The 57,671-nt window shown below is 43.3% G+C and carries 56 protein-coding genes and 1 pseudogene (1 of these 57 running past the window's edge); 16 read left to right on the top strand and 41 right to left on the bottom strand.

Translation table 11 applies throughout. The features are described 5' to 3' along the window. The 8 genes and pseudogenes from BM090_RS02230 to BM090_RS02200 all read right to left on the bottom strand — a co-directional run. A protein-coding gene (locus BM090_RS02230; protein WP_091506591.1) for a class I SAM-dependent methyltransferase crosses the window boundary here: on the bottom strand, positions 1-32 show its 5' end (the start). Its footprint begins 604 nt before the window's first position; 32 of the gene's 636 nt are visible here — the first part of the coding sequence; the start codon lies at positions 30-32; the stop codon falls past the left edge of the window. A 99-nt stretch (positions 33-131) separates the two neighbouring features. After that, entirely contained in the window at positions 132-1,112 is a 981-nt protein-coding gene (gene floA, locus BM090_RS02225; protein WP_091506587.1) for a flotillin-like protein FloA, read from the bottom strand. Positions 1,113-1,124: 12 nt separating this feature from the next. Further along, on the bottom strand, positions 1,125-1,406 hold the full coding sequence (locus BM090_RS18990) for an NfeD family protein (RefSeq protein ID WP_449404125.1): 282 nt from the start codon (positions 1,404-1,406) through the stop codon (positions 1,125-1,127). Continuing rightward, positions 1,392-1,616 (bottom strand): annotated as a pseudogene (locus tag BM090_RS18985) (NfeD family protein); the annotation flags it as partial. The gene BM090_RS18990 and the pseudogene BM090_RS18985, both read right to left, overlap by 15 nt. A 165-nt stretch (positions 1,617-1,781) precedes the next feature. Next, on the bottom strand, positions 1,782-2,474 hold the full coding sequence (locus BM090_RS02215; protein WP_091506580.1) for a LytR/AlgR family response regulator transcription factor: 693 nt from the start codon (positions 2,472-2,474) through the stop codon (positions 1,782-1,784). Between the two features lie 41 nt (positions 2,475-2,515). Beyond that, on the bottom strand, positions 2,516-3,703 hold the full coding sequence (locus BM090_RS02210) for an ABC transporter permease family protein (protein ID WP_091506576.1): 1,188 nt from the start codon (positions 3,701-3,703) through the stop codon (positions 2,516-2,518). Between the two features lie 15 nt (positions 3,704-3,718). Then, a complete protein-coding gene (locus BM090_RS02205; protein ID WP_091506573.1) occupies positions 3,719-5,107 on the bottom strand; it encodes a serine/threonine protein kinase in 1,389 nt (462 codons plus the stop codon). 71 nt (positions 5,108-5,178) lie between these two features. Further along, positions 5,179-6,051, bottom strand: coding sequence for a phospholipase D-like domain-containing protein (locus BM090_RS02200; protein WP_091506569.1), 873 nt, complete (start codon positions 6,049-6,051; stop codon positions 5,179-5,181). Positions 6,052-6,231: 180 nt separating this feature from the next. Here BM090_RS02200 and BM090_RS02195 point away from each other — a divergent pair, with 180 nt between their 5' ends. Further along, complete coding sequence (locus tag BM090_RS02195) at positions 6,232-7,176, top strand: NAD(P)H-dependent flavin oxidoreductase (RefSeq protein WP_091506566.1); 945 nt, start codon at positions 6,232-6,234, stop codon at positions 7,174-7,176. A 38-nt stretch (positions 7,177-7,214) separates the two neighbouring features. Here the strand turns inward: BM090_RS02195 and BM090_RS02190 are convergent, their stop codons facing one another. From BM090_RS02190 to BM090_RS02175, 4 genes are all read right to left on the bottom strand, one after another. Further along, positions 7,215-9,125 carry a RecQ family ATP-dependent DNA helicase gene (locus tag BM090_RS02190; RefSeq protein ID WP_091506562.1) on the bottom strand — a complete coding sequence of 637 codons (1,911 nt, stop codon included), beginning with the start codon at positions 9,123-9,125 and terminating at the stop codon, positions 7,215-7,217. A gap of 45 nt (positions 9,126-9,170) precedes the next feature. Then, on the bottom strand, positions 9,171-9,500 hold the full coding sequence (locus BM090_RS02185) for a YbaB/EbfC family nucleoid-associated protein (protein ID WP_091506559.1): 330 nt from the start codon (positions 9,498-9,500) through the stop codon (positions 9,171-9,173). A 103-nt stretch (positions 9,501-9,603) separates the two neighbouring features. Further along, complete coding sequence (miaB, locus tag BM090_RS02180; protein WP_091506555.1) at positions 9,604-11,034, bottom strand: tRNA (N6-isopentenyl adenosine(37)-C2)-methylthiotransferase MiaB; 1,431 nt, start codon at positions 11,032-11,034, stop codon at positions 9,604-9,606. A 136-nt stretch (positions 11,035-11,170) separates the two neighbouring features. Next, positions 11,171-12,184 carry a dioxygenase family protein gene (locus BM090_RS02175; protein WP_091506552.1) on the bottom strand — a complete coding sequence of 338 codons (1,014 nt, stop codon included), beginning with the start codon at positions 12,182-12,184 and terminating at the stop codon, positions 11,171-11,173. A gap of 271 nt (positions 12,185-12,455) precedes the next feature. Between BM090_RS02175 and BM090_RS02170 the strand changes: the two genes are divergently transcribed. Next, a complete protein-coding gene (locus BM090_RS02170; protein WP_091506549.1) occupies positions 12,456-13,742 on the top strand; it encodes a Stp1/IreP family PP2C-type Ser/Thr phosphatase in 1,287 nt (428 codons plus the stop codon). Between the two features lie 106 nt (positions 13,743-13,848). Then, positions 13,849-14,805 (top strand): cytochrome-c peroxidase, encoded by a 957-nt coding sequence (locus BM090_RS02165; RefSeq protein WP_091506546.1) that lies wholly within the window; start codon positions 13,849-13,851, stop codon positions 14,803-14,805. 67 nt (positions 14,806-14,872) lie between these two features. On the opposite strand, the gene BM090_RS02160 is transcribed toward BM090_RS02165, so the two are convergent. Further along, entirely contained in the window at positions 14,873-15,829 is a 957-nt protein-coding gene (locus tag BM090_RS02160; protein ID WP_091506542.1) for an isoaspartyl peptidase/L-asparaginase family protein, read from the bottom strand. A gap of 256 nt (positions 15,830-16,085) precedes the next feature. On the opposite strand from BM090_RS02160, the gene BM090_RS02155 reads away from it, so the two are divergent. Further along, the gene (locus BM090_RS02155; RefSeq protein ID WP_091506538.1) at positions 16,086-18,053 is read left to right on the top strand and encodes a T9SS type B sorting domain-containing protein; all 1,968 of its coding nucleotides are present in this window, start codon (positions 16,086-16,088) and stop codon (positions 18,051-18,053) included. On the opposite strand, the gene BM090_RS02150 is transcribed toward BM090_RS02155, so the two are convergent. Continuing rightward, positions 18,037-18,846, bottom strand: a complete 810-nt coding sequence (locus BM090_RS02150; protein ID WP_091506534.1) for a sulfite exporter TauE/SafE family protein — start codon at positions 18,844-18,846, stop codon at positions 18,037-18,039. The genes BM090_RS02155 and BM090_RS02150 overlap by 17 nt on opposite strands. A 113-nt stretch (positions 18,847-18,959) precedes the next feature. After that, positions 18,960-19,433, bottom strand: a complete 474-nt coding sequence (locus BM090_RS02145) for an Lrp/AsnC family transcriptional regulator (RefSeq protein WP_091506531.1) — start codon at positions 19,431-19,433, stop codon at positions 18,960-18,962. A 487-nt stretch (positions 19,434-19,920) separates the two neighbouring features. Here BM090_RS02145 and BM090_RS02140 point away from each other — a divergent pair, with 487 nt between their 5' ends. Beyond that, positions 19,921-20,721, top strand: coding sequence for a M48 family metalloprotease (locus BM090_RS02140; protein ID WP_091506527.1), 801 nt, complete (start codon positions 19,921-19,923; stop codon positions 20,719-20,721). Positions 20,722-20,806: 85 nt separating this feature from the next. Here the strand turns inward: BM090_RS02140 and BM090_RS02135 are convergent, their stop codons facing one another. The 7 genes from BM090_RS02135 to BM090_RS02105 form a co-directional block, all read right to left on the bottom strand. Then, positions 20,807-21,352 (bottom strand): hypothetical protein, encoded by a 546-nt coding sequence (locus BM090_RS02135; protein ID WP_091506524.1) that lies wholly within the window; start codon positions 21,350-21,352, stop codon positions 20,807-20,809. Between the two features lie 103 nt (positions 21,353-21,455). Beyond that, positions 21,456-22,169, bottom strand: a complete 714-nt coding sequence (locus BM090_RS02130) for a response regulator transcription factor (RefSeq protein WP_091506521.1) — start codon at positions 22,167-22,169, stop codon at positions 21,456-21,458. 103 nt (positions 22,170-22,272) lie between these two features. Next, the gene (folB, locus tag BM090_RS02125) at positions 22,273-22,626 is read right to left on the bottom strand and encodes a dihydroneopterin aldolase (RefSeq protein WP_091506517.1); all 354 of its coding nucleotides are present in this window, start codon (positions 22,624-22,626) and stop codon (positions 22,273-22,275) included. After that, complete coding sequence (locus tag BM090_RS02120) at positions 22,623-23,006, bottom strand: RidA family protein (RefSeq protein ID WP_091506513.1); 384 nt, start codon at positions 23,004-23,006, stop codon at positions 22,623-22,625. The genes folB and BM090_RS02120 overlap by 4 nt, the downstream gene beginning before the upstream one ends. Positions 23,007-23,213: 207 nt before the next feature. After that, positions 23,214-23,564, bottom strand: a complete 351-nt coding sequence (locus BM090_RS02115) for an MmcQ/YjbR family DNA-binding protein (RefSeq protein WP_091506509.1) — start codon at positions 23,562-23,564, stop codon at positions 23,214-23,216. Between the two features lie 132 nt (positions 23,565-23,696). Continuing rightward, complete coding sequence (locus tag BM090_RS02110) at positions 23,697-24,779, bottom strand: glycosyltransferase (RefSeq protein WP_091506505.1); 1,083 nt, start codon at positions 24,777-24,779, stop codon at positions 23,697-23,699. Positions 24,780-24,957: 178 nt separating this feature from the next. Next, positions 24,958-25,824 carry a T9SS type A sorting domain-containing protein gene (locus tag BM090_RS02105; protein ID WP_143083838.1) on the bottom strand — a complete coding sequence of 289 codons (867 nt, stop codon included), beginning with the start codon at positions 25,822-25,824 and terminating at the stop codon, positions 24,958-24,960. Between the two features lie 278 nt (positions 25,825-26,102). Between BM090_RS02105 and BM090_RS02100 the strand changes: the two genes are divergently transcribed. Beyond that, positions 26,103-27,599: a GH3 auxin-responsive promoter family protein gene (locus BM090_RS02100; protein WP_091506498.1), complete on the top strand. Its 1,497-nt coding sequence runs from the start codon at positions 26,103-26,105 to the stop codon at positions 27,597-27,599. A gap of 67 nt (positions 27,600-27,666) precedes the next feature. Here the strand turns inward: BM090_RS02100 and BM090_RS02095 are convergent, their stop codons facing one another. The 10 genes from BM090_RS02095 to BM090_RS02050 all read right to left on the bottom strand — a co-directional run bounded on the left by BM090_RS02095 (position 27,667) and on the right by BM090_RS02050 (position 40,469). Further along, positions 27,667-28,725: a PspA/IM30 family protein gene (locus BM090_RS02095; protein WP_091506494.1), complete on the bottom strand. Its 1,059-nt coding sequence runs from the start codon at positions 28,723-28,725 to the stop codon at positions 27,667-27,669. A gap of 187 nt (positions 28,726-28,912) precedes the next feature. After that, positions 28,913-30,355 (bottom strand): asparagine--tRNA ligase, encoded by a 1,443-nt coding sequence (gene asnS / locus BM090_RS02090; protein ID WP_091506491.1) that lies wholly within the window; start codon positions 30,353-30,355, stop codon positions 28,913-28,915. Between the two features lie 170 nt (positions 30,356-30,525). Then, positions 30,526-30,891: a hypothetical protein gene (locus BM090_RS18265; protein WP_177199812.1), complete on the bottom strand. Its 366-nt coding sequence runs from the start codon at positions 30,889-30,891 to the stop codon at positions 30,526-30,528. 191 nt (positions 30,892-31,082) lie between these two features. Next, positions 31,083-33,266 carry a glutamine synthetase III family protein gene (locus tag BM090_RS02080; protein ID WP_091506489.1) on the bottom strand — a complete coding sequence of 728 codons (2,184 nt, stop codon included), beginning with the start codon at positions 33,264-33,266 and terminating at the stop codon, positions 31,083-31,085. 186 nt (positions 33,267-33,452) lie between these two features. Beyond that, the gene (locus tag BM090_RS02075; RefSeq protein ID WP_091506485.1) at positions 33,453-34,691 is read right to left on the bottom strand and encodes an MFS transporter; all 1,239 of its coding nucleotides are present in this window, start codon (positions 34,689-34,691) and stop codon (positions 33,453-33,455) included. Between the two features lie 28 nt (positions 34,692-34,719). Continuing rightward, positions 34,720-35,301, bottom strand: coding sequence for a DUF1003 domain-containing protein (locus tag BM090_RS02070; RefSeq protein ID WP_091506482.1), 582 nt, complete (start codon positions 35,299-35,301; stop codon positions 34,720-34,722). 189 nt (positions 35,302-35,490) lie between these two features. Beyond that, positions 35,491-36,981 (bottom strand): hypothetical protein, encoded by a 1,491-nt coding sequence (locus BM090_RS02065; protein WP_091506478.1) that lies wholly within the window; start codon positions 36,979-36,981, stop codon positions 35,491-35,493. Positions 36,982-37,210: 229 nt separating this feature from the next. Next, positions 37,211-39,331 (bottom strand): T9SS type A sorting domain-containing protein, encoded by a 2,121-nt coding sequence (locus BM090_RS02060; protein ID WP_091506475.1) that lies wholly within the window; start codon positions 39,329-39,331, stop codon positions 37,211-37,213. A 179-nt stretch (positions 39,332-39,510) separates the two neighbouring features. Continuing rightward, positions 39,511-39,921: a hypothetical protein gene (locus BM090_RS02055; protein ID WP_091506471.1), complete on the bottom strand. Its 411-nt coding sequence runs from the start codon at positions 39,919-39,921 to the stop codon at positions 39,511-39,513. A gap of 137 nt (positions 39,922-40,058) precedes the next feature. Further along, entirely contained in the window at positions 40,059-40,469 is a 411-nt protein-coding gene (locus BM090_RS02050; RefSeq protein WP_091506468.1) for a hypothetical protein, read from the bottom strand. A gap of 405 nt (positions 40,470-40,874) precedes the next feature. Here BM090_RS02050 and BM090_RS02045 point away from each other — a divergent pair, with 405 nt between their 5' ends. The 6 genes from BM090_RS02045 to BM090_RS02020 all read left to right on the top strand — a co-directional run bounded on the left by BM090_RS02045 (position 40,875) and on the right by BM090_RS02020 (position 44,326). Then, entirely contained in the window at positions 40,875-41,453 is a 579-nt protein-coding gene (locus BM090_RS02045; protein ID WP_091506464.1) for a Crp/Fnr family transcriptional regulator, read from the top strand. An 84-nt stretch (positions 41,454-41,537) separates the two neighbouring features. Next, the gene (locus tag BM090_RS02040) at positions 41,538-42,158 is read left to right on the top strand and encodes a hypothetical protein (protein ID WP_091506461.1); all 621 of its coding nucleotides are present in this window, start codon (positions 41,538-41,540) and stop codon (positions 42,156-42,158) included. Positions 42,159-42,168: 10 nt separating this feature from the next. Continuing rightward, positions 42,169-42,582, top strand: a complete 414-nt coding sequence (locus BM090_RS02035; protein WP_091506457.1) for a DUF6326 family protein — start codon at positions 42,169-42,171, stop codon at positions 42,580-42,582. 45 nt (positions 42,583-42,627) lie between these two features. Next, on the top strand, positions 42,628-43,329 hold the full coding sequence (locus tag BM090_RS02030; protein WP_091506454.1) for a helix-turn-helix transcriptional regulator: 702 nt from the start codon (positions 42,628-42,630) through the stop codon (positions 43,327-43,329). Between the two features lie 75 nt (positions 43,330-43,404). Next, a complete protein-coding gene (locus BM090_RS02025; protein WP_091506451.1) occupies positions 43,405-43,911 on the top strand; it encodes a DinB family protein in 507 nt (168 codons plus the stop codon). A gap of 4 nt (positions 43,912-43,915) precedes the next feature. Next, the gene (locus BM090_RS02020; RefSeq protein WP_091506448.1) at positions 43,916-44,326 is read left to right on the top strand and encodes a VOC family protein; all 411 of its coding nucleotides are present in this window, start codon (positions 43,916-43,918) and stop codon (positions 44,324-44,326) included. Between the two features lie 97 nt (positions 44,327-44,423). Here BM090_RS02020 and BM090_RS02015 read toward each other — a convergent pair whose 3' ends face one another. Continuing rightward, positions 44,424-44,780, bottom strand: coding sequence for a DUF5713 family protein (locus BM090_RS02015; RefSeq protein ID WP_091506445.1), 357 nt, complete (start codon positions 44,778-44,780; stop codon positions 44,424-44,426). 128 nt (positions 44,781-44,908) lie between these two features. On the opposite strand from BM090_RS02015, the gene BM090_RS18260 reads away from it, so the two are divergent. Then, complete coding sequence (locus tag BM090_RS18260; RefSeq protein WP_177199811.1) at positions 44,909-45,082, top strand: hypothetical protein; 174 nt, start codon at positions 44,909-44,911, stop codon at positions 45,080-45,082. Between the two features lie 16 nt (positions 45,083-45,098). Here the strand turns inward: BM090_RS18260 and BM090_RS02005 are convergent, their stop codons facing one another. The 3 genes from BM090_RS02005 to BM090_RS01995 all read right to left on the bottom strand — a co-directional run bounded on the left by BM090_RS02005 (position 45,099) and on the right by BM090_RS01995 (position 48,235). After that, the gene (locus BM090_RS02005; RefSeq protein ID WP_091506441.1) at positions 45,099-46,172 is read right to left on the bottom strand and encodes an efflux RND transporter periplasmic adaptor subunit; all 1,074 of its coding nucleotides are present in this window, start codon (positions 46,170-46,172) and stop codon (positions 45,099-45,101) included. Positions 46,173-46,230: 58 nt separating this feature from the next. Next, a complete protein-coding gene (locus BM090_RS02000) occupies positions 46,231-47,481 on the bottom strand; it encodes an ABC transporter permease (protein WP_091506438.1) in 1,251 nt (416 codons plus the stop codon). A 67-nt stretch (positions 47,482-47,548) separates the two neighbouring features. Continuing rightward, positions 47,549-48,235 (bottom strand): ABC transporter ATP-binding protein, encoded by a 687-nt coding sequence (locus BM090_RS01995; protein ID WP_091506435.1) that lies wholly within the window; start codon positions 48,233-48,235, stop codon positions 47,549-47,551. 428 nt (positions 48,236-48,663) lie between these two features. Here BM090_RS01995 and BM090_RS01990 point away from each other — a divergent pair, with 428 nt between their 5' ends. From BM090_RS01990 to BM090_RS01980, 3 genes are all read left to right on the top strand, one after another. After that, a complete protein-coding gene (locus BM090_RS01990) occupies positions 48,664-50,481 on the top strand; it encodes an energy transducer TonB (protein ID WP_091506430.1) in 1,818 nt (605 codons plus the stop codon). A 254-nt stretch (positions 50,482-50,735) separates the two neighbouring features. Further along, positions 50,736-52,892 (top strand): tetratricopeptide repeat protein, encoded by a 2,157-nt coding sequence (locus BM090_RS01985; RefSeq protein ID WP_091506426.1) that lies wholly within the window; start codon positions 50,736-50,738, stop codon positions 52,890-52,892. An 83-nt stretch (positions 52,893-52,975) separates the two neighbouring features. Beyond that, a complete protein-coding gene (locus tag BM090_RS01980) occupies positions 52,976-54,172 on the top strand; it encodes a pyridoxal phosphate-dependent aminotransferase (RefSeq protein ID WP_091506423.1) in 1,197 nt (398 codons plus the stop codon). A gap of 48 nt (positions 54,173-54,220) precedes the next feature. On the opposite strand, the gene BM090_RS01975 is transcribed toward BM090_RS01980, so the two are convergent. From BM090_RS01975 to BM090_RS01955, 5 genes are all read right to left on the bottom strand, one after another. Beyond that, complete coding sequence (locus tag BM090_RS01975) at positions 54,221-54,922, bottom strand: DUF4386 domain-containing protein (RefSeq protein ID WP_091506420.1); 702 nt, start codon at positions 54,920-54,922, stop codon at positions 54,221-54,223. 48 nt (positions 54,923-54,970) lie between these two features. Continuing rightward, the gene (locus tag BM090_RS01970; RefSeq protein WP_091507813.1) at positions 54,971-55,423 is read right to left on the bottom strand and encodes a hypothetical protein; all 453 of its coding nucleotides are present in this window, start codon (positions 55,421-55,423) and stop codon (positions 54,971-54,973) included. An 87-nt stretch (positions 55,424-55,510) separates the two neighbouring features. Next, a complete protein-coding gene (locus tag BM090_RS01965) occupies positions 55,511-56,077 on the bottom strand; it encodes a Crp/Fnr family transcriptional regulator (protein WP_091506416.1) in 567 nt (188 codons plus the stop codon). A 357-nt stretch (positions 56,078-56,434) separates the two neighbouring features. Further along, positions 56,435-57,010, bottom strand: coding sequence for a phosphatase PAP2 family protein (locus BM090_RS01960; protein ID WP_091506412.1), 576 nt, complete (start codon positions 57,008-57,010; stop codon positions 56,435-56,437). Positions 57,011-57,045: 35 nt separating this feature from the next. Beyond that, a complete protein-coding gene (locus tag BM090_RS01955; protein ID WP_091506409.1) occupies positions 57,046-57,660 on the bottom strand; it encodes a c-type heme family protein in 615 nt (204 codons plus the stop codon). Positions 57,661-57,671: the final 11 nt, after the last annotated feature.

Raw genomic sequence — 57,671 nt, 5'->3', positions numbered from 1 at the left:
CAAGTCTGGAATGTTTCGTCGTATTGATTCATGGTTCTTTTATTTTATCAAAAACAAATTAAATCACTGAAAAGCAAAACGCCGTAAAGCATTTAAACTTTACGGCGTTTTGGTTGTGGCTGCGCGAACAATTATTGTTTTGGAGAAGGCGAAGGCGAATCTGAACCACCGTTGGCGATAGACTCACGCATTTGCGTATCTGCTTGCATATTTTGCATACGATAATAATCCATAATGCCCAAATTGCCACTGCGGAAGGCTTCGGCCAACGCTTTAGGAACTTCGGCTTCGGCTTCTATCACGCGCGAACGAGCTTCTTGCGTTTTGGCTTTCATTTCTTGTTCCATGGCTACGGCCATCGCGCGGCGTTCTTCGGCTTTGGCTTCGGCTACTTTCAAATCGGCGTTGGCTTGGTCGATTTGCAATTTTGCCCCAATGTTTGCCCCTACGTCGATATCGGCAATGTCAATAGAAAGAATTTCATAAGCCGTACCAGCGTCCAAACCCTTGTGTAACACGAGTTTAGATATTTTGTCAGGATTTTCTAACACTTCTTTGTGCGATTGCGACGAGCCAATCGACGTAACGATACCTTCGCCCACACGCGCCAAAATGGTTTCTTCACCAGCACCGCCCACCAACTGCGCAATGTTTACGCGAACCGTTACGCGTGCTTTGGTTACTAACTGAATACCGTCTTGCGCCACAGCTGCCACGTTTGGCGTATTGATAACACGCGGATTTACAGAGATTTGCACGGCCTCGAACACGTCACGACCCGCCAAGTCAATGGCTGCCGCTTGCTTAAACGACAAATTGATATTGGCTTTGTCGGCAGAAATAAGGGCCTTGATAACCGATTGCACGTGGCCGCCTGCCAAATAGTGCGTTTCCAGTTCGGCAGCCGAAATATTAAGACCTGCTTTGGTGGACGTAATGAGCGACTGCACAATCAGACTTGGCGGCACTTTACGAATGCGCATAAAAACCAAGTCGAACAAGCCAACACTTACGCCCGAAAACATTGCCGTAATCCAAAGATTTACAGGGATAAAATACAAAAAAATGAAGAAGAGGATAATTCCTCCGAAAAAGAAAACTAAAAATTCCATGTGTAAATTGGGTTAATTAGATGGTTCTACAATTATTTTATAATGTTCAATTTTGATGACCTTGACCAAAGAACCCACCTGAAGCATTTCGCCAATGGTGTGTACTTCAAATATTTCGCCATCAAATTCGGCATTCCCCGCAGGGCGCAACATCGAAATAGCCTTGCCCACCGCACCAATGTACAAAGTGCGTTCGGCGTGCGTATTTACTTTTTCGGTGAGTTGCTTGCGGAGGGCAAACCGTTTCCAAGCATCGCTACGAAGCCCCCAAAACGTGATGAGGCCGCCGAGCACCGTCGTAAAAAGCAGCAACCAACCGCCCGTTTGGGTGCCAAAATCGCGAAAAGCAAAGTACAACCCCGCCGTGATACAACCAAACCCCGCGAAACCAACCACCGTAGTTCCAGGGATAAAAAACAATTCGACCAGCAAAAGCAGCAAGCCAATGCCCAGCAACGATATGATTAAAATCCAGTCGAGCATAATTTTTGTTTTATAAAATACTACAAAAAACGTACAAAAGGAGTGATTTTGAGCATCACTCCTTTACAAATGTAGTTATTCCTGATAATATTGCAAGTGGACAGCCTGCCAGAGTAGGCAAACGGTTGGGCGTGCGGATAAACGGCAGCCAATGGCTATTTTTCCGCAAAAGCACTGATGTTATTGCTATAAAAAATTAATTTTCTTCAAAAAAGCATCTTTATACGACGCACCAATCGGTATAACTCGCTTACCAATGGCAATGTTAAAATCCTCAATAGCCGTTATTTTGTTGATATTGACGATAAAAGACCGATGCACTCGCACAAATTCAGAGGCAGGCAATTTCTTTTCCAGTGCCTTCATGGTGGCGTGAATGATATAACGTTCGTCGCCCACGTGCAAGGTTACATAGTCGGCCAACGCCTCGATGTAGGTAATCTGACTCAACGAAATCTTGACAATACGCGCATCCGTGCGGATAAAAATAGAATCGGAAGTCGTGTTGTAAGGAATGGCACCAGCCATCGAAGCCTTATAATTTTGTTGGGCTTTGAGTACGGCCTTCAAAAAACGTGGATACTCCAAAGGTTTCACCAAATAATCCGTAACACTGTGTTCAAACGCATTGACGGCATATTCTGGTTTGGAAGTCGTCAGGATAATTTGTGGGGCAATATCCACATTTTCAAGGAATTGCAAACCTGTCATCTGTGGCATTTCTACATCTAAAAAAATCAAATCCACTTCGCCCAAATGCGCAATAGCTTGCACGGGACTTTCGAATTCATAATGTAAATGCAAAAAATTAGTTTGTTCGATAAGCATTTTTAGGGCAAGCCGCGACATCTGCTCATCGTCTATAATCATGCAATTCATATACTCCAGCGTATCAAAAGTTGAAAGATAAAAAATAAAAATTACTGGGCTGCCACACGCAACAACCGCCACACAGACAAACTACTTACCGCCCAGCAGCCAGCTACCAACACGGCGGCCAACGTCCAAACGGTGCTGTTAATGTCCGTCGTAATAGGCAAGCCGTTGGCACTCACAAAGGCGTGTAGGCTTGCAATGAGCTTCGTAAAAATAACCATAGCTGAACCCGAAGCCACCAGCAAACCTACTGAAAAATACAACAACATATTAAAAGATAATGTTTTTACCTTATAGCCCAGTTGCAACAGCAACCGAATTTCTTCTTTGGCTTCGGCGATAATTAGCCTAAAATTCATCAGGAAAATAACCACCGAAAGCGCGATAAAAAATGCGCCCAACAGCCCAACAAGACTCATAATTACACGCAAAACGCCGTTGGTTTGGCTGGCGCGGAGTTTGTCTTGGTTGGTTACATAGCCATGTTTTTTCAGGTAATCAGCTACCGCCGCATCCGAAGCATTGGGCGTTTCCACGATCAGGCGCGAAGGTTGTTGGCCTGTACTTTGGCCAATATGTTCGTTTGCCCACACCATAAAACGCTCAGGCACAAGCACTGACGAGATACGGTCGCTAAAACCCACAATTTGCGCATCATAGACACGCTCTCCGCCTTTGCCCGCAATGCGCAAGGTAAGTGGCAGCAATGTTACAGATTCTTTGGGGATTTGCGGCAAGCCTTGCGAGGGCGCGTAACCAAAATTATAGAGATTAATAAAATCCTGCGACATCATAATCGGGACAAAATCGCTGTGTTCGTCCCATACCCACTGCGAGGGCACTACGTCCAGAAAATCGTCGGGGACGGCCTCGAAAAACAAATTGGTTTTGAACGGAATCAGGGAACTGGCCTCCAAATACGACTCAAATTGATTGGAAGTAAAAAGTCCGATTTTGGTTACAAACGGCTGGTTTTTAAGGCTATCTATTTCATTTTGAGTAAATTGGCTACTGGCAAGTTTGAGCGTATTGGCCAGCCCAATTTCTTTATTCAAAATCAAAAAATCGCGCCCAGATTTGTTTTTTTGAGGTTGCAAAGCAGCTTCTATGTCCCAGTAAATTTGTACGGCTACCAGCATAATCACCAGCCCTGCGACAAAGCCCGCAGCCGCCAAAAACAGTTGCCATTTGCTTTTATTTTGCCAAATAATTTTTGTTAAGAGCCAATGCATCAGTTTTTTATAAAATTAGTTAGAACCTGTAATGGCGTAAATTTTCAGGTCGTTGTTGAGTTTTATTTGTGTTTTGGCCGTTACGACTTGCCATTTCTTTTGGCCGTTGCGCCTGTAGTGGTACGACAACGTAAAACGTACCGTATAATTGCCGTTTTCGTCTTCTTTCGCTTTAAAAGTTTCCCATGCGATGGCGTGGTCTTCTTTGGGCGTTTTCTCCCAATAACGTTCCGAAAGGTCTTTAATTTGTTGTTGATTTTGATTGTTACTGTTAAAATACTGCTCTATTTGAGGAGCATAAAAAGTCTTCACTTTATCAAAATCATGTGTTTCCAGATTTTTGTAATAGTCGTACACACGGGCTTTAAGCTCGGTTTCGGTGTGGTGTTTTCTAAAAATTTGTTTGTGAATCGTGGTATTTTCCAACCAAACAAACGTAACGGCCAGCAACAAAATAAAGACTGAAACTAAATAATATTTCTTTTCTTCCCAAAAAACATTCCAATCAAACGGCTTATCTTCAACGTTGTCGGCGGGCGGCTCGATAGTTACGGGTTGCCATTCCACTTCTTTGTAAAGCTGCTGCAAGCCGTGCAAGGCTTCGGCAAATTCATAACAATCTTGGTAACGATTTTGCGGGCTTTTGGCTGTTGCTTTGTCTATAATTCGCTGTAATTCAGACGGAATGTCCGTGTAATACGCGCTCAGACGTGGTAACGGTTCATTGACGATTTTCAGGGAAATATCAAATTCGTTTTCCAACGCCAAATCATACGGGCAACGCCCCGTCAGCATCTGAAACAGCGTAACACCCAGCGAATAAATGTCGGCGCGTGCGTCCACGGGCAGGCCTTTCACCTGTTCGGGACTCATGTACAAAATAGTGCCAATTTTAGTGCCCGTGCGCGTGAGCGAAGGCGAGTTGGTTTGATCTAAAATTTTGGCTACGCCAAAATCCAATACTTTGACCCGTCCCGTTTTGTCTATCATCAGATTGGAAGGCTTTAGGTCGCGATGAATTACGCCGCGTCTATGCGCGTAGCTCAGTGCGTCAAGTATTTGCATGAGCATTTCGACGGCTTCGGGCCAAGGCAAATGTTTGTTTTGGGTAATGATGTAGCGATCCAGCTCAATGCCTTCCACATATTCCATCACCAAATACAAACCATTTTCATCAATAAAATCCAGCAACTGCACGATGTTGGGATGATAGAGTTGCGCCATCGTGCTGGCCTCGTATCTAAAACGCTCTCGTACAGTCTGTTGCATAGCCAAATGCGAAAATAAGGCCTTTATAGCAACTTTGCGTTTGTGCTTGAGGTCTTCGGCCAAATACACGCCACCCATACCACCTTCTCCGAGTAGTTTGTCGATGCGGTAATGTGCTATTTGGCTGCCTATCATAGGTTTGGTCTTTGCGCTGAGATTTTATGTTTGAAAAATTTCTATAAAATAAGAAATATTTTCGTTAAAAATCAATACAAGATAGGATTTCGCATAGAGGTTTTGCCGTAAGAAGGCTTGCCCGTGCGATGACAATATTTTTCGGGATAATCATAATCCATAAAAAATGCCCACGTGTCGTAGGAGTCGTCGGTCATGGGGCGTTTGGGATTAAAAGGAATATGTTTGCCCGTGCGAATACAATAACCTTGCTTGATGTTGTCGCCTTCCAGCAAACTATTTTCATTTTTGCCCTGATATGTTACCACGCGCGGACTCAACTCGATAGTTTCGGGGAAATCGCTTAAACGGCGTTTTTCATTCTTGATTTGTACAATATTCTCCACTGCGCCAGTGGTCAAGTCCAAAAGCACCTCCGAACGCACATAATTTTTACCAAAAAGCGAAGCATATAATTTACGTTCGTAGCTGGGACGTTTCACAAAAACAGCATCGTTGGCTTGCGCCAATTGCGAACAAAAATCCCACGCTTGCGTATCGTATTCATTGCGAACGATGCGGTTGCTGTCGGGCGTTTCGTCGGCTACCCCAAAATCTAAGTTGATCTTATACAGATTTTCATACAGATTCAAAGACGTAACCAAACCTTTGAGTTCGTTGGCATAGTAGCGCGAACGCAGCTCTTGGCAATACACCAAACTCACGTTCGGGAATTTCTTAAAAAATTCAATGTCGTTGCGAATAAGGTTTGCTTTGTCGGTATCACCTTTACCAAATACAACGATAATATGGATATTAGGGTTGTATAAATGCTTGTTTAATAGGCGTTTATAGTATTCGTCAAGTTTCAGATGTGGAGTAACAATGAGCAACGTTTTCTTGGCATTCCATAGAATATCGTAGAGCCATTTGAGTTGTTCTTCTCCCGAAACAAATTTAGCCATGCGTTGCTTTTCCTAAAAATTATTAAAACTATCAGGTTGCGAAGTTAAATAATTATTCAGAAAAAATCTTAAAGTAACGTTTTTGCGATACAAAAAGTATGAATTGTTTTCAAAATGCTTTGGGATATTTTATAAACTTTACACTACTTTGCCCAATAATTAATATACATTTTCTAAACTATGGAAAACCAAAACGTAATTAGTAAACTCTTTGATATTGAGTATCCTATCGTACAAGGTGGCATGATTTGGTGTAGCGGTTGGCGGCTTGCCGCTGCCGTAAGTGAGGCGGGTGGCTTAGGCCTGATTGGGGCTGGCTCTATGTACCCTGAAGTGCTGCGCGAGCACATTCGCCAATGCAAAGCAGCCACTCAAAAGCCTTTCGGTGTAAACGTGCCCTTACTCTACCCCGACATCGAAAAACTCATGCAAATCATTGTGGAAGAAGGCGTGAAAATCGTGTTTACGTCGGCAGGCAACCCCGCCACTTGGACGAGTTTTTTGCAAGACAAAGGCATTACGGTCGTGCACGTAATTGCCAACACCAAATTTGCACTCAAAGCCCAACAAGCGGGCGTAAATGCTATTGTTGCCGAAGGTTTTGAGGCAGGCGGCCACAACGGACGCGAAGAAACCACCACACTTTGTCTTATCCCAATGATACGCGATGCCGTAACATTGCCACTTATTGCCGCTGGCGGTATTGGCGATGGCAGAGCCATGCTCGCGGCAATGGCTTTAGGCGCAGACGGTGTGCAAGTAGGCAGTTTGTTTGCAGCCAGTGCCGAATCTTCCGCACACGAGCATTTCAAACAAGCAATTATAGCAGCCAAAGAAGGTGATACTTCCCTGATGCTCAAAAAATTAACGCCTGTACGGTTGCTCAAAAATGAGTTTGCCGATGCCGTGCGCGTAGCCGAAAATAATGGCGCAAATGCGGAGGAATTGGCCGCATTACTGGGTTCGCGCCGCGCCAAACGCGGTATTTTTGAAGGAGAAATGAACGAAGGCGAGTTGGAAATTGGGCAAGTTTCGGCCATGATTCAGGACATCAAGCCAGCCGCCCAACTCGTTCGCGAACTTTGGGACGGTTACCAACGTCGCCGAGCCGAACTTTTGGGATAACATGAATTTTAATTGTAGATACGCACTGCTGTGCGTATCTACTGATTCAATATTAAAAGCCCGTCGGGTTGGCGCGTTACTTTACCTTCGTCGAGCCATTGGCGCAACAGCGTAATAGCTTGTGGCTGGCGATTGCTTGGCAGCTTTTCGGTGAGCTTTTCGGGCGTGCAAGGCTGCATTTGTGTAAGTAATTGTGTGAGTTGTTCGGGCAAATCATTTTCCTTTTCCAACTTTTTCTTTTTCAGGCAATTATCACAAACCCCGCAATCTTTTTCGGCAATTTCCCCAAAATATTCTAACAAAATAGCCGTGCGGCAGCGCGTGGGATGTCGCACGTAATCGGCTACAGATTGCGCTTTTTGTAAATCCTGATTTTTGCGTTCGGCCATTTGCTGCATCGGCAAAGGAAGCGTAGCAGCGTCGAAGCGTTCGGCCAAAAAAGTAATTTGTGGTTTGTCGCGCTGTTGCTCATAGTACAGCACACCCATTTTTTGCAAATACTCCAATTGTTGCACGATTTGCGTGGGCTGCACGGCCAACACTTTGGCGATTTGCAACTCATTCACGCGCACATAATTCATAAAAACTTCCCCGCCATACATTCGCAAAATCGCTTTGATGAGCATATCCGAACGCGGATTGCTTACCTGAAATTGGTAAAGTTCCGAGTTGTCCAGAATCACCATTAGGCGCGAAGGTGAGTAATACGCCTCGCTGAGTTGCAAATACCCGACAGCCTCCAAACGCTTCAGGGCGTTGTATGTGGTCAGCGGCGGCAATTGAAATGTTTTTATAAAATCTTCTAAATCAAAATCATAGCTTACGCCAACATTGCTCCCAACTGCTATTTTGTAATAGTTGGCCAAAGACTGATACACACGGCGCAGCAGTTCGGCAGGCGGATAGGCCAGTTCAATTTTGCGAAAAAGTTCGTCGATGTCGGCTTGCTGATACAGCGCAACGGCGTAGGCTTTTTGCTCATCACGCCCCGCGCGGCCTGCTTCCTGATAATAGGCTTCCAAGCTGTCGGGCAAATCCGTATGCACCACTACGCGCACGTCGGGCTTGTCTATGCCCATACCAAAAGCGTTGGTAGCCACTATCACACGGATACGGTTGGCAATCCAATCGTCTTGCTTGCGGTTGCGCGTGGCCGTGTCCAAACCTGCATGATAAAAGTCCGCACTAATGCCATTTCTGTACAAAAACGTGGCTAATTCTTGTGTTTTTTTGCGATTTCGGACATACACCACTGCCGTTCCTTGCACACTTCGCAGGATTTGTAACAGCCTTTTGTTTTTATCTTCTTCCAAAAAAGCAGAATAAGATAAATTAGCTCGCGAAAAACTTTTCTGAAAAACTTGTGCCTGTGGCTTAAAATTTAGTTTGTCCTGAATATCTTGTTTTACTTGCGGCGTGGCCGTAGCCGTCAGCGCAATAATGGGTACATTGGGGATAAGTGTCCGAAATTCAGCGATTTGCAAATATGGTGGTCTAAAATCGTAGCCCCATTGCGAAATACAATGCGCCTCATCGATGGCCAACAATCCAACTTTCATTTTGGGAACACGCGCCAACAACAAATCCGTTTGGAGGCGTTCGGGCGAGAGGTACAAAAACTTGATATTTCCGTACACGCAATTGTCCAGAGCCACATCAATTTCGCGGCGATTCATGCCCGAATCCACCGCAATAGCCGAAATACCGCGTTTGCGCAACTGCTCCACTTGGTCTTTCATCAGGGCGATGAGCGGCGAAATAACAATACAAATCCCCTCCAGAGCCATCGCAGGCACTTGAAAACAAATGGATTTGCCGCCACCCGTCGGCAACAGTGCCAACGTATCGTGGCCACTCAGCACCGACAAAATAATATCTTCCTGAAGGCTACGAAATTGATTGTAGCCCCAATATTGTTTCAGAATGGCGTGTATGTGTGCAGAATCCAAGGTGTTTTTTGGGGGGAATAGGTGGTCAGATTTTTATTGATAAAACTACATATTAGAAAGGTCAAACCCTGGAATGTTAGGCAACAAACCTTCTGTACTTTTCATCATTTCTTGTTTAATTTTCTCGTCCATGTCGGCAAGGGCTTTGTTGATGGCCGCAACGGTCAAATCCTGAATCGTTTGGCGGTCTTCGGGCTTACACAAATCCTCGTCAATCTCGATTTTGAGCACTTGGCGTTTGCCGTTTACGGTGGCTTTTACCATGCCTGCACCCGCTTCGGCGGTGTGCGTAAGTTTGGCCAATTCTTCTTGCACCACGCGCATTTTTTCTTGGGCTTCTTTCAATTTACCCATCATTTTCATCATATCAAACATAATAATAGCAGTGTTTTATCTTTTAAAATTTATTTAAACAAAAAAATAAAAGGCAAGCAACTGGCACGTAATGAGCCACTTGCCTGCCTTTTGGGAAGTTAAATTATTCTACAATATGACCGATAAGCGTCCCGCCCGTAGAGTCGGTTACCATCACGTTCACGTATTGGCCTTTTTGGTAGTTGCCACGCGGAAACACCGCCATTACGTTTTCGGAGTTGCGGCCACAAAGGTCATTTTCTGAGCGGCGCGAAGTGCCTTCTATCAAAATGCGATGTACTTTGCCTACGTGACGTTTGTTGCGCTCGCGCGAATGAAGATTTTGCAATTCGATGATTTCGTTGAGGCGGCGTTTTTTCACGTCTTCAGGAATGTCGTCGGTGTATTTTTTGGCGGCTGGCGTGGCTGGGCGTTCCGAATAGGCGAACATATACGCGTAGTCATATTTCACAAATTCCATCAACGACAACGTATCGCGGTGCTCCTCTTCTGTTTCAGTACAAAAACCCGCAATCATATCGCTCGAAATGCCACAATCTTCGCCCAAAATGTTACGAATCGAACGAATTTTGTCCATGTACCATTCGCGGTCGTAAGTACGATTCATTATTTCCAACACACGCGAGTTGCCGCTTTGCGCTGGCAAGTGAATGTAATTGCAAATATTTTCGTACTTTTTCATGGTGTAAAGTACCTCGTCGGTAATGTCTTTGGGGTGCGAAGTACTAAAGCGAACGCGCAAATCTGGGTGTACAAGTGCTACGCGTTCAAGCAATTGAGCAAAATTTACTTTTTCAGATTTATCTTCACTTTCCCATTTGTAGCTGTCCACGTTTTGTCCCAAAAGCGTTACTTCGCGATAGCCTTTATCAAAAAGATCTTGGGCTTCAGCTACGATAGAGTGCGCGTCGCGGCTGCGTTCGCGGCCACGTGTAAACGGCACAACGCAGAAGCTACACATATTGTCGCAACCGCGCATAATCGAAATAAAAGCCGAAACACCGTTGCTGTTCAGGCGCACAGGCGTAATGTCGGCATAGGTTTCTTCTCTGGACAAAAACACGTTTACGGCTTTTTGCCCTTCGTCGGCTTCGCTGATAAGTTTTGGCAAATCGCGGTAAGCATCTGGCCCCACGACCATATCCACGATTTTTTCTTCTTCTAACAATTTGGTTTTCAGACGCTCAGCCATACAACCCAACACGCCAATCATTAGGGCTGGTTTGCGTTTTTTCTGGCCTACCAAATGTTTGAGACGATGTCTTACTTTTTGTTCGGCATTTTCGCGAATGGCGCAAGTGTTCAGCAAAATCAGGTCGGCACTCTCCAAGTCGGCAGTCGTATCGAAGCCATTTTCGTGAAGAATAGACGTAACTATTTCGCTATCAGAGAAATTCATCTGACAGCCATAACTTTCTATATATAATTTGCGGGCTTTGCCTGTGTTGCTCTCCACACTAATGCGCGGGGCGGCCTCGCAAGAAGCATCTTGCTCTGGGCTGATGATGTCGAGGTCTTTAATAATGTTTTCCATCAAGAAAATGAGATTGTCAATTGATTAGAACTGCAAAGTTAGGGGTTTTGTCCCAAATCTTTTATTACGCTACAGGCCACTAACAAAAAAAGAGACCCAAAGGTCTCTTCAGAGTGGCAATAAATGTAAAATTAAATTAGCGAGCCGCTGTCATTAGTTTGCAATCTTTATAAACTCCATTTGCATTTTTGACTTCTATCTGATACGCATAAGTAGCAGGCGCAACACCTAATTCACTCATATTAAGTGTAATAGATTGGTCGCCTGCGGCCAAACCTTCGCGCGAAAGACTGGCTACTTTTCTGCCCGACAAATCCCACAAATCTACGCGCACGTCCGAATCGTATCGGAGTGTCAGTGGAATAATGGTCTGTTCGGTATAAGGATTAGGGTAATTTTGCCCCAAACTAAATTGTTTGGCATTTTCTTTTTCCAAATTGCCCGTAACCGTGCCAGTGCCTTGTACAGTTGCTTCGATATAAGCATCGTAGCCGCCAGTGCTGCTGTTGGCCGTAAGTGTTGCCATTTGGTAAGCGTAGCCATCGGAAAAAATATTGTCGGAAGCCAGCGTCATGGGGTCTGCGCCTTTGGTGTAAAGTGCGGAATTAGCCGCATAAATGGCGTTTTTGGTGGCCACATCGAAAGTCATTTGCGAAATAGCCGCATACGACGAACTCACATACACCTGAAAATGAATATGGCAGATGCGACCACTATACCAACCTGGGAAAATCGTCTGAAACTCAACCACACCGTTTGCGTCCGTCATCTGGTAGCCTCTGCAATACGTCAGGCCAGCCTGCCCAGGGTTATTGGTTTGGCTATAGCCCGAATACAAACCGTCTTTGTCGCAATGCCAAATATTGACGCGCACGTTTTGCATTGGCGCACAATTATTTAAGCCCAATATTTTTATTTTGACATTCAGCGGAACGCCTGTTTTGGTTTCGTTGATGCTTTGGCGGAAATAAGTAGTGTTAGCGGTCAAATCCAGCGGAAAAGGGCCTGCTGTTTCGGTCGGAATCAGCACACAAGTATTTACTTCTGTTTCGTCGGTGTTTTTGTCCGAAGCAAACGTTTTGCCAAAAGGCACAAGCGAGGCAAAGCTCAAAAGGCCTGTGGTGCGGAGGAAGTTTCTGCGGTCTTTCATGTTATTATTATTTGTGTTTTAGATTGAAAAAAGTAAAAACAGTTAGTTGTTAAATAACTGACTTACAAACGACTAATATCACGCTATATTTTTCCTTTAAATGTTAAAAAAAGTTAAATTATAGGTACAAAAATCGCTTAATTGGGATAATAAAGACAGTGAGTTGGATTTGAGATTTAAGGTTTCTAAGACGTATATATCAAATACAGCAAATGCAGCGTTTGTGTGTGTAATCTGATTTTATATATTTGTTAGAACAATTGTATTCATTATGTCATTCTCCTACGGATTTGCTACTGATACGGGTCGGGTACGACAATACAACGAAGACTTTTTGGGTTGTTTCGACACACCCAACGGGGTTGTATTTGTCTTATGCGACGGTATGGGCGGTCACGCAGGAGGCGCATTGGCCGCACGCTTGGCGGTGGAAGCAGTGGGGCATTTTTTTACGGAAACTTTAGAGGCAGGAACGCCGTACTCGTGGCTCAAAGAAGCCTTAGAACAAGCCAATCAGGCCATTTTGGACAAAGCCGCACAAGATACTTCCCTGCAAAATATGGGTACAACGTGCGTAGTAGCTTTGCTCAAAGGCCAAGAAGTGTATTATGCACACGTAGGCGACAGCCGTTTGTATCATTTTCGCAACGGACAGTTGGAACGCGTTACCAAAGACCATTCGTTGGTGCAGACACTCGCCGACATGGGCGTACTCACGCAGGTAGAAGCCGATTATCACCCGCGCAACAACGAAATAACCAAAGCTCTGGGTATCAAAGAGTTTACGGCGGATGTATGTTATCAGCCGCTTGCATTCGAGGATTTGGATGTGCTTTTGTTGTGTTCTGATGGCCTTACGGGAATGCTTTCGGATGCACAAATTTCGCTATTATTACAAAAACCCGAATCACTTTCAAGCAAAGCCAAGCAACTGATTAGCGAAGCAAACAAAGCAGGAGGGACAGACAATATTTCTGTACAACTCATTGGCTGGCAATGGTCTTACGCTACTGAAGAGGGTACGGCAATCGTCCGTACACGTCCGCGAAAATGGCTTTGGTCTTTGTTGTTGTTAGGCGTTTTAGCTACGCTTATGGCCGTGTTGGGTTATTTGCAAAATATGACAGACAAAACAGACCTCCCCGCCGAACGTTTGCCGCAAGAAACCACCATTAGCAACGCCGAGATTATACAAACCGAAGTGCCGCCTGTGGTACTGCAACCCGACACCCAAACCAGCGTTGTGGGTGAGCAATATTTGTTTTTCAAACATACGGCCAACGCAAACGACAGCTTGGAAGGTTTGGCGCATCGCTACAATGTGGCCAAAGATTTGATAGTCAGGTTCAACAACCATGTTTATTTTGATTCCATTCCTGCCAAAACGAAAATAAACGTTCCTGTACGCGCCATTCATGTCATCGAATCGGGGCAAATCATGGATACCATTGAAAAGTTGTATTCGATAGATCGCAGTCTCGTGATGCGCGCCAACGGCAAGCACAAACCCAAATTGCTGCTTGGCGATACGATCGTAATCCCGATGGGAGCTAAATAATTAATTCTAAATCAGTATATTTGCGCGTTGCAATCATCAGAATATAATCATTTAGTATAACCTACATTATCTGTAAAATCCCAATAACAAAACTTAACAATTACGAATGTTTCATAAAAAAATTTTGATGGGAGCGGCTTTAGTGGCGGCTTCGACCTTGTTTTTTAATTTTGATAGCAACTCCAAAGACCCCAAAACGGCTGCCGAATTGGGCGAAAAACTTTTTTTTGAAAAAGCACTATCTTTAGATAATACGCAAAATTGCGCCTCTTGCCACATTCCCGAATTTGCTTTTGCTGATACTGCGGCATTGAGCCTTGGCGTAGCGGGCAAACGCGGCAAACGCAATGCCCCTTCGGTGATGAATATGGCGGCGCGTAGTGCTTTTTTCTACGATGGCCGAGCCAAAACACTCGCCGACCAAGTACATTTTCCGATAGAAGACGGCTTGGAAATGAATGTGCCAATGTCGGAAGTGGTGGTGCGTCTCAACAAACGCCGCGAGTATGTGCGTTGGTTTGAAAAAATTTATCATCAAAAACCAACTGCCGACAATATTTCGGACGCTATCGCCGCTTACGAGTCCACACTCGAAACTTCTAACACGCCTTTTGATGAATATATGTCCGAGACAGGCAAGGGCATGAGTAAGTCCGCAATTCGTGGCCGCGAACTGTTTATGAGCAGCCGCACCAAGTGTTTTGACTGCCATTTCAGCCCAGATTTTACAGGCGATGAGTTCCGTAACATTGGTTTGTACGATGGGAAAAAACTCACTGATGCAGGCCGTTTTGACATCACGCGCGACAGTGCCGATTTGGGTAAATTCAAAGTACCAGGTTTGCGCAATATTGCCGTAACTGCGCCTTATATGCACGATGGAAGTTTTAAAACATTGCGCCAAGTAATTGATTATTACGACAATCCGATGGCCACGATGGCGCACGCTATCAACCGCGACACGCTAATTCGTCCGATTGGTCTCAACGAACAAGAAAAAGTTGATTTGGAAAATTTCTTGCGTGCCCTGACCGACCACCGTTTCGACAAAAAGAAAAATTAATCAATTATGAGTAGATACGCATAACTGTGCGTATCTACTACAAAATGTGTGTATTTACTTTTTATTTCTATTCACCATAAATACCTGTATGCGCCACGCCGTCTTCGCCGATGTAACCGCGGTACATTCCTTCGGTATTGAATGGAAAAGCTACGTTTCCGTGCCGGTCGATGGCAATCACGCCGCCTGTGTCTGGCTCAATGGTAGCCAGCTTCTGAATTACTTGTGTGGCCGCCTCCTGCACCGACAAATTTTGATAACGCATCAGTGCCACAATGTCGTACGCAACGGCATAGCGTATAAAAAATTCTCCGTGCCCAGTGGCCGAAACGGCGCAAGTCGCGTTGTCGGCGTAAGTGCCAGCCCCAATGATGGGCGTATCGCCTACACGTCCATAACGTTTATTAGTCATACCGCCTGTAGAAGTAGCTGCCACCAAATTGCCGTATTGGTCCAAAGCCACCGCCCCAACTGTTCCGAATTTCTTCTCTCCGTTTTCTTGTGCGCTATTCTGGTTTTCTTGCGCACCGTCGTGGTCTAAAATGGCTTTTTCGCTGTCAATAATGGCCATGAGCTGCTGCAAACGAAAATCCGTATCAAAATACGATGGTTCTACAATATCCAAATTTTGGATTTGGGCAAATGCTTCTGCACCTTTTCCCATCAAAAGTACGTGTTCGGAATGCGTCATGACGCGATGTGCCGCCACAATTGGGTTTTTGATATTGGAAACACCTGCCACAGCTCCCGCACGATGCGTAAGCCCTTCCATAATAGCCGCATCTAACTCATGGGTTTTGTCGTGGGTGAAAACAGCCCCTTTTCCTGCGTTGAACAGTGGCGAATCTTCTAGACTTACCACTGCCGCTTCTACGGCCTGAAGGCTTGTGCCTCCACTTTTCAGGACGGCATATCCCGCTTGCAATGATGCGGCCAAAGCCTCGCGATAGGCTTGTTCTTTTTCGGCAGTCATTTGGGATTTGAGGATAGTGCCAGCTCCTCCATGAATCGCAAGTTTTATCATTAATGCGCTATTTTGAGAATAAAAAAGAGTTATTAACGTTAAACAAATATATAATTACGCTGATATTTTCCCAAATGTAGGCGCGTATGTGTGTGTTTTGGCAAATAGGAGGGAGGCTCTTGGACTTATTTGATATTTTTGGGCAGAAACATTAACTTTTGCTCCGTGTGTTTCTAAAACTTTGTATGTTTGAATCAATCTTTACTGGTTTGGTAATGAAACACCATCGTTTGGGGGTGTTTTTTGAATTTTATATATGATGTTAAAAACAAAGTTATTATTAGGCGTAGTCGTATTTTTATTTTTAATCAATGGTCTTGCTGCCCAAAACTTGGCTTGCTTTTATTTTAAAGGTGCAAGTCAGAATATGGACACAGTAACCGTGTGCATCGGGCAAAGCCTCAGCCTCGACGATTGCTTTGATACGACCCAAGTAACAGACATCAATATTTCCTATAACATTCATTACAATCTCCAACCCACCGACTTCGTGAGTGTGGACAGGCGCAACCCTTACACGTTTTCGTACAGCACGGCGGGCACGTACACGGTCGTGCAAGACATCAACAAAGGCACAGCACAACAACGCAAAAAAATAGTAGTTGTTATTCTGCCGCCAGCTCCCGAATACACGTTACAAGGCTGCAATAACAATGTTTTGTCGGTGCATCTGGACGGCCAACGTTATAAGCGTTATTACCTGAATTTTGGCGACGCTTCCGCACCCAAAATTATTAATTTTAAAGGAGCAGACACGACCATACTTTATACTTACGCTTCGCCCAACACTTATACGGTAGCCGTGCGCGGCATGATTCCGCCCTCGGATTGCGGGGTAGAAATTCAGCAACAAATGACTGTTTTCCAGTCGCTTATCAAGCCAGAAGTAATGAGCATGACCGCCACCAAAGCTGCAGGGCTTACGGTTCGTTTTGATGCGCGTCCGTTTCTGCAATATCGTTTTTTGGTCAAAAAACAAAATGCGTCGGTTTATACTTTTGCCGATACCATTAGCAGCGCATCGGGCATTATTACGGCCAATGTTCCGAATACTTCGGATGCCACCACCGTACCGTATTGCCTTATGGTTCAGGCCTTTGATGTGTGCGGCAACATCCTGAACAGTACCGAAATGTGTAACTCGCCGCTGGATGTACAGTCTTTGAGTGGTCAAAATATCATTGAGTGGCCAACTTACACGCCTAACGCAGCCTTGCAGAGCTACGAACTTTTCCGCGACGGCCAAAATGTCGGCACTTTTAACAGCGCACTCACCAACCAATACACCGACACCAACATCAAATGCGGCAAGCAATATTGCTACAGCCTACGCACCACGCTCACCCACAAAAACGGCCTTAACAACGATAACATTACTATTTCTACCGAAGGTAACAAATGTGTAACAGCCTTTTTTAATACCAAACCCGCAGCCCTTACGCACGTAACGGCCAGTGTTTCGGAGGATAACAAGATTTTAGTTTCTTGGCAAAAACCAAGTATTTCTATTGCCCAATACAACATTGTGCAGCACGACGGAGACAACAGTACAACCTTTTTGGTTGCAGCTAACGATACGAGCAAACAAATGCCAAATGTAATTGCTGCGGATAAAAAATATTGCTACACCATCAGTTACACAGATTCTTGCGGCAATGTCTCGGACGAATCGGCCAGTATTTGCCCCGTTTATTTGAGTGCTTTTGAGCAAAAAGGCCAAAAAATGTTGCAATGGTCGGCTTATGCTGGCACGCCTGCCGCCACTGGCTACCGCCTCGAATGGCTCGACGAAAATGGGCAAGTTGTTAGTTTGCAAGATTTTAACCCAAGTACAAATTCGTTTCAAGACAATACACTGGACACATTGCACCAACTTTTGCGCTACCGCGTACGCGTGTTGTTGCCAGACAGTACGCCTGTTTATTCCAATATCGGAACGCTCAAACAACGTCTTAAAATTTGGATTCCTGAAGCATTTTCGCCCAACCAAGACGGTACAAATGATGCGTTTCGGGTCTATGGTTATTTTGCAGAAAAAGTTGATTTACAGATTTTTAATCAATGGGGACAGCTTGTTTTCAGGGCTGATAATTTCCGCGACGCATGGGACGGCACCAGCAACGGTACAGATGTAACCGCAGGCGTGTATGTGTTGCGCATGGACATCACAGACCAAACGGGACACAAAGAAACCTTCCGCCAAACGCTTACAGTTGCCCGATAATTTCGCGCGAAACAATGTACAAACCCATCACCAGCACGAACCAGCCAAAACTTGTTTTGAGTTTTGCGCCCGAAATGAATTTGCCCAAATAATTTCCTACAAAAATACCGCTCACCGATGCCGCCGAAAAGCCCAACAGCAAAGGCCACTGAATGTCGGGGTTGCGCTGCAAATCTCCCAAAAATCCTAAAAGTGATTGTGCCGCAATAATAAAAAGTGAAGTGCCTATGGCGCGTTTCATGGGCATTTTGGCCAAAAGTACGAGGGCTGGAATAATGAGAAAGCCACCACCTGCACCCACCAAACCCGCCAACGTGCCTACGCCTAAGCCACGCAACAAAATGAATGGATAATCTTTAGGCGTAATGTTTACTTGGCTATTTTCGTCGGGCGTTTGCTTGCTGGGGCGAATCATAAAAGTAGAAGCAAGCATCATAAAAAAGGCAAAAAAGACCATCAAGCCCATGTTTTTGCTCAGGGCGAAATGCCCAATGTGCAACAGCTCTTGCGGAATAAGAGGCATTACATAAAGCCTTATGAAATAGATAGATACGATAGACGGAATGCCAAAAATAATGGCTGTCTTGAAATCTACTTTGCCTTGTCGGGCGTTTTGCAAGCCGCCGACCAGTGCCGTAGAGCCCACAATAAAAAGCGAATATGCAGTAGCTACTACGGGTTCGATGCCCACTATATAAACCAAAATCGGGACGGTAAGAATAGAGCCGCCGCTCCCAATTAGTCCTAAAGAAATGCCGACCAAAACGGCCAAAAATAAACCCAATGTAGCCATAAGTTAGTATCTGGTGTATAGAATGCTTATGCAAAGATGCTTAATTCTATGGCACGATACCGTAACTTTAGTTACATTGGGCGTAAATATCAGTATAATCCTAAATCTTTGGATTAAGGAATAGGCATTACTTTACTATCCTTGAACGTAGAAAGAATCACGATAGACTGTAAATTGTCAATTTCGGGAATTTCGCTAATCACGTCCAAAATCAAATTTTGGTAACTAGTGATGTCTGCGGCTACTACTTTAAGTAAGAAATCACCTTGTCCCGTAACGTGGTGGCACTCAACCACTTCTGGGATTTCGTTGATACGTCCCACAAAAGAATTGATATACTCTTTGCGATGACCAAGCAATGTAACTTGAATAAAAGTGCTTACGCCCAAGCCTATTTCTTGCGGATTTAGTACGGCGTGATAGCTTTTGATAACACCAGCTTGTTCCAATTTTTTCACGCGCTCCAGCGTAGGGGCTGGTGAAAGGCCAATTTCTTTAGAAAGTTGTGCATTGGTAATTTTGGCGTTCGCTTGAAGAATGTCCAAGATTTTGCGGTCTATCTGGTCGAACTTGAAAGGAGTGCTCATTGTCTTTGCTTACGATATTTTTTTGTAGGAATAATTTTTATACAATAATAATTTATGGGGCTCTATGATAAGCAATGGTATTTAAGTGGCTATGTTTCTTTTGCAGAAATACAGTAATCCATATTTTATACGTTATTATTTTGTATTAACCATATAAAATAGAGATAAATGGCAATTGTGGCTTAAAAATAGAGATAGTATTCTGATATACCAAACAAAATTTGATAAATATTTTTAGCCAATATCAATAATTATATTTTGTGCAACTGCCTTTTTGCAGCGAAATGTAATATTTATTATAAGTTCAAACGTTTACATAGTGCTTAAATTGCATACATACCCCAACCTTTTTGAATAGCTATACCCCAAAAACTTACATAGCTCTTTGGTATTGTTTGATGGATAGATATTTGCTTATTTAGAGGTTTTTAACCTACCTTGCGCTATTATTTAAATGTTTTTAATTTTTTATTAACCACATATCAGCATGAAAAAAACAGTTTTCCAACTCGCTTTTGGGCTTGCTATGGCTTTTTCTTTATCATTAGCGTCTTGTGATAAAAATGGTAACCTTAATTTGCTTTCTGTAGATGAAGACAAGCAGTTGGGCGTACAAGTAAGTGCCGAAATCGCTGCCAACCCAACACAATATCCATTATTGCCAGAATCGAATACGGTGGCTTACACTAACTTACGTGCCATTATCGACAGAGTACTAAACTCTGGCAAACTTACCTACCGCGATGAGTTTGCATGGCAAGTAAAAATCATTCAGGACGACAATACACTAAATGCCTTCTGTACGCCTGGAGGTTACATCTATGTTTATACAGGGTTGATTAAATATTTGGATACAGAGGCGCAACTTGCTGGCGTACTTGGCCACGAAATCGCGCATGCAGATCGCCGTCATACCTCGCGCTCCATGACCCAACAATACGGCTATAACTTTGTAGTTCAGGCGATTTTGGGCAAAGACTCAAGCCTTATTACCCAAATGGCTCTTAACCTCAAAAGCCTGCAAAACAGCCGCGCACATGAAACAGAAGCCGACGCTTATTCGGTTACTTACCTTTCGGCTACGCAATATCCTTGCAACGGTGCTGCGGGCTTTTTTGAAAAATTGATTGCTAGTGGCCAATCAGGTTCTACTCCAGCCTTTTTGAGCACGCACCCTAACCCCGACAACCGCGTTTCGGCCATCAATACCGCAGCCGACAAACAAGGTTGCATAAACAGAACGGCATCTTCCGACAACTTCACAAAGTTGCGCAACGCGTTGCCATAAGTTCTGACGAAAATATTTAAAAGCAAAAATCGGCACATTTTTGAGCTATAAACGCCTGAAAATGTGCCGATTTTGTTTTGTTTTTTTATTGAACCTTGGTAGGGAAAAATACGTCCACGTCCGAAGAGCCAGGCGTTTCTGTACCGTCTTTTGTGCCAGGTTGATGTCGGAGGATAATTTCTAAATTGCCTGTTGCCGCCGCAGTGCTTGTGAATTTCGTAGCAATACCGATAGGCAAATTATTTTTGTCTTTGTCCGTGCGCTCAATGCTAAGCCCCAAACCAGCCGAAGGTTTGTACACAAACAAATGCTCTACGGCTTCTTCCGCCACTTCTTCCGTGATGTTATCTACTGGATTTTTTGACTCGTCCAATAGCTGAATTTTACCTACATACACTGTATTGGCCTTGAGTTTGAGGGTGTCAATTACAGGATTTTGGCCACCTTCTCCGTCCAAATCTTTCCAGATAGCAACACTACTATCGGCGGCATTTTGGTTGTTTTTGAGGGTGATTTTTACGGTCGTAATCAATTCGTTTTCGTCTTGGTGGTCGTCTTCGTCATCTTTGTTACAAGCCGCCAAACTGCCAGCCACTACAGCCAACAACATCCATTTAGAATAAGTACGCATCTTTGTTAGGGTTTTATATTTGCAATAATGTTGCAAATATAAAACCCTGCATTTGATTTTTGCAACATTATTGCAAAAAGAAATCATTTTTTATTCAATAAAATTATATTGTATTGGTAACGAGCAGTTTAAATCCAGTGCCATGTACGTTTACAATTTCTACATTCGTGTCGTCGCGCAGATATTTGCGGAGTTTGGTAATATAAACATCCATGCTGCGGGCATTGTAGTAGCTGTCGTCGTGCCAAATGTGCTTGAGTGCCGTGCCGCGTTCTAAGGTCTGATTCTGGTTTTGACAAAGCAATTTGAGCAACTCGGCTTCCTTAGACGTGAGTTTATGGGTTTGCGTTTGGCTTTTGAGCGTTTGTGTCTGATAATCAAAGGCCATACTTCCTATAATAAACTGATTTTCATTAGTAGTTTTGTTTTCTTGTCCGTTGCCTACTGCCGACGTACTGCGCCGCAAAATGGCATTGATACGCAAAAGTAATTCTTCCATACTGAAAGGCTTGGCTACATAATCGTCTGCGCCAGCCTGAAAACCCTCAATCGCATCTTTACTTTGCGAACGCGCCGTCAGGAAAATAACGGGAATCGTTGCATTGATTTTGCGAATGTCGGCGCACAGCGTGAATCCATCTTTTTTGGGCATCATCACATCCAAAATACACAAGTCGAAAGGCTGCTGTTTGGCAAAAGCCTGCAAAGCAATTTCACCATCTCTGCACAATACGGCCTCAAAGCCTTTGACGGTGAGATATTCTTGTAAAATCTGCCCCAAGTTGGGGTCATCTTCGGCCAAAAGAATTTTTTTCATAAAACAAATAAAACGCTAAAGAGCTGGTTTACAAAATATTGAATTTGTATAAACCAAACCTTATTGGTTTTCGGAACGCTATAAGGTTTGGCTTAAAAGATACCTAACGGCATAGCGTAACGCGTGCCTTAGCGCACACACCACCCAGCGGCGGATTGTGTTTGCTCACACTTACGGCACAAGCCACAATATGCGGATATTGCGCATAAATGGCCTCAATAATGCGTTGGGCTACCGTTTCGAGCAGGCGGGCAGGCTCACGCATGGCGGAGGCCGCAATTTTGTAAAGTTGTTCGTAACTCACTGTGTCGGCCAGCGCGTCCGATTTAGCGGCTTTTTGCAAATTCACTTCTACCCGAATATCTATACTGTATCGGTTACCGAGCTTTTGCTCCTCGTCATAAAAACCGTGATAGGCAAAAAACTCTAACCCTTCCAGTTCGATTATATCACTCATAACAAAGCTATACACGAAATTTCAACATTCACATCTTTAGGTAAACGGCTTACCTCTACGGTTTCGCGTGCGGGCGCGGCTTCGGCCTGAAAATAGCGGCCATATACTTCGTTGATGCGTGCAAAATTGCCTAAGTCTTTCACGAAAATAGAACACTTCAGCACTTTACTAAAGTCTATGCCTGCCTCTTGCAAAATGTGTTGTAGGTTTTGCATTACTTGTTCTGTTTCGGCCTCGATGCTTTCGCTTACGAGTTGGCCAGTGGCCTGATTGATAGCGATTTGCCCCGAAATAAATAACATACCTGCGGCGGCTACGGCTTGGCTATACGGCCCGATTGGAGCAGGGGCTTTGCTGCTGTTAATGATGGTTTTGCTCATTTTGTGTACTGAATAAAATAGTTTGAAACAAAAAAGACTTACACTAAATGTTGCTGTTTTTTTTGAAAAGAGAAAATTCCGCTTTCCAGACCAAACATTTGGCAAACATATAGCGCAAGTCTTTAATTGAAAAAAAAGTATTGAATTGCTTTCGCAAATATAAAAAAATTAGGAGCAATTCCGCATAAATTCATACGGCATTGTGCCTTAGCTCAGCCCCAATGCAGCCAATTGTTTTTTGCTCAAAGTGGCTTTTACAAGCTCATAGGAATTGTCTATCCAGTCGCGCACCAAAGCTAAGTCGGTCATATCTTTAATAAAAATAGTATTCCAATGCTCTTTGTTGATATGAAAACCAGGGTGAATGTACGAATACTCCAGGCGCAGCGAAACGGCCTCTTGCATATCACATTTGACAGTTAGTTTTTCCAAATCAAGTTGGTCATCCAGAATCGCAAATACCTTATCTTTTATTTTAAAATAAATCGAATGCCCAATTTTGGTTTGTTCGGCAGCGGGTTTTTGGCTGCAATACTCTATAAAAATTTGTAATGACATATCAGTAAAATATTTAAGTTAGTTTACATAAGTTTTGTATCAAATTGAAAAATAATACCGATAAAGTCAAGTTAAAGATTAAGGTTTGACAAAAAGAACGTATCCAAAATTGTTATTTTTATAAAAATAACATTACTTTCCTAGTAATTTACTATACAGCTCAAATTGCTGCTGTGCAATGCGCGAAAGTGAATAATGTTCTAATATAAGTTTTTGGCATTTCTGGGTAATGGCAAAATGCAAATCTGGCGTAATGGCTGGCAAATCATTGAGAGCCGTTACAATATCGTCCACATTTGGCGAAACGCGAATCGCTACATCGGCTTCGATGGCTTCGGGGAAGTTGCAACCATCGCTAATGAGCGGTAACATTCCGAACTGCATGGCCTCCACCACACTGGTCGGGAAACCTTCGCTAAACGAAGGCAACGCAAAATAATGGCATTTGGAGAGTAGTTGCGTTTTGGCCTCACCAAATACAGCACCGATGTAAGAAATGTTGGTTTGGGTGCTGATGATGACTTTTAATTGTTCCAGTTCGCCTTCGTCTGGCCCTGCAAAAATCAATTCAAAGTCATGATTTTTGGCCAAAACAGATTTGCTCCATGCCTCAGCCAATGGAATTACGCCTTTCTTGTGATGCAAACGCCCCATAAACAGCATTTTACGCGGTTTGTCGGCTTTTTTGTAATCCATTATTTCCGAAATCGGCACGCCGTTCGGAATCAACAAACTTTTGGAAAACTCCTTACGAAGATTTTCGAGTTCTGGCCTGCCCACCGCACGCACGGCATCGGCTTTACGCGCAAAACGACCTTCGTATATTTTGAAATAAAGCCATTTTTTAAACCATTTTTGGCTCATACTCCAAGGCTCTAACATTCCGTGTGGCGTATAAATCCAACGGAACCCCTTGCGCTTGAGCTGATGTGCCCAATGCGATGGATATTGCCAAGCTCCATGCGAAACAATAATGTCTTCAGCTGGATTAAGGCCGCGTGCCTCGATTTGTTTTTGCAATTCAGCCGAACTAATACCCGCCAAAACAACAGGTGTTGCTCCACCAAAATCTTGTTTTTTATATTGTGTTTCGGGAAACCAAATTTCAGAAGTTACGCCATATTGTTTTTGCAAAATATCTGCCGTACTCACTGCCGCCTTCCAAATCCCTGTGTTGATGGGAGCTACAAAATCCACTAAGTTAATTACACGCATATAAACGGGGCAAAATTTAATATTCAATAAAGCCTTTGCTCTTTTTTAACTCGGCAAACATACAAATTCTTTCGGTTTGTCCTGATGCTTTTCCCCAAAAGAAAAGCCCCAACACAAGGTATCGGGGCTTTTGGCAAACAGATTTATAAGATAGTTTACTGGTATGCTTACTTTAAATTTACTCGATAACCACTTTCTTGGTTTTCTTCGAGCCATCGCCCGTCAGAACGATAATATACGTTCCTTTGGCTTGTTCTGTCAGATTGACATTGGCTTCGTACAAACCCGCGCTGCCTTTGATTGTTTCGCGGCGCACCTCTTTGCCTTTGGCATCGGTAATGGTTAGCGTCAGGTCGGCAGTTGCTTTCGGATTGCTATAAGACACTGAAAACAAACCTGTTGAAGGATTCGGATACAACGAAATTTCCTTGTTTTTGGCTGCTTTACGCGCTGCCGCACTGTTATTGGAAGAAGTAGAGGTTTGTTGTATAATCACTACTCTCTTTTGGTTTACGGTGCTATCGCCGTGATGGTGATGGCGGTGGTGATGACCGTGCCCACCATGTTTGCCAGTATGTGCGCTATCGGCTGCATGGTGTGGGTGGTGGCGATGATGGCCGCCACGTTTGCCGCCATGGTGCTCAGGCCAAAAGCCTTCTTCCACTTTTACGGTCGAGTCGCCATCAGCCGTTTTGGTTATTATTATTTTTTTGAAATGATGCGGCGGCGGAGGTGGTAGCTCTTGTCCTTCTGCGCCTTGTGGTGGCGGTGGAAGTTCTGCACCTTGTGGAGGTGGCGGCGGCAACGGAGGCAATTCCACATCATTTACTCCGTTTTCTTTTAAAACTTTTTGGATAGCGGCGGGATCTGTTTCGCCGTCTATGATAATTTCTTTGGTTTGTTTCTGACCATTTTCAATAGTCACCACTTTGATTTTTGTTTTAGAGACCTGCGAACTTTGCGCCTTTGCTCCAAGCGCGAAAAGCGCAAGTATCGCCACGGCCAACATCTTTTTTGTGCGGAAAAATGATGATAAGACTCTCATAGTTTTTGATGTTTTAGTATGGTTAATGAAACGAACTAACTGATACAAAGGTAGGCGGCCATTCAATGCGAGAATGTTAAACACTTCTTAAAATATGTTAAAATATGTTAAAAAAAGGCCGTCAGCTATACAAAAAAACTATTTACCATACATTTCGGGAAATGATTGGGAAACAAAAGTGGCTATTAACCCGAAAGTAATGGGCTTTTCTGAAAAGAAAGTGCCACGAATACAGCCCGCACGTTTCATGTTTTAGTTTTTATTTTAATTTTGCCCACATGGGAATAAGAGCATTTTTAAGCAAACCGTTGGCCGCCTACGTGGTGAGCAAACAACGCAAATGGGCCAGAACGCCCAAACAAACGCAAGAAGCTGTGTTTATGAATCTTATCGAAAACGGAAAAAAGACTGTTTTCGGCAAAGACCATGACTTTGACAATATTCGCAATTACGAAGATTTCAAAAAGCGCGTACCCGTTCGCGATTACGAGCAACTCAAAGATTATATACAACAGGTCGTAGATGGCAAAGAAAATATTCTTTGGCCAGGCAAACCCATGTATTTGGCCAAAACGTCGGGCACTACGTCGGGCGTAAAATATATTCCGCTTTCGCGCGAGTCGGTGCCGTACCACATCAACGCGGCGCGTAATGCCATCTTGAACTATGTGCACGAAACTGGCAACAGTGCTTTTCTGGACAAAAAACTTATTTTCTTGTCGGGTAGCCCTGCGCTTCAAACCAAAAACGGGATTTTTGTGGGGCGTTTGTCGGGCATCTCCAACCATCACGTACCCGGCTATTTGCGCACCAATCAAATGCCAAGCTACGAAACCAATTGCATTGAAGATTGGGAAGAAAAATTGGATAAAATCATAGATGAAACGCTTTCGCAGCCTATGTCCCTGATTTCGGGGATTCCGCCTTGGGTGCAAATGTATTTTGACCGTATTGAGGCACGTACAGGCAAAAAAATCAAAGATGTATTTCCTGAATTTTCGGTGTTCATTTATGGCGGCGTAAACTTTGAGCCGTATCGCAAAAAACTGTTCGAGTCTATCGGTAAACAAATAGATTCGATTGAGCTTTATCCAGCGTCGGAAGGTTTTATCGCTTACCAAGATTCCCAAAAAGAAAAAGGAATGTTGCTTTTGTTGGATGGCGGTATGTTCTACGAATTTATTCCGACAGAAGAATATTTCAACGAAAACCCAACACGTTTGAGCATTGGCGAAGTGGAGCTGGACAAAAATTACGCGCTGGTTATCAACAACAACGCGGGTTTGTGGGGCTATTCGATTGGCGACACTGTCAAGTTTGTTTCCAAAAATCCGTACAGAATCGTGGTAACGGGTCGCATTAAGCATTTTATTTCGGCTTTTGGCGAACACGTAATCGCTGAAGAAGTGGAAAAAGCCATGCAATACGCCATGCAATACCATCCAGAAGCCGAAATCGTGGAATTTACGGTGGCACCGCAAGTAACGCCCGAAGAAGGTTTGCCGCACCACGAATGGTTGATTGAGTTTGCAAAAATGCCCGCCAATTTGCCAGCCTTTGCGCGTCGCCTTGATGAGCGTATGCGCAAGCTCAATATTTATTACGACGATTTGATTACAGGCAATATCCTGCGCCCTTTGGAAATCACGGCGTTACAAACCGACGCTTTCCGCGAGTACATGAAAACACAAGGCAAGCTCGGCGGGCAAAACAAAGTGCCGCGTTTGGCCAACGACCGCAAAATCGCGGATGCTTTGGCGCAATGGCAAAAATAATTTAGCCCCAAAAGCACAAACAAAAAGGACTTCGCCGCAATGGTTAGAAGTCCTTTTTATTTCTGTATTAATCATTAAAAAAATCGTCAATTTTTCGTTGCGAGTCGGTTGGCGGTTCTTTTTCTTTCCCAAAAAACGCATCAAAATCAGGCGTTTGCGGAGGCGTTGGGCTTGGCTTTTCTTTGAAAAAATCGTCTAAGGCTGGCGTGTTAGGCACAACAGCAGACTCTTTTTTTTCTTCAAAAAACTGCTCAATTGGCGGCGGTGTTGGAGTTTGTGGAGGCTGCTGCACCATCGACTCCCGAAAAAACGTGTCTATGTCGTTCGTTTTGGGTGTTTCGGGGGCGGCTTGCTCCCAAAACTGTTTGATGTCTTCTTTTTGTTGGGCTTGTTGCTGGGCTTTTTGTTGCTTCACGATTGCCTTTTCTTTGTCTTCGTGTTGCTTAAAAACCGAATCTATTTTGCGCGTTTGCTGCTCTAATTGGGCTTGTTCTAAGGCTTTTTGTTGCTGCTCCAACTCGGCTTGCCAACGGCGGTCTTGGTCTTGTTTTTCCAGTTGAGCCAGTTCCATGTCCAGCGGTGTATAACCTGCTTCTAATTGTGCCTGAAGCAGTTGCGTTTCCAGCGCAGGCAAACTGTTGGCTTCCAGATTCTGCAACACGGCGGCCACTTCTTTTTGTTGGGTGGCTTTTTCCATTTGCACAGAAAGCATCACTTTTTTGCCGCGCAACTCCTGCAATTGCAGTTGAATGGTGGCGCGTTGCTGTTCGAGTTGGGCGGTGGTTTCGGACACTTGTCGGTAAAGCTGTTCCATTTGGGCGGCTTGCTGCTCGGCACTCACTTTGCGCGACAGCAAATCACGGGCTTGTGCTTCTTTGCCTTGTCGCATGGCCTGCACGGCATCGTAGTTCAGGCGTTTGGCATTGTCCTGATATTGCGCCAATTGGCGGCCTACGTCTTGTTGGTTGGCTTGCGCCCTACGAAACGAATCTTCGCTTTTGCGCAAAGAAAATTGTAATTGCGTGATAGCCTCGTCCAAAAGCTGTTCGGGCGAGGGTTCGGGTGGTGTTTCTTTTTCTTTTTCCTTGCTTTTGAGCAAGGTATAAAGGCTGTCCATTAGTCCCATGAGCGATGCAAAATTTTTACTTTTCCAAATTTACAAAGAGGTCTGATATTTTGCATAAAATTTAACCAAATAGTTATTACTGTATTTTGGAAAAAGATAAGATTGTATGGGTTGTTTTTACGCATAAAAAAGCACACTCAGAACTTTGTATCTGGGTGTGCTTTCTATACTTTTACTACATTATGTATTAAAAATCAGCATTTTGCGGCGTGCGCGGGAACGGAATCACGTCGCGAATGTTGCCCATGCCCGTAACAAACAACACCAAGCGTTCAAAGCCTAAGCCAAAACCCGCGTGCGGTGCTGTACCATATTTACGCGTTTCCAAATACCACCAAATTTCTTCTTCATGGATACCGACTTCCTTCACGCGTGCCATGAGTTTTTCGTAATTCTCTTCACGTTGCGAACCGCCGATAATCTCGCCGATGCCAGGGAAAAGTACGTCCATCGCACGAACAGTTTTGCCGTCTTCGTTTTGCTTCATATAAAACGCCTTGATGTGCGTCGGGTAATTGGTCAGAATCACAGGTTTTTTGAAATGTTTTTCTACCAAATAACGCTCATGTTCCGACTGCAAATCTGTTCCCCAATTCACTTCGTACTGGAATTGTTTTTTCTGTGCAGGTTTCGATTTTATCAAAATTTCTACCGCTTCCGTATAAGTCAAACGCTCAAACGGATTGGCAACCACAAAGTTAAGACGGTCGAGCAAGCCCAATTCGGCACGTTCTTCTTTCTTTTTCTTGTCTTCTTCTTTGCGGAAACGCGCATCCAAAAACGCCAAATCGTCGGCGCAATGCGTCAGGGCGTAGTTGATCAAATATTTCAAGAAATCTTCGGCAAGCTCCATGTTATCGTCCAAATCATTGAACGCCACTTCTGGCTCAATCATCCAAAATTCCGCCAAGTGGCGAGCCGTGTTAGAGTTTTCCGCACGGAACGTAGGCCCAAACGTATAAACTTTGGAAAGTGCCATTGCTCCCAACTCGCCTTGCAACTGTCCTGAAACGGTTAGGTTGGTTTTGCGGCCAAAGAAATCTTGCTTAAAGTCCACGCTTCCTGTCTCATCCAACGGCGGATTTTTAGCGTCTAATGTCGTTACGCGGAACATTTCGCCTGCGCCTTCCGCATCTGCTCCCGTAATAATTGGCGAGTGCAAATAATAGAATCCGTTGTCGTTAAAATATTTGTGAATGGCATAAGCCAGCGCGTGACGTATGCGCAAAATCGCGCCAAACGTGTTGGTGCGTGGGCGTAAGTGTGCTATTTCACGCAAAAACTCCAAAGAGTGTTCTTTGGGTTGCAATGGATATTTTTCGGGGTCAGAAACGCCATAAATCTCAATGCTTTCGGCCTGAATCTCTACACGTTGTCCGCTACCCGCCGACTCCACCAAAAGCCCCACCGCACAGATACAAGCTCCTGTGGTAACATTACGAAGTGTATTTTCGTCAAATTTGGCGGTATCGGCTACCACCTGCAAATTATGGATAGTAGAGCCATCATTTAGCGCAATGAAGGCTACATTTTTACTTTCTCGTTTGGTGCGCACCCAACCGCGCACAGTTACCGTACTTCCGATGGCATCAGAGGCCAAAAGAGCTTTGATATTGGTTTTCTGACTCATGTTGCAATAAGCGAATTGCTATTTTATTAACTAAAGATAAATTTTCTTGTTTTCGGGGGCAGCGCACCGAGTGGGCTGCTACGACTATCCAAAGCAACGGATTTTGAGGCAAAAAGCCAAAAATAAAACAAAAAAGCCTTTGCAGTTTTTTGCAAAGGCTTTTAGGGGTCTTAGAACATATCGTCATCGAAGTCTTCGTCGCTATCGTCGAAGTCGTCATCGTCGTCGTCGTCAAAATCATCGAAATCGTCAATGTCTTCAAGGTCGTCTTCGCTGAATTCTTCCATATCCCCGAATTCGTCCTCTTCGTCGTAGTCAAGTTCTTCCTCGAAGATGTCTTCGTCTTCATCGTCGAAATCCTCATCGTCCTCGAAGCCCTCGTCATCAAAAACATTGAGCAATTCGTCGGGAAAGATAGCTGTTTCTAATTGTGCCATAATTAAGTCGCAGTGTTTAAATTTCGGTTCAAGGTGAATATTTATTTTACCTGAGCGCAAATTTATCAAAATATCTTTGGTACGAAAAAGTAAAGACAAGCTATATGTATTATTTTTTTTAAAGAACACGAAAAGAAATACTTATAAACAAAACAAAATACAGTATATCAATCTGTTACACAAAATAAAAAGTATAAATTTCTTATTCACTCAAGCAAAAAAGAACACCAAAACAAACAAAAAAACGCCTATCCTCCCGTAAGAGAATAGGCGCGTATTGTGTTATGATTTTATTTCAAGAAAAGCAATTCGCGGTATTTCACCAAAGGCCAATCTTCGTCATCTACCAACAACTCCAGCTTGTCCACGTGGTAACGAATCACATCGAAATACGCTTTCACATCGTCGCAATAAGCGATGGCGCGTTCTCTCGAATGTGCAATGTTATTTGCTACTTTACGTGCTTCCGTCATGGCATCCACTTTCGTTTTGATGGCCGTGATGTGCGTCGAGATTTCTTTGATAGTTTCCAATGTGCTTTGTGTATGCTCTTCGCCCAAGCCCAAATCTTTCAAGCCTTTCACATTGACTATAAGTTTGTTTTGGTACGCCACCGCCGTCGGAATGACGTGATTCATAGCCAAATCGCCCATTACGCGCGACTCGATTTGTACTTTCTTAATGTATTCTTCCAAATAAATTTCGTGGCGAGCTTCCAATTCACGCTCTCCGAAAATGCCGTGTGCTTGGAACAACGCTCTCGATTTTTCCGAAACATACGCATCAAGTGCCACAGGCGTAGTTTTCACGTTCGACAAACCACGTTTAGCCGCTTCTTCTACCCATTCGTCCGAATAGCCATTGCCTTCAAAACGAATGTTTTTAGAAACCTTGATGTATTCTTTAATAACGGTAATAATCGCTACTTCTTTTTTCGTGCCTTTTTCGATAAGCGCATCAACTTCCGTTTTGAACGCTTCCAATTGAGCAGCTACAATCGTGTTCAATACGGCCATTGGCAAAGCACTGTTGGCCGACGAACCCACCGCGCGGAACTCGAATTTGTTGCCTGTGAAAGCAAACGGCGAAGTACGGTTACGGTCTGTGTTGTCCAACAAAATTTCTGGGATTTTATCAATACCCAATTTCAAATACATGTTGTCGCCTTTTTCGATAAGGGAAGTATCTTTTTCCAAAGAATCCAATACCGCCGAAAGTTGCGAACCCAAGAACGCCGAAATAATCGCTGGAGGAGCTTCGTTTGCACCCAAGCGGTGGTCGTTGCCTGCCGAAGCGATACTTGCGCGAAGTAAATCTGCATGTTCGTACACGGCCATAATCGTGTTCACGAAGAACGTAAGGAACAACAAGTTATCTTTCGGACGTTTGCCCGGAGAAAGCAAGTTTTTGCCTGTGTTCGTAATCAAAGACCAGTTGTTGTGCTTACCGCTACCGTTGATGCCCGCGAATGGTTTTTCGTGGAACAATACTCTAAGGTTGTGGCGATCGGCTACGCGGTTCATCACGTCCATGAGCAATTGGTTGTGGTCAATGGCCAAGTTGATTTCAGAGAAAGAAGGCGCACATTCAAACTGACCTGGTGCTACTTCGTTGTGGCGCGTACGAATCGGAATACCCAATTTCAAAACCTCCGTTTCAAAATCAAGCATAAAGTTGTGTACACGTGGCGGAATTGAACCAAAATAATGGTCTTCCAATTGTTGGCCTTTGGCTGGCGAGTGACCGAATACGGTACGACCGCTCATAATAAGGTCAGGACGAGCCGAGAACAAGGCTTTATCCACCAAGAAATATTCTTGTTCTGCGCCAAGTGTAGCCGAAACGCGTGTTACGTCGCGGTCAAAATATTCGCATACCGCTACGGCAGCTTTGTCCACAGCCGCCAACGCCTTCAGCAATGGTGTTTTGTGGTCGAGTGCCTCGCCTGTATAAGATACAAAGATAGTCGGGATACAAAGTGTTTTGCCCGAGTGAGTTTCGATAATGAAAGCTGGAGACGAAGGATCCCAAGCTGTATAACCACGCGCCTCGAACGTGTTGCGGATACCGCCGTTCGGGAAAGAAGAGGCATCTGGTTCTTGTTGTACCAACGCGCTACCTTTGAATTTTTCGAGGGCTTTGTCGCCGTCTGGCTCAAAGAAAGCGTCGTGTTTTTCGGCAGTAGCACCCGTCAAAGGCTGAAACCAGTGCGTGTAGTGTGTTGCACCTTTGCCCATTGCCCAGCTTTTCATACCTGCGGCAACAGCTTCGGCAACTGATTCATCTATTTTGCTACCAGTTTCGATAGCATGGCTCAACTGTTTGTAAACATCAGCAGGCAAGTATTCCTGCATTGCTTTTTTACCAAAAACATTTACACCAAAATAATCAGAGATTTTCTCTGCTGGGCGGCTCACTGGCACCGCTTGGCGGTTAGTGGCGTATTCTAAGGCTTTAAATCGCAATGTTGCCATTTTTGATATATTTTTAAAAAAGGGGTTGATTTTGGGGTGTAAATTTACACCTTTTATATAAAAGTCAAGAGAAAGGCCTTTTTTTTTGAGGATATTTCAAAAAAATAGCCTCTCAACGGAATAAAATATCTGTTGAAAGGCCGTTAACGTTGTTGGCGAAAATAGTTTGCCAGAAAAACAGTACGTTTATAAATCCAGTTTGCGCAATTTGTCGGCTTTCAGGGCTGTAAAACTCACCACACCCAGCGTTACACAGCCACCAAAAATGACCGATGGTACTACGCCCAGCAGCCGCGCCGCCGTTCCCGATTCAAATTCCCCGATTTCGTTGGAAGAACCAATAAACATGTTATTGACTGCCGAAACGCGGCCTTTCATGTTTTCGGGCGTATTCAATTGTATCAGCGTAGAGCGGACAATTACACTTACGCTGTCCACCACGCCACTGAGTGCCAACATGATAAGCGAAATTATAAATGAGTCGGAAAGCGCAAAGCCAATCATACACAAACCGAAAGCCGCCACGCAAGCCAACATGATTTTGCCTGCATTGCGTTTGATGGGATAATGAGCAATAAATAAAGCCATTAGTACCGAACCCACCGCAGGCGCAGCACGCAAAAGCCCCAAACCTTGCGCCCCAACTTTGAGTATATCAGAGGCAAAAACGGGCAGCAGCGCAACCGCACCACCAAAAAGCACCGCAAACAAATCTAAACTCATGGCACTGAGTATCACCTGATTGCCGAACACAAAACGAATACCTTCGGTAAGGTTTGCCCAAAAATCCTGACGTTTGTCGGAGGTCGGAATAGGTTTGGGGCTAATCAGGCCAAATGCAAACATTGCCACAGCCAACAGCACTACTTGCGAAGCATAGGCTGCGTGCATGCCTGCAAAACCATAAATAAGACCACCAAGAGCAGGGCCAAGCACGGACGAGGCTTGCCACGAAGTACTGTTCCAAGTTACGGCATTGGCGTAGAGGTCGCGCGAAACGATTTGGGGCATCAGCGCGAAAATCGCAGGGCCAATCATGCCACGCGCCACACCCGTCAGGAAAATAAGTCCATAAATCGGAGCCGTACCCATGAGCGTAAGCATTTGCCCAACATCGTAACTTACGGCCAGCAACAGCGACGAGGCCAATAGCAAAAGGCTCAAACACCAAAAAATGATTTTTTTACGACTACGCGTGTCGGCCACATAACCCGCAAAAAGCGAAATACTTAGCGCAGGAATAGCTTCCGTAAGGCCGATAAGTCCCAAAGAAAATGGGTCGTGCGTGAGGCTATAAATTTGCCAACCAACACTAACGGCCTGTATCTGGAGGGCTAAGGTCATGCCCACACGCCCCAAAAGGAAAAAACGATATTCGGGATTACGCAAAGCCGCGTAAGCATCATGTTTTGGCGTTTCTTGCATTGTTTCTGATTTTTATACAATAAAATGATTAGGCTTTGTTGCTGCTATCTGTTTTGCCAGCCGCCGACGGGTTTTTAACGTGCTTGAGAATATCAAGCATCAGTTCTATTTGCTGTTGCTGGATTTCGCACAAATGCTTGTACTGCTCTTCGGTCGAGAGGTCAATTTTTTGGTGTAAGTTCCTGATTTCCAGCTCGGATTTGAGGTTAATCATGTAGTCGTTTTCGCTGCGTTTGCGGTCTTTGGCCTCTTGGCGGTTTTGACTCATCATAATCACGGGGGCTTGCATGGCCGCCACACACGACAACAAAAGATTCAGGAGAATGTAAGGGTAGGGGTCGAAGGGTTTGGAAATCAGGATAAATGAATTAAGAATAATCCAGCAAAGCAAAATACTCCCAAACGTAATGATAAACGCCCAACTACCGCCGAAGTCGGCTACTTTGTCGGCCAGACGGTCGCCAAAACTGGGGTTTTCCTCATCGTCGGAGAGTTTGGAAGTAAGCAATTGTTCTTCCATAATGGCATCTTGTACGATGTCGTGTAGCTTCTGCATCTGTGCATCTTCCGACGCTAACATTTTTTGAAGATATTGTTTGTGTTTTTTCATATAAAAAAAGCAATGTTTTTGATTCTTTTGTAAGTTGCACAAAGGTAAAGATTCCTTTATCCTGCCCAAACACTACGTTTTATATTCTAGTTGTATTAGAAATACGAGAGATTTTTGGTAAAATAAAAACACCCAACAAAAACCATGACGGCGATTTGTTGGGTGTTTTATTTGCTCAATAAATATTGATTACCAGTTAAATTCTTCGTTCAGTACTTTGTTAAATGTTGTATTGAGTGCAGCAGCATCACCGTTGAGCAAGTGCAATTCTACGGAGAAGAAAACAAGGTTGGTGCGTCCGTTTGAATAGTTTTTGACCAAAGAAACATTGTTTGCGCCTGTCCAAGTGCCAGACGCTGGGCTTACTGGGCATTCGTAAAGCGAATCAGCTTTTGTATAAAATACGTCCAGACCCGTAATCGTACCACCTGCGGCAGAAGTTAGCGTTCTAAGGTTCGGAAAGCCTGTTTTTAAGCTTGTAACCGTGCGATTACCGAGCAGACGCAAGTTAGACGACTGCCACGCAATACTGTCCACTGCCAAAACCGACAACAATTGCGAATCGCGCGAAAGACGAGACGAACCGTCAGGGAATTTGCTGGTAATGAATACTTTACCGCCGTTATTTAAAAAGTTTTGTAGCGTAGCCGTAGCTGATTCCAAGGGCATTGAGTTGGGTTCTACGACTGAGCCTTTGGAATCGTCCGAATACCAAAATACTTTTTTGTACAAGCCCAAAACCAAAGCGAAAGTGGTATTCCACAGTTTTGGTTGGTTGGCTTTGTTGTTGGAAAGCATATTGATGCGATCGTAACCTGCTGTGTAAACACTGCTCAACAATGGCAAATAAGTAGCCTCAGGCGTTGGTGTTGTCGTGCCGTTGTGTGTGTCTATGACCAACAAATCTGATTTTTGGCGTGCCACGTAATAGGCTTTCGATTTGTAAACCAGACTTTCGGTGTTGGCTGCATCTTGGGCTTTGATATAAACGCGGTTGGTGTCTCCTACGCGCAAACCCGCGATTTTGGCCGAAAGTAACGTATTGCCGTAGCCTTGATAAATCTTGCTTTGTGTCGCACCGTTTTGCATAGGCGTTTCGGGTACAAATGACACAAGTTTTACGGTTGGGCTAAGGTTGTACCAGTCGCCGTCATTGATTTTGATAGAAACAGACTGCAATGTATTGTCGCCGTCGCTGTCTGTGGCATTCCAGCCCATTGTTAGCACCGAGAATACGGTGTCGGAAAGCGAAATGCTCGACGAGTCCACGCGCACAGTTGGCGGTGTGTTTTTGATGGGAATAATCAGTGAAGCAGGTGTTGCGTCTTTTTGGCCGTCGTTGTCGATGGCGCGCGCCAAAAAATGAATGTCTGTAGTGTCGGTATTTGGCGAAAAACTAAAACGGAAAAGGCTGTCGGATTTGGTAGTAGTTGCCCACGTCTGGCCGCCATCTTTCGAAATTTCAAAACCAGTAACATAACCGTCTTGGTCGAAACCAGTCCAGTTGAGTTGTACGGTACTGACCAAGCGGCTCGAACCCGCCAAATTAATTTTATCTATAGCGATGGTGGTAGAAGGGGCAAGGTTAGCTTTTTCGCTTCCTTTTTCGCAGGCAAAAAGCCCCAAACCCAACGTTACAGCCGCCATGCAGCGCGAAAGCCATTGTATATTTTTCTTCATTTGGTTAATCAAAAATTCAGTTTAAAAGCAAAGCCAAATCGTTTTGGGCAGCTTTGCGGGGTGTTTAAAAAATAATTTACTTGAAACTTTAAGTATTTTTAAAAGGATTGGCTATGCGGTTTCTTTTCTAAAATATTGGTAAACAATTTCTTCGGTTAAATTTTGGCAAAATTACAAAAAAAAGGCCGTCAGTGAGAATTTACCGACGGCCTTTGCTGCGAAATTTATGTTATTTCACGATAGCCAAACGACCAGCACTGTATTTTTGGCCTTTAGCATCTGTCATTGTTACGAAATACAAACCTGAGTTGATAGCAGAAGTATTTACTTGTGTATTGCCTTCTACTACTTGGCTCATTACTTGACGGCCAGCAAGATCCGAAATGCTCAATGTATAAGCACCTGCTTTTGTAAGGCTTACGTTAAGAACGTTAGCGGCAGGAACTGGGTACAAAGATACGAAATCGCTGTTAGCCAAAGATTTTTTAGATGAAGTAACTGTGTAGCCTTCAAAATCTGCGTTGTTGCGTGGCAACAATTTCATGTTGCTGAAGCCGTAGTAAGCGATACCCGTTACACTCATCATTGAGTCGCCAGCAGCAACCAATGTAGGTGTTACGCTCATTGTACCGTCTGTAGTAGCCCATTTCAAGTTGTTTACATACGAAACAGCCAAAGAAGAGTAAGTAGAAGATGTTTGACGACCAACTAATACGCGCATACCTGTTGCAGGGTCGTATTTGTCCAAACCTACGCGGTATTCGCCGAAGTTAGAAGGAGCATCAGCGTTAGTATCCACTACAAACAAACCTTTACCAGCTACAGGGTTAGCGATTTTCACCAACATACCTTCATATTGTTCGTTGTCTGCAAAGCTATAAGCTGTGAAGACGTTAGGGCTAAGTGTAAGCGGAGCAATCGTGCCTGTACCAATTTTGTCGGCAGTTGTAGAAGCGATACGAGTGATACCGAAGTTTTCTTGTACCAAACCTGTAACAGTTACTTTGTCACCTACTACTTTGTTGTTCATGGCACTGCCACTTACCCAAATACCAGCCCAGCTTTGTGCGCCTTCTTGTTGCACGAAAGCATAACCTAAGTTACTTGTTTCTGTTGAAGCTGTAACTACACCTGTTACTGTTACGTCAAGACCTACATAACCAGAGTTACCGTCTTGGTAAGGCGTGTATTGTACGTCGCGGATAGAAAGACCTGCGTCACGCACGATATAGAACATAGGGTTACCTGTCGGTACATTAGGGATATTGTTTGAGTTGTTATCGTTGTCGATAGCACGGATATAGTATTTTACAAAAGCACCTTCTGCTTGAGCTGGGATAGTAGCAGAATAAACGCTACCGCTACCGCCGTTGCTCATATCCACAGAAGTGTAAGCAGTTGTAGTCGCACCCACCGCATAGAAAAGTTTTACGGCAGTAACAGTTCCTTCGTCAGTTACAGTAGCTTGTACCGTAACAGTTTGTGTAGAAGTTGGAGTAATTGGGTTGCGAGTGATACCACCGATAGAAGGGGCAGCAGCACCTTTTTGATAGTGAGACAAGTCGAATGGATCAAGTTCATAACCACGACCGCTTGTACCAGCACAACCATTTTTTGAGTGAAGAATAATACCTTTAAGGCTTGTATAAACGTCACCTACTACTGGCGGAACAAAACCATTGGCCAAACGAGCAGCAGCAAAACGGTCACTTACGTTGATTTTGTTGCCTTGTGCATCTACAACGTCGAAGCTTACGCGTGTGCCATTAGAGAAAGGGCTCACAGCCGTAACCGTTACGTTTTGAAATTCTACAAATTCACCTTCCCATTGCTCACCAACAGTAAGTTTGTTGATACGGTTGGCATCGTTTAATGCGCCGATAGTAAGCAAACGTGGAGTTGGTTCACCTGTTGCATCTTTAGGGCCGATAAGGTTTACACCATTAACCAAAGGTACAAGTTCTGTTTCTCCTTGATATTCTTCAAGTAAGCCCGTGATCTCTACGGTGTCACCTGCTACAAGGTTCAACACGTCAACAGGTTGGCTTGGCGAAGAAGGAGAGTTTCTAAAAAATATGTCGATAGTAGAATAAGGACCACCGCCTGCGATGTCGCGAATCCAAACTTGGCGACCGTTTTGCACTTGCGCCAAACCGCCTTTTACCATTACTACACCTTGTACGCGGATAGTATCGCCTGTATATTCTGTGTTAAATCCGTCGGCACAAGTATCAGCTTGCATACCTACAGGGGTCTGAACTTGTGCAATAGACACAAGTGGATACTGCGCTTGAGCATTTAGCGCAATCCCTGCTACAAACGTTGAAACTAATAATAAAACTTTTTTCATTGCTGTAATTTAGAAATTGATGTTTAGTTTGATATAAAAAATCAAACGCACAAAGGTAGAAACTCTTTCGCATACCGAATGTAAAGGAATTGTTAAGTTTTCCCTACAAAAAAGCGAAAAGCAAAGCTATTCTTTGTTAAACAAAATCTAAAATACAGTTAGTGCAAACGTTTGGGGTGTTATGATTTAATACCCCTTGCCGCCAACCATTTGTTTACTTCTTGCTCTGTGCGTACGATATTGTACTCGACAGGGTAGGGCTGTACCGCAAACACGGCTTTGGCCATGAGCTGATTTACTAAGTTAGGAAATAAAAAAATAGCTCCTTTGTTGCGTTGCCTAACTAATTCACGGTTATTTTTGAGCCAACTTCCCGCCTTGATGCGCACACTCGAACTGAAATAAGCAGGAGCGAGGCGCATATCCGAAAACATATAAAACGTCTCGCCTGAGGCATAAAACTTATCCATAAACACAAGATATTCGTCCATGTCTGCGTCGGTGGGTGATTTTTCTAAGTAACGAACCTGTACCAAATTTTTTTGTGGGCGACTTACCTCTATAAATGCATTTTTAAATAAAATATCCATCTGATTTAGCAGCTAAAATTAAAAAATATCTTCAGAAACTAACCTCAACAAATCTACAAGATAAATCGCATTAAATCATATTTCTATATTGTTATTTTTTCGTAAAAACATTGTTTAAAAAAATATGCAGCCTCTTTTCATCGAATAATGCCTTTGCTGGCAAGCCATCTATCTACTTCCAAATCTGTGCGAACGATGGTGTATTCTACGGGATAGTGTTGTATGGCAAATACGGCCTTCATAATGAGTTGATGCACGATGCTTCCCGACACGAAAGCTGCACCTTTATTATGTTTTTTCATTTTTTCTTGATTGATTTTGAGCCAGTTGCCCAACTTGACGCGGTGCGCCGTGGCCATGTAGCTGCCTGCCAACCGCAAATCCAGTATCATAAAAAAGTTTTCGCCAAGCGCGTAAATTTTGTCCAAATAGCTCAGGTATTCGTCAAAATCGTGGTCTGTGGGACTTTGGGATAAATATTTAACCTGCATTACGCCTGCTTGTAGGCGGCTAAATTCTACAAATTTGTTGGTATAGAGGATTTCCATAAATGTTATAAGTTATTTTTTGTAAAAATACCATGCATCTGAAAAGTGCACAAATATAGTTTAGAATAAAAAAATATCTATAAAAATAGATAATATAATAGGTTGCGCGTGGCACTTACATACAATAAAGATATTTGATAAACGGTGGCAGCAGATGAGTGAAATAACGCATATAGAATCTTTTATTTGTACTGTAACGCAAATAAAAGATATTTGCAAAATCCCGTTTGATTTTGGATTTTGTGGAAGAATGGTAAGCAATAACTATATAAATTTGATGCGCTTATATAGATACCCATCAGCTTAAACCAAAGATTAGCTAAAAAGTGAAATAATGCAACTTCTCGGAAACTTTTGTGCTAAAATATCATTCTTTCTTAATCCATTAAACACAATCACCCTACAATGCAAAATTTATTATTTGACTTTATATCCAAATACATCACACTGACCGACGAGGAAAAGAACGCTATTGCAGCTCTGAATATATTTCAGTCTGTAAAAAAAGGGACGATTCTACTCAAAGAAGGCCAGAAATCTAAAGACAGTTACTTTGTACTAAAAGGTTGTATTAGAACTTATTATGATGTAGATGGTGAAGAAAAAACTACTGCTTTTTATACTGAAATGGACGCTTTAACTCCTCCTTGCGTCATTGGCCAAACACCATCCGAATATTATGTAAGTTGCGTAGAAGACACGATCCTGACCATTAGCAATTCGGATATGGAAGCCGAAATCAACACTAAATTTCCAAAGTTTGAGATAATGTGTAGAAAACTCTCGGAAGAATTATTAGCCAAAAAACAAATAGACTTTGACGAGTTTAAGACCTCTTCGCCCGAACAACGATACCTGAATTTATTGGAAAAAAGGCCAGACCTTGTACAACGCGTTCCGCTGCATCAGTTGGCAAGTTATTTGGGCATTCAGCCGCAATCATTGAGCCGACTAAGGGCGCGGATTCTTGAAAAAAAGAGCTAAAACGTATTTCTTAACTTAAGTGAAGGTGCTGCGGCCTATCACCTCTCTACTTTTGCATATCATTTAAAACAAACAAATAAAGATATGCAAAAGATAATTTTAGGATTTGTTTTGGCCTTCATCATCGCAAGCAGCCCGCAAGCAAAGGCACAATCTTCCGCAACAGATAGCACTTACAAACGTTGGTTTGTCGGTAGCACGCTATACGAATTTGGCAACTTGGACAAAACCAACAACCCAGAGTATATACAGTTAAATGCGGGATACCGAATAACGCCCAAAGATGTTATTTCCTTTAGATTCAAACGTTCTGTTTATGCGTGGCCACTGGGTATTCCTTTCGGTTCGCCTTCGTTTGATGCGGCAGGCCAAAACTACCCTGGTCATGCACGTATTCTGGCCCCAACCTTAGGCTATCAGCGTTTTTTGTGGAAAGGCGTGAATGTTTCTGTTCAGGCATTGAATGCTTTTGAGAAATATCTGGATACCAATAACAAAAAAATTGGCAACGGATACACCTTGTATCTGGACTTTTATGCGGGGTATCAGTTTAAATTTTTCAAAAATCGTTTCTTTTTTGAGCCTGCTATTGGGTGCAGTTTTTGGCCTATCAGAGAGAATGTACCTGCGTCTTTTAGGGCATTGGATAAGAAATGGAACAACTATTTTATTCAGCCTGGTTTTGATTTTGGGTTTAACTTTTAGTCGGCAACCTATGAACACTACCAATCCACTGGAAGACATCAAAGTCAATGTAAAACTTAAACTTGCTACGCTGTGGGCAAGTTTAATGTTTCTCATCATCTATTTAGATTATTTTCACTTATACATGCCCAATTCACTAAAAAATATGTTATTGGGTAAGGTATTTGTATTTGATATTACGCAAGTTTTTCTTTTGGCTGCACTTACGATGGTTGCAATTCCTGCGCTAATGATTTTCTTTTCAGTTGCGCTACCAGCCAAAATAAATCGTTGGGCAAATATTATTAGTGCCGCAATCAATATTCCTTTACTATTATTTAATTTGGCTGGAGAGGCTTGGCTGCACATGGTCGTTGGGGCTGCGATACAGATGATTCTTCTTGGTCTGATTATCCGTTACGCATGGAAATGGCCTCGTGCATAAGTTTGAGCAAAGCTACAATTCAGCAAAATTGCTGACCTTTGCAGCATGAACGACAACGAAACTAAAAGACTTTCGCGGCTTGTGGACATTCTCACGCAGCTACAAACCAAACGCCTAATCACTTCTACAACCCTTGCCGAAAAATTCGGCGTAAGCGTTCGGACGATTTATCGGGACATTCGGACTTTGGAACAAGCAGGTGTGCCCATTGTTACGGAAGAAGGCAAAGGTTACACCCTGATGGAAGGCTACAAAATGCCGCCCGTGATGTTTACGGAAGCACAAGCCAATGCGCTGATATTGGCCGAACAATTGGTTTTGAAAAACAAAGACAGTTCTTTGATAAAAGATTATGCTGAAGCCATCGACAAAGTAAAAGCTGTGTTGCGGCAATCCGAAAAAGACAAAGCAAACCTACTTTCGGAACGAACGATGTTTGGCAAAATCCAAGAATTTGAGCGAAACAGCGATATTTTGTCGGCTTTGCAAAAAGCACTGACCAATTTTTATTTAATCAGGTTCGACTACATCAACGCTGAAAAAAATCATAGCACGCGAACCGTAGAGCCTTTCGCGCTTATCAATACGACTGCAAGTTGGTTGTTGTTGGCATATTGCCATTTGCGCCAAGAATTTCGCTTTTTTAGGCTCGACAGAATCCAAAACATGGAGATTTTGTCCAGAAAATTCAAACCACATGATATGAGCTTACAAGAATTTTTTGAAAAAAATTGCAAACCCTCCTAACACCCCTGACATATCTTTGTCAGTGGCTCATTTTAGTTTTGCAGCATCGATCACCCTTAAACATACTGCAACAAAATGAGTATCAAAACTTTAATAACAAGCTATGCTGGTTCAAATCTTCAGGCCAACCGACAATTTGCTGATTGGCTTCAAACCCAAACGCCCGAACTGCTCCAGCACGAAACGGCCTCCAGTTTTAGCGGAATCCTGCAAACCCTCAATCACATTTGGGCAGCGGAAGAAACTTGGTGTACGCGTATTTTTGGCAACACGGACGGAGTCATGCGCTACGGCCTGCAAGAACTTGACGCGCCAGAAGTGTTTGAAGGAATAGTGAGCAGGTCGGCCAAACTTGCCGAGATGGTTAGCCAACTGCCCGCCGAAACTTTCGAGCAGCCGCTAAGTGTCAAAACGCCTTGGTTTGAAGGCAACCTGACCATTGCTGAGTATTTGCTACACGTTTTCAATCATGGCACGTATCATCGCGGGCAAATCGTAACGATGGCGCACCAATTGGGTTTGACGCAAATGCCTTCTACGGATTTCTTGTTTTTCTGTATCCAAACCACTCCTCAACACTAATACCATGAATCTCGTTTCTATCCGAATTATTACCGAAAATGTAATGCAGCTTGTGGCGTTTTATCAAAAAGTAACGAACCTGAAAGCCGTCCAGTTTACCGAAGATTTTGCCGAAATCCGAACGCCTTCCGCTACGCTGGCCATCGGGAGCATCCAAACGTTGGCCTTTTTTACGGATACAACCATCGCCGAAGCTGCCCAAAACCGCAGTGCCATTATTGAACTTATCTGTCCCGATGTAGATGTCGAATACGACAGACTTCAACAGGACATTGCCTCGCAAGTGATCCAAATACCAACCATCATGCCTTGGGGTAACAAGTCGCTGCTCTTTCGCGACCCCGACGGCAATTTGGTAAACCTTTTTAGCCCTGTGAGTGAGGCGGCTCTCCTGAAATTTGAAGGAAAATTCTAAAACAACAATCCCCAACTAAAGCTTTTTGAATAAAGATTAGTTGGGGATTGAACAGTACAAATTTAGTACTAATGTTTATTCTGTAAATGCTTAACAACTACCAATCTCTCGTTGCGATCAGTTTTTCTACATCAGCATCTTTAAATCCATAAGCAGTGGCAATAAATTTGAAATCCATTCCGATACAATCTCTTGCCACTGTTTCTATTTCACTATCATTTTCTTCGAATTCCCCTTGTAAATCATTGAATTTGTCTGTTGCCAAATGCGTTAATGTGTACAATTGCTCTAAAGTTTGGGGCTGTTTTTCCTCTATTTGAAAGCATAAGTCTATTAAAATAGCAGTGCCTTTATCTACAAGTTTATTAGGAAAATAACCGTCCCTATACATTTCTGCTAAAAAGGAATGATTCTTAACCGTTTCGTTATGCAACGAAAATTGTTGTTGTGTCATTTGCTTGATGAATGTTATTTTGAGATTCTATATTTTTCGTTTTAGTATATTAGTCTCTCGCAAATTCCAAAATACCTAGCACATCTGCAAGTATTTTTAGGTTTTATTGATAATAATATATAAAAGCAATGGGCGATTGTTTATGCGTTTACGAAAATAATCCAAATGAAGCCATGACTACCCGCGAAGCCAACGTGCACGGCATTGTGCAAATACAAACGGTACGCAATGCCGTGCACGAAAACACTTTATCTGCCCCCCGTTTGATTACGGATGCCGATGTCGCTCACTTCTTGGCATAAAGGTGCTTCCCTCTTCCTATAAAATCTTTACTTTGTCTTTTTTGGTAAGACCGCTGAGCACTTCCACATAAATATCGTCCGAAAGTCCCGTTTTGATAAGTTGCTTACGGAAAATTTGCGGCTGCGTTTCTACAAAAACATAGGTGCTGTCGCCGCTAAACTTGATATTTTTCTCTTTGATGGCCAGTACTTTATCTCTTTTATCCAAGATAATATCGGCGTTGGCACTATAGCCCGCCCGCACAAACTGACCGTCTTTGAGGTTGAGCGCGGCTTTCACTTCAAACTGAATCGCGCCTTTATCTTCCACGCCTTTAGGCGAAATAAATTCCAGATTTGCGTCGAATTTCTCGGTTTCTATCGCGCCAATCGTGAGTGTAAGCGGCATTCCTACTTTGATTTTGCCGACTTCCGACTCCACTACTTTGCCCTTAAAAATCATGTCTTGCATATTGGCAATATTGGCAATGGTCGTGCCTTCGTTGAAAGTGTTACTTTCTATCACATAGCTGCCTTCTTTGACTGGCACATCTAATAACATTCCGCTTACAGTCGCTTTTACCAACGTGGACGTACTCGTATGGCGGCGCGACGAACCTTTGCGAATCAGTTCCAGATTGTCTTCGGCAGCGCGAACGGCTTCTTGTTTGAGTTCAAAATCTTGCTTGTAACGCAAATATTCCGTTTCGGCGATAATGCGTTCGTCAAACAATTTTTGTTGGCGGTCAAGCTCTTTTTTGGCCAATTCTTCATTGAGTTTGGCGGTCTTAAGGTTAGATTCGGCGTTGCTCAGGCTCACCATGTTGGGCACTACCCTTATCTTAACGAGCAAGTCTCCAACTTTCACTTGTTGGCCCGCTTTTACTAATACTTTATCCACGATACCCGACACTTGCGACTTCACCAACACTTCTTTGCGCGGCTCTACTACGCCCGTTGCGACTGTTTTTTTCACAATCAACGTGTCGATAGCCGACTCCGTTTTATAAACGACTGGGTCTTGATTTTGCTTTTGGTACAAATAATACGTAACCCCCACGCAAGCCCCCACAAACAAAACTACAGCCAGAATTAGAAATACTTTTTTCATTTTTTTGATGATAAAAATTTAATGGGATAATTTAGCTAAACTACTAACATACAATTACTTACTCGTAACGTAACGCTTCAATCGGACTCACGGAAGCCGCCTTCGTGGCTGGTACAAAACCCGCCAACGCTCCTGCAAAAACCATCAGGGCGGTGGCCGTCATGGCGGTTGTGAAATCAATTTCGGGATTATGGAAAAAGTCGTTTTCTACTTTCATCTGCTGCATTCCGTAATTGAGGCCTTCCACCAACGCCACACCCAAAATCAGGCCGCTGTAACCCGCCACCGTCGTAATAACAATGGATTCTTGTACAATCAGGCTCACAATAGACCAAGGCGTTGCGCCCAGTGCCTTCCGAATCCCGATTTCTTTGGTGCGTTCTTTTACCACAATGAGCATAATATTACTCACGCCCACAACACCCGCCACAATTGTAAAGAAACTCACCACCCAAATAAACGTGTTGATGCCATTGAAAAGCCCCTGAAAGTTGTTGAACTCCTCTTGTGCGTCCCATGCACCAAGTGCTTGGTCGTCTTTTTCCGAAAAGTTTTGGCGTTGCGCCAGTAGTTTTTTGATTTGCTCCTTAATGTCTTTGGCCAATACGCCATTTTTCACCAACACCACAAAATACCCGACTTTGTTAATCATATTGTAAGTGTTTTGCATGGTGCTGAGCGGCATAAAAATCGTTTGAGCATCTTCGCGGCCATTATTGCCTTTTTTCTTGGACTTAAAAACGCCTATCACCTTGAAATACACGCCTTTAATGCTTATGTATTTGCCTATAGGGTCAGTTTCTCCAAACAAAACTTCTACCACACGTTCCCCCAACACAGCCACTTTGCGACCTTCTTTTTCGTCGCTTTTGTTCAGAAAACGGCCTTTCGCAAGCTCCATTGGCTGCATGAGCATAATTTCTGGCCAATCGCCTTTTACGTTAAAAGCTCCGTTTTTGTTTTTGTAATTGACCGTAAACTCGCCCCACAAATTCATACGCGGCGCGATGGCTTCCACGCCCTCTATTTCGCGCGAAACGGCGGCAATATCGTCGTTGGTAAGTTGGATGTCTCGGCCCGGTTTGATGCCGTTGTGTGGAATGCTGGTGCGTTCTGTCCAGACGTACATACTATTGACAGAATATGCCCCAAAGCCTTGTTTTACGCCATTTTCGAGGCCTTTGCCTGCGCCAAGCAACAGAATTAGCATAAAAATACCCCAAAACACACCAAAGGCAGTCAGAGCGGTTCTTAGCTTATTCTTTCGGACAGTGTGATAAATCTCCTGCCATTTGTCTAAGTCGAACATAAAAAGGTGTAAGTAGTGTTTTTTGATGAAGAAATGTGTGCCTAATAAAAGATTTTACCTAAAAAAATTACCCAACCAAAACCGCTTTTTCGGTTTCGATGAGTCCGTCGCGTAGCCGAATCACGCGGTTTGTTTTTTCGGCAATGTCGTTTTCGTGTGTAACGATGACCACCGTCATGCCACTGCTGTTCACTTCCTTAAAAATTTCCATTACCTCGTGCGAAGTCTGCGTGTCGAGTGCGCCCGTCGGTTCATCGGCCAAAATGAGTTTGGGTTGTGTAATCAGCGCACGCGCCAAAGCTACGCGTTGTTTCTGGCCGCCCGAAAGTTCGGAAGGCAAATGGTCGGCGCGGTCGGCGAGGCCTACTCTTTCGAGATATTCCATGGCTTTTATGTTGCGTTCTTTGCGGCTAACTTTCTGATAATAAAGCGGCAAAGCTACGTTTTCGAGTGCTGTCTTGAAGCTCAACAAATTGAACGACTGAAAAACAAAGCCCAACAATTTGTTGCGATAATAGGCCGCTTGCGTGGCCGAAAGGTCTTTGATACGGTGGCCAGCCAACAAATATTCGCCCGTGTCGTAATTGTCCAGAATGCCCAACACGTTGAGCAGCGTGGACTTGCCCGAACCCGACGAACCCATAATAGAAACCAGCTCACCTTCTTCGATGTGCATATCTATCCCCTTGAGTACGTGCAACTTATTTTGTTTGCCGACGGGATACGACTTGTTGATGTCGCGTAGCTGTATCATAACCAATTACAAAAGATAAAAAATGATGATTTAGTAAAATTTAGTCGGCTGTAAGCGTAAAGGGCGGCGCAAGTTGGCCGCCTTACGATTCGTAACCGATGAGAAAACAATATCTTCCTTCTATGTTGGAGTATTGTGCGCTGCCTATAAGATGCACACTTCACAAAAAAGGTTGCAGCCTTCTTCTAAACTTCATGACAAATTTTGGGAAACAGCCTACTTTTTACAAGCCCTTCGCGATAAGTAGCCGCTTTTTGAGGCCAAACGGTAAAAAAAACGTGTTGAAATTTTGGATTTAGATTTATGCCAATAAAAAATCTTATGCACGAAATCTTTGCCAAATAATAATAGTCTATTCGCTATCGTTTTGGAATTAAATTTGGCCAACAAGTCATTATTTATTTACCGCAATCCTGCTCTTCAACTCCATGAATAAATTATTTGCCTTTATACTTTTATTACTGATTGGTGGTGTGGCTGTGGCACAAAACCACACCACCATTTATCTGAACACAAAACCAAAAATAGTAAACAACCTTCCTGAAAAGCTGTGGAGTTGTGGCAGCGGTGGTTGGGAAATAACGGATAATCTTACCAGAAACATAAAAGACACCATTATTGTAGTACAGCAGCAACCTCATTTTAAAGGTGGCAACAATGCGCTCAAGGCCTTTATTCACCAAAATTTAAAAATTCCTTCATACCTTGCCTGTACGCAAATCTGTGGTACAAGTTATATTCAGTTTTGGGTACAAGCCACAGGCAAACTGACGGACATAAAGATTCTTCATGGCTTTGATAAAGAATGTGATTTAGCTGCGCTGGACTTGGTCAAGAAAATGCCGAACTGGATTCCCGCCAAACATCATGGCCGAGCGGTTCGGACACGACACACCTTGCCCATTTACTTTTCTGCATCTGCGGCAAGCCATGTGCCGCAAAAACGCAAAACAAATTTGGTCAAAAATAAAACGTCGGACTGTGATTGTAGCACCGCAGCACCCAACGACTCTATTGTCCAAGTTACCGACAATCATATTTACAACTCAGCCACAATAAAACCAAGTTTCCCTGGCGGTTATGACTCTTTAGCGTCTTTTATCAAAAAAAATATGGTAATGCCCGATGACGCGATTTGCAATGAAGTAAGTGGCGGTATTTTGGTCGATTTTGTGGTACATAAAACAGGAAAAATATTAAATATTAAACTACATGGCCGCCTCGGATTTGGGTGCGACCAAGAAGCTATTCGCCTTGTGAAATTAATGCCTAAATGGATTCCTGCGCAGCATAATGGACAAGCCATCAATTATAAATATGTATTAGATATAGACTTTCCTTTAACAGCACCAAATTTCAAGCACCGCTCTGGAAAAAGCTGGGAAACTATTTGTCAAGAAATAAATGCCAAAAAAGCATTAGTCGGCGACATTGGAGATTCTGGCATTCATTGTTCCGTAGAGCAAAAGCCACGTTTCAAAGGTGGAGATACTGCCCTTCAAGCTTTTATCAAAAAAAATATGGTGATGCCCGAATTGGCGTATAAAAAGCCAATAGACGATACGATTTTAGTACAATTTGTCGTAAGAAAAACAGGCGAACTCACCAATTTTTTTGTACCCTATGGTTCGTTTGAGTGCGCGGAAGAAGCACTACGCCTCGTAAAATTAATGCCCAAATGGATTCCTGCACAAATTCAGCATAAAGTAGTAAACACGCAATACACCTTGCCCATACATTTTAAAACGGAACAACTGAAAATGCCAAAAGTAGCACGTCCTCGCCCTGTTTTTTACGTCTCGGCCTACGACTTTGACTTTAATTATAAAAATAAGCAGTACCCTTTTTTCACAACAAACTTAAAGGACATCTATGTTCCCGAATATCAGGAAGGCATAAAGAGCAGCAATATAAGCCCAGACGAACCGCCGCGTTTTATCGGTGGTCAGGATTGCCTGAACACTTATTTGAGGGAAAAAATCAGTACACTAAATCCTGAATTTTGCCAAAAGGCGTATGTGGAGTTTATTGTAGAAAAAACAGGCAAGCTCTCGTCTGTTCATCTTGTCCAAAATATTGGGTTTGAGTATGATAATAAAATTACACAAATTATTCTTGCGATGCCCGACTGGATTCCCGCACGGCATCAGGGACAAGCCGTTCATTGCCGATACGTTTTGCCCATAGATTTAATACCTTCCGCACCACCCGACAAAATAAGCAGGCAAACAAAAAAGTTTAAATAATTTCCACATAAAACATTTTATTTGGTAATAAAGCAATAAACTGTAATGTTTTTCATTGTTATATGCCGTCTAACCCATTTTTATTGGGCTTATAACAAAAAAGCTCTCTATATTTGGAGGCTCTAAAACAATGTTTATCGCACCTCTACCAATCGGTCATTTGTATATTTCAATGCCCAACAAATTGCTTTAGAGGTCAAAAATTCAGACCTTTTCTACTTACAATATTTTGATTTACAGCACTTTGCTAATTGATGAAGGTCTGCTACACACGTGTTATTGTTTTTTGGATAATGGTGATTTTCTGTTGCTACTATGGAGCTCATGCTCAATATGTGGCGGCGGTAGAATCGGCGCGTGCAGACAGCCCTACCCCCGTTCCCGTCAATTCGCAAATAGAAGCACTGCTGCAACAAGCCAAAAGTTCGCTTGACGAAGATCACGAACAAGCCGTTAAACTCTCGGAAAGAGCCTTAAAATTGGCTCGTGCCTCGCAAAATAATCACCTGATAGCCAAAGCCTCTTACAGTTGTGGAATGGCTTATATCAATCAAAATTTATACGTCAAATCAGAAAACTACTTAGTGCAGGCCTTAGAGTATTATGCCCGCACTTCACCACCAGATTCAGCAGCTATTGCATACACACTCAGGGAGTTAGGAAATCTAGAAAAAGGGAGAAGCAATTACACCCAATCGCTAAATTATTATTTTAGTGCCCTAAAAACCTTTCAGCAACTCGGCGACTCCTCTGAGGTAGGCTATACCTTCAATAGCATTGGAGCAGTTTATATTTCTTTGCAGAAATACGAGAAAAGTATTGAGTATCTCAAAAAATCGGAAGCGATGCGATTGCAGATTCATGACAGACGCGGCCTTGCCTCTACCTACAATAACTTAGGAATTTCCTATTCGGATGTAGGGAAAAATGATACAGCTTTGCATTTTTATCTGGAAACGCTCAAATATTGTCAAGAAATTAAATTTGAGAAAGGTATTACCTTGTCTTATAACAATATTGGGCATTTGTATTATACAGAAAAAGACTACAAAAAAGCGCACGAGTATTATGATTTGGCCTTGTATGAGGCACGTCGCCTTAACTTACGAAGTGGTCTTTCGGCTGTTTTAGTCAATTTGGCAGACATTTGTCGCGACGAGAAAAAATACAGCCAAGCCATCAAATACGGCAACGAAGCCTTACTTATTTCGCATGAAATAGCTGATAAAAAACGAATTTCGGAAGCTTACGAGTCGCTGGCTAAAATCTACCAAAACACGGGGCAATACAGCCAAGCCTTTGATTTTCAAAGAAAGTATAGCCTTTTGCGTGATACACTCTACAACGAAGCCGAAGCCCGTGAAACATCTAATATGGAGGCGCAATACCAAAGCCAACAGCAACGTAAGGAAATAGAACTGCTCATGCAGGAGCAAAAAATTACGGATTTGGAATTGCACAAACAAAAAAACATTCTATACGTCTATACGCTGGCTGGGACTTTGCTGGTAGTGGTGGTTTTTATGCTGTACCGCAGCGACCGCAACCGTAAGCAACGAAATCAGGAATTAGCCAAACAAAATGACGAAATTCGCAGCAAAAGCATTGAAATTATGTTGCAGTCCGATATTATCCGCACGGCACATAACAAAATCACGGACAGCATACGTTACGCCCAACGCATTCAGGAATCCATTTTGCCAATGCAGGAAAATATTATGGATGTTTTCCCTGATTCCTTTATTTTCTTTAGGCCACTGGATATGGTTAGCGGCGATTTTTTTTGGTTTAGCAAAGTAGGCAACGAATATATTTGGGTGGCTGCCGACTGCACGGGGCATGGCGTACCAGGCGCACTCATGACCATGATGGCCAACACGCTGTTAAATCAAATCGTAAACGGAAACAAATGCACAGAACCCGCACAAATTATTTGTGATTTGGAAAAAGGCATACGCGAAAACCTGCACCGACACGGAGCTGCCGACGACCAACAAAACCCAGATGGCATGGACTTGGCCGTTTGCCGCATTGATTTCCAAACCCAAACATTAACCTTTTCGGGAGCTAATCGCCCATTATATCACATTCGTAATCAAGGATTTACAGAAATAAAAGGCAGCAAATTTTCGGTTGGCGGCATGAAAGCACTCACGGATAAAATATTTGAAAACCATGTAATGCAGTGGCAAAATGGCGATTGTTTTTACATTGGTTCGGACGGCTACGCCGACCAGTTTGGCGGCAAATCTGAGCGGAAATTTATGGCCAAAAACCTCAAACAATTGCTTTTGCAAATTCATGCTATGCCCATGCCTGATCAAGGCAAAAAATTAGAGGAAGCCTTCTTTGCATGGAAAGGCAGTTTTACCCAAACCGATGATATTATGATTATTGGCTTTAGAATGTAGCCGCAACGAAAAGCGTTTTTTTGTTTTTCAGTTTGAAGGCTTTTTGTACTTTCGCAAAAAATTGCACTTATACTTTTCTTCCCATGACCCATTTCTTATCTGAGCGCATCAATGCAATGTCTGAATCTCAGACAATTGCGATGGCGAAAAAAGCACGTGAACTGGCCGCACAAGGCTTCGACGTAATCAATTTGAGTTTTGGAGAGCCTGATTTCCAAACGCCTGACTACATCAAGGCTGCCGCCAAAAAGGCAATCGACGACGGATTTTCGTTTTATACGCCCGTTCCTGGTTACTTGGACTTGCGCCAAGCCATTGCCGAAAAATTGCTTCGCGACAACGGCCTTTCGTACAAACCCGAAAACATTGTAGTTTCTACTGGTGCCAAGCAATCCATTGCCAATGCCGTGATGTGTTTGGTAAACCCATCGGACGAAGTGGTTATCATTGCGCCGTATTGGGTAAGTTATTTGGAAATTGTAAAACTCGCTGAAGGCGAACCTGTTATCGTTTCGGGAACACTCGAAAACGACTTCAAACCCACAGCCGCCCAAATCGAGGCAGCCATTACGCCCAAAACAAAATTGTTGATGTATTCTTCGCCAAGCAACCCAACGGGAGCTATGTTTTCGCGTGAAGAATTGGCTGCTATCGCCGACGTTTTGGAACGCCATCCGCACGTTTTGGTTATCGCCGACGAGATTTACGAGTACATCAATTTTGAAGGAAAACACGAAAGTTTGGCCAGTTTTGAGAAAATCAAAGACCGCGTCGTTACGGTAAACGGTTTTTCTAAAGGCTTTGCCATGACAGGCTGGCGCGTGGGCTACATCGCTGCGGCCAAGCCAATCGCCGACGCTTGCGACAAAATGCAAGGCCAATTCACGTCAGGCACTTGTTCTATCGCTCAAAAAGCTGCGTTAGGCGCACTAAAAGGCGACATGACGCCAACCAAAGAAATGACTGCCGCTTTCTTGCGCCGTCGTGATATGATGGTTGGTTTATTGTCTGAAATAGAGGGCTTTAAGATTAGTATCCCGAAAGGTGCATTTTATTTGTTCCCAGATATTAGCCATTATTTTGGCAAAAAGAACGGCGAACAAACCATCACTAACGCGGCGGATTTGTCAATGTATTTGCTCAACGAAGCACACGTTTCTTTGGTGACGGGTGAGGCATTCGGCGACGAAAACTGTATTCGTATTTCGTTTGCTGCCGCCGACGAAAAACTACGCGAAGCCGTTTCACGCATCAAAGCCGCTTTAGCCAAATTGCAATAACATATTGATTTTAAACCTTATAGGCTTAAAAAACCTATAAGGTTTTTTCTATTTTATTCTGAGTAACCAAACACCCAGCAGCAGCAACCACAGCAGCCACAAGGTACTACCCACTAATCCCGCCCAGCCAATTACCAAAAAACTTTCGATAACAGTGGCCACCAATTCAGTTTGAGCTAATAAATAAATCCCTGAGGCTACATAGCCAAAGTAAGCCAACCACATAGGTACAAGGCGCGACTGTTGCAGCGCAGAAGAAAGCATAATCGTCCAAGCAATTGTAAAAAGTTGGCCAACATATTCACCCAAAACCACCCCGCCATACTGATGCACCACCTGAAAAGCCACCACACAGGCTTTTTGAGTTATAACATCACCCTTCACATACATTTTGGCCAATAGAGGTACTACAAACACCCAGCGCAAAAGCCCCAGCATTTGCACGACCAACCCCACAATACCCAGCACCGTAGCCCAACGCATAAAGTAAAAGTCTTTTTCGAGACGCTGCCCCAACAAAATACAGGCCTCCAAAATGGGTAAACCAACCATAGCAAAAGCCCACCAAACCAATATTAAATTCGTATTACCTTGGTAAAATTTAGTCAGAATAATACCAGTTTCTTGTCTTAAAATAACTGGATATTCAAATATAATACTCAAAATTATATAAGGAATAAAAAGCAAAAAACTAGCACAAATTAATAAATAACCAATTGTTTTATTGGTATTAACAATTATTATTTTCATTATGATTAGTATTTATATGTTTGTCTTATGCCAATAAATGATTGTGTACTAAAAAAACAGAGAATAATTTAGACTTGGCGTTGGATTAATTTTGAGATTTTTATCTTTGGCATACAAACCAATTATACCCAAACGCGCTTGTAAGCCATTCCATATCATTAGCCTGAAACCCAAGTCCAAAGAAACAGCATTTTTATTTTTATAATCTCTATTCTGACCACGTAGATAGCTCATTTGTGCATAAAAAGACGACGGTTTTTCTCTTTTTCCTATGGGTAAAAACCAAAAAGAAAGCCCTGTTTTTACAAATTCCCAAGTAGTATTGGCTTTAAAATTAGTCAGATAATAGCCTGCATGTACCGATACTTTTTTGTAACGATATTCCAGACCAACAGACGGATTTCTAAAGAAATTAAAACTGATTTCCTGCTCAGAAAGCGTACTCTGTGCAAAAGATATTTTTGTACAAAAAAGAAATCCAATAAAAATTATTTTTTTCATAAAAGTCATATTCTTTTGATTGATTAACAATACAAAAGTCAGACTTACTTTGATGAAAATATTAGACAAATGTCCAAAAGTGTAGTATCAGCGAATATTTTTGCGGATACGGCTCAAATGGCGCGGCGTAACACCCAACATCGAAGCCAAATATTGCAGCGGAATTTGTTGCAGTAAATGCGGCTCTTGTTCAAGTATTTTCGCGTAGCGTTGCTCGGCTGTCAGCAACAGAAAATCAAGTCTACTTTTTTCTATACAACAAATTTGCCATTCGAGCAGATGCGTATAAAAAGCATTAAATCCCTGAATTTCAAAACGTAATTTTTCCAAATTGGTTTTGGTAATCACCCAAACCGTCGCGTCCGTTACAGCTCTGATATTTTCGGCGGCAGGCGAAGCACTCAGCAAAGCCAACAATGATGCCATGAACGTATGCGAAAGAGCCATATACGTTGTTTTTTCTTGGCCATCGGGCAGTAGTACAAAGTATTGCAACAAGCCTGTTTCCACAAAACCCAAGTAGTCCGCCTTTTGATTTTCTTTCACAAAAAATTCACCTTTACGAATTGTTCGCAACTCGAAGCAAGCACAAATTTGTGACACATCGGCGGTGGTCAATCCTTCATTTAGTAAATATGTGGTCAAAAAAATCATATTAGGAGTGAATGATGTTGTTTGCTATCAGCAATTAAACAGTTATTTAAGCTCGCTCACAAAACTACGACTCAAAAGGCAATAAAAAAGCCAGATGTAACTTTGCATCTGGCCTTTCTTACAACAATAAACCACTATGAAACAAATAATGAAAACTACTATGCAAACTTTCTTATTTATAAAAAAAGAAAACAAAGTCTTAGGCTGTGTACTGGTTAGTTCTAATGCTAACGTTTGCACGGCACAAATATCATACTTATTTCAATATTGTCAAATATTTTTTAAAAAAATCTGCAAACGTTTGCGATGTTTTTTACAAATAAATTGATAATCAATCATTTGATTAGTTAAAATTTTTTAAACAGAAATGGCATATCGTTGTTTGAGTTGCTCATAAACCCAATAAGCAGCCCAACCGCAAGCCAAACCTACACACGCACCCGCCACCACATCGGCAGGGTAATGCTTGCCTACATAAATGCGGCTATACGAAACCAAAGCCGCCCACGCAAACAACCAACGCACCGAAGGCCATTTTTTGTGCCACAAAAGCCAAAAAAACATAGCCGCCCCAAACGTGTTGGCCGCGTGCGACGAGACAAAACCAAACTGCCCTGCGCAACCTTCCAACAAATGTATAATTCCTTCAAATTCGGGGTTATGACACGGACGCAGACGCGCAAAAAACGGCTTGAGTAAACCCGAAGAAACGCGGTCGGCCAATAGTAGCGTAAGCCCAATGCCTGCCAATTGCCACGCAAATACAGATTTACTAAGCGCGTTTTTCCAAAGCCAATAAATCAGCCATGCGTACAAACCCAGCCAAGCCAAACGATGACTAAAAAGCTGCATCGGCGCGTCCAGCCACGCGGTATGTGCCCCGTTGAGCAACAAAAAAAGTTGGTGGTCAAATTCTATTAATTTCTCAATCATTATAGGTTTCTTCTTTTAATCTTTAGTAACGCTACTTATTCGACAGAAAGCACGACCGAAGGTTTATGCAGCTTAATGCTCCAAATACCAATGGTTTGGCCTGCTGCGTAGCCCGTGAGCGTATCTTTTGGGAATTTTTGTTGCAATGCTGTTACGTCTTTTCCCGCTTGGCCATGACAACGCAAACAACTGTTTGTCAAGATAATAGGTGCGTTATACAAAATCGTAGTATCGCCGATGGCCTGCAAATTACTGCTCATGCTGATATGGTTGCGGTCGTTGTAGCGATACGCGTCCAAAAGTTGCTGTTCGGTGGCATCTGTGGCGCGAGTAAGCGTATGCGCACGCAATGCAAAGCGTTTTATTTCCGTAAATTTAAAACTCGGCAACAGCGTATCGGTAATGTTTTTATTCAAAGACACACACGAGCCGAGTGTATCCGCCATGTTTTTGTCGAGTAAATCACTGGCTTGCTTGGCTACGCGGTCGCCGAGCATTTGCGCCTGTTCCAAAATTTGCGCCTGCGTAACACGCCTAATTTTGCGGGATTTCATTTCTTTAGCCACCGAACGCATATTATCGTTTTCGCCACTTGGAGGGCTACAAGCCACAACGCTTGCGAGCAAAGCCATGTACAAAAGTGTTTTCATCCTTTTTATTA

This window comes from Flexibacter flexilis DSM 6793, assembly GCF_900112255.1.
Lineage (GTDB): Bacteria > Bacteroidota > Bacteroidia > Cytophagales > Flexibacteraceae > Flexibacter > Flexibacter flexilis.
The sequence above is the reverse complement of the archived record's forward strand: the minus strand, read 5'-3'. Positions and strand labels throughout refer to the sequence as shown.

Excerpts from the sequence above, each read along its gene's own strand:
- BM090_RS02160 (WP_091506542.1), bottom strand. The coding sequence starts at position 15,829 with ATGATAAAACTTGCGATTCATGGAGGAGCTGGCACTATCCTCAAATCC.
- BM090_RS02110 (WP_091506505.1), bottom strand. The coding sequence starts at position 24,779 with ATGCGTGTAATTAACTTAGTGGATTTTGTAGCTCCCATCAACACAGGG.
- BM090_RS02035 (WP_091506457.1), top strand. The coding sequence starts at position 42,169 with ATGAACACTACCAATCCACTGGAAGACATCAAAGTCAATGTAAAACTT.
- BM090_RS02065 (WP_091506478.1), bottom strand. The coding sequence starts at position 36,981 with ATGAAGAAAAATATACAATGGCTTTCGCGCTGCATGGCGGCTGTAACG.
- BM090_RS01975 (WP_091506420.1), bottom strand. The coding sequence starts at position 54,922 with ATGAAAATAATAATTGTTAATACCAATAAAACAATTGGTTATTTATTA.
- BM090_RS02075 (WP_091506485.1), bottom strand. The coding sequence starts at position 34,691 with ATGCAAGAAACGCCAAAACATGATGCTTACGCGGCTTTGCGTAATCCC.
- BM090_RS02080 (WP_091506489.1), bottom strand. The coding sequence starts at position 33,266 with ATGGCAACATTGCGATTTAAAGCCTTAGAATACGCCACTAACCGCCAA.
- BM090_RS01985 (WP_091506426.1), top strand. The coding sequence starts at position 50,736 with ATGAAGGTCTGCTACACACGTGTTATTGTTTTTTGGATAATGGTGATT.
- BM090_RS01970 (WP_091507813.1), bottom strand. The coding sequence starts at position 55,423 with ATGAAAAAAATAATTTTTATTGGATTTCTTTTTTGTACAAAAATATCT.
- BM090_RS02155 (WP_091506538.1), top strand. The coding sequence starts at position 16,086 with ATGATGTTAAAAACAAAGTTATTATTAGGCGTAGTCGTATTTTTATTT.
- BM090_RS02195 (WP_091506566.1), top strand. The coding sequence starts at position 6,232 with ATGGAAAACCAAAACGTAATTAGTAAACTCTTTGATATTGAGTATCCT.
- BM090_RS02005 (WP_091506441.1), bottom strand. The coding sequence starts at position 46,172 with ATGAAAAAAGTATTTCTAATTCTGGCTGTAGTTTTGTTTGTGGGGGCT.
- BM090_RS02215 (WP_091506580.1), bottom strand. The coding sequence starts at position 2,474 with ATGAATTGCATGATTATAGACGATGAGCAGATGTCGCGGCTTGCCCTA.
- BM090_RS02095 (WP_091506494.1), bottom strand. The coding sequence starts at position 28,725 with ATGGGACTAATGGACAGCCTTTATACCTTGCTCAAAAGCAAGGAAAAA.
- BM090_RS02115 (WP_091506509.1), bottom strand. The coding sequence starts at position 23,564 with ATGTCATTACAAATTTTTATAGAGTATTGCAGCCAAAAACCCGCTGCC.
- BM090_RS02015 (WP_091506445.1), bottom strand. The coding sequence starts at position 44,780 with ATGACACAACAACAATTTTCGTTGCATAACGAAACGGTTAAGAATCAT.
- BM090_RS02205 (WP_091506573.1), bottom strand. The coding sequence starts at position 5,107 with ATGATAGGCAGCCAAATAGCACATTACCGCATCGACAAACTACTCGGA.
- BM090_RS02165 (WP_091506546.1), top strand. The coding sequence starts at position 13,849 with ATGTTTCATAAAAAAATTTTGATGGGAGCGGCTTTAGTGGCGGCTTCG.
- BM090_RS18260 (WP_177199811.1), top strand. The coding sequence starts at position 44,909 with ATGGGCGATTGTTTATGCGTTTACGAAAATAATCCAAATGAAGCCATG.
- BM090_RS02170 (WP_091506549.1), top strand. The coding sequence starts at position 12,456 with ATGTCATTCTCCTACGGATTTGCTACTGATACGGGTCGGGTACGACAA.
- BM090_RS02030 (WP_091506454.1), top strand. The coding sequence starts at position 42,628 with ATGAACGACAACGAAACTAAAAGACTTTCGCGGCTTGTGGACATTCTC.
- BM090_RS02210 (WP_091506576.1), bottom strand. The coding sequence starts at position 3,703 with ATGCATTGGCTCTTAACAAAAATTATTTGGCAAAATAAAAGCAAATGG.
- BM090_RS02060 (WP_091506475.1), bottom strand. The coding sequence starts at position 39,331 with ATGAAAAAAGTTTTATTATTAGTTTCAACGTTTGTAGCAGGGATTGCG.
- BM090_RS02120 (WP_091506513.1), bottom strand. The coding sequence starts at position 23,006 with ATGAGCAAAACCATCATTAACAGCAGCAAAGCCCCTGCTCCAATCGGG.
- BM090_RS01995 (WP_091506435.1), bottom strand. The coding sequence starts at position 48,235 with ATGATACAGCTACGCGACATCAACAAGTCGTATCCCGTCGGCAAACAA.
- BM090_RS02185 (WP_091506559.1), bottom strand. The coding sequence starts at position 9,500 with ATGTTTGATATGATGAAAATGATGGGTAAATTGAAAGAAGCCCAAGAA.
- BM090_RS02135 (WP_091506524.1), bottom strand. The coding sequence starts at position 21,352 with ATGCGTACTTATTCTAAATGGATGTTGTTGGCTGTAGTGGCTGGCAGT.
- BM090_RS02025 (WP_091506451.1), top strand. The coding sequence starts at position 43,405 with ATGAGTATCAAAACTTTAATAACAAGCTATGCTGGTTCAAATCTTCAG.
- BM090_RS02000 (WP_091506438.1), bottom strand. The coding sequence starts at position 47,481 with ATGTTCGACTTAGACAAATGGCAGGAGATTTATCACACTGTCCGAAAG.
- BM090_RS01955 (WP_091506409.1), bottom strand. The coding sequence starts at position 57,660 with ATGAAAACACTTTTGTACATGGCTTTGCTCGCAAGCGTTGTGGCTTGT.
- BM090_RS01990 (WP_091506430.1), top strand. The coding sequence starts at position 48,664 with ATGAATAAATTATTTGCCTTTATACTTTTATTACTGATTGGTGGTGTG.
- BM090_RS01965 (WP_091506416.1), bottom strand. The coding sequence starts at position 56,077 with ATGATTTTTTTGACCACATATTTACTAAATGAAGGATTGACCACCGCC.
- asnS (WP_091506491.1), bottom strand. The coding sequence starts at position 30,355 with ATGAGTCAGAAAACCAATATCAAAGCTCTTTTGGCCTCTGATGCCATC.
- BM090_RS02140 (WP_091506527.1), top strand. The coding sequence starts at position 19,921 with ATGAAAAAAACAGTTTTCCAACTCGCTTTTGGGCTTGCTATGGCTTTT.
- BM090_RS02040 (WP_091506461.1), top strand. The coding sequence starts at position 41,538 with ATGCAAAAGATAATTTTAGGATTTGTTTTGGCCTTCATCATCGCAAGC.
- BM090_RS02130 (WP_091506521.1), bottom strand. The coding sequence starts at position 22,169 with ATGAAAAAAATTCTTTTGGCCGAAGATGACCCCAACTTGGGGCAGATT.
- BM090_RS02200 (WP_091506569.1), bottom strand. The coding sequence starts at position 6,051 with ATGGCTAAATTTGTTTCGGGAGAAGAACAACTCAAATGGCTCTACGAT.
- BM090_RS02100 (WP_091506498.1), top strand. The coding sequence starts at position 26,103 with ATGGGAATAAGAGCATTTTTAAGCAAACCGTTGGCCGCCTACGTGGTG.
- miaB (WP_091506555.1), bottom strand. The coding sequence starts at position 11,034 with ATGGAAAACATTATTAAAGACCTCGACATCATCAGCCCAGAGCAAGAT.
- BM090_RS02055 (WP_091506471.1), bottom strand. The coding sequence starts at position 39,921 with ATGGATATTTTATTTAAAAATGCATTTATAGAGGTAAGTCGCCCACAA.
- BM090_RS02050 (WP_091506468.1), bottom strand. The coding sequence starts at position 40,469 with ATGGAAATCCTCTATACCAACAAATTTGTAGAATTTAGCCGCCTACAA.
- BM090_RS02045 (WP_091506464.1), top strand. The coding sequence starts at position 40,875 with ATGCAAAATTTATTATTTGACTTTATATCCAAATACATCACACTGACC.
- BM090_RS02020 (WP_091506448.1), top strand. The coding sequence starts at position 43,916 with ATGAATCTCGTTTCTATCCGAATTATTACCGAAAATGTAATGCAGCTT.
- folB (WP_091506517.1), bottom strand. The coding sequence starts at position 22,626 with ATGAGTGATATAATCGAACTGGAAGGGTTAGAGTTTTTTGCCTATCAC.
- BM090_RS01960 (WP_091506412.1), bottom strand. The coding sequence starts at position 57,010 with ATGATTGAGAAATTAATAGAATTTGACCACCAACTTTTTTTGTTGCTC.
- BM090_RS02070 (WP_091506482.1), bottom strand. The coding sequence starts at position 35,301 with ATGAAAAAACACAAACAATATCTTCAAAAAATGTTAGCGTCGGAAGAT.
- BM090_RS02145 (WP_091506531.1), bottom strand. The coding sequence starts at position 19,433 with ATGAGCACTCCTTTCAAGTTCGACCAGATAGACCGCAAAATCTTGGAC.
- BM090_RS02150 (WP_091506534.1), bottom strand. The coding sequence starts at position 18,846 with ATGGCTACATTGGGTTTATTTTTGGCCGTTTTGGTCGGCATTTCTTTA.
- BM090_RS02105 (WP_143083838.1), bottom strand. The coding sequence starts at position 25,824 with ATGAGAGTCTTATCATCATTTTTCCGCACAAAAAAGATGTTGGCCGTG.
- floA (WP_091506587.1), bottom strand. The coding sequence starts at position 1,112 with ATGGAATTTTTAGTTTTCTTTTTCGGAGGAATTATCCTCTTCTTCATT.
- BM090_RS02175 (WP_091506552.1), bottom strand. The coding sequence starts at position 12,184 with ATGAAAGACCGCAGAAACTTCCTCCGCACCACAGGCCTTTTGAGCTTT.
- BM090_RS01980 (WP_091506423.1), top strand. The coding sequence starts at position 52,976 with ATGACCCATTTCTTATCTGAGCGCATCAATGCAATGTCTGAATCTCAG.